The sequence below is a fragment of the Sneathiella sp. P13V-1 genome (genome assembly GCF_015143595.1).
Lineage (GTDB): Bacteria > Pseudomonadota > Alphaproteobacteria > Sneathiellales > Sneathiellaceae > Sneathiella.
In genome coordinates, this window is the sequence record NZ_WYEU01000002.1 from 284,621 (window position 1) to 342,291 (window position 57,671).

A 57,671-nucleotide genomic window follows, 5' to 3' on the forward strand; every position below is an offset into this window, starting at 1 on the left:
CCAGCTTATGCCTCAGCTCTAATTTCCTTCATTATTGTTAAGATAAGGTAATGAAAAGAACGAATTTTTAGTAGGAGGGTATGGGCGTTTTTGGCTTGAGGGTTTCTGGTGCGCCGCGAAATATTTTTTGTTAAACTTTCTTTTCTGAAATGTGTCATATGTAAAATAAATCAATTAAATCAAATGGATAAGTTTGCATCTATGCTCTATTGTGCGGTGCACAAAAAGTATTGACAAAGTAGATTTTTCAAATATATTAGGTGATATTGTTGCAATGCAGCATATTGAATTCTCATTTCGACAAAGGTTTACTTATGAGCAATACAAAAGCGAAGACCACAACTGCAACAGAAACTGCAAAAGAAGCTGCAGCAGATGTGACTAAAGAATTTGAAACAATGATTTCTGCAAACCGCAAGACACTTCAGGACGCTTTCAAGTCTGGTGCTGAAGCTGCTGAAAAAGCAATCCTGTCTGGCACAGAAGCTTTCAAAACTAGCTACGAAAAAGCTGTTAAAGACAGCAAAGAGCAAGTTGAAAAAGCAGCGAAAACTTTTGGTGAAAACAAATTCTTCGACAACGAAAGTGCGGAGCCATTTGTAAAAGCTGGAACAGCTGCTGCAGAAAAAGGCGAAAAAATTAACGCTGAACTGATCGAATTTGGCACAACACGTGTGAGCGAGTATTTCACTGCTACACGTTCTGTTCTGGATGCAGACGATTTCCAGAAAGCCGTAGAAGTTCAGACTGAATACGCTCGTAACTCTATTGAGACTTACGTTAGCGAAGCTGGCAAAATCAATGCAATGGTCATTGATGCCACTAAAACGCTAATGGAACCTTTTGGCGCACAGTATGCAGCCAATATGGATAAGTTCCTGAACCGCGCCTAAGGGTGCGTCTCATAGAGTAACCGTATCGCTTTTGGAAAAGCCTGGGGTTTTACCCCGGGCTTTTTTCGTTTTTGGTGTATTTATTTAAAATTTGACGAGAAGCCTGTTCATTTTTTTTGAAATTTTCTTCAGGATATCTAACTATGTTAACGAGGGGGTAATCCTGTCCCGTTTATTATGAACCCATAAAGAGTGCTTGGAATTTGGTGCGTATATTCATGACCAGTGGAAATGACAAAAGGTTTGACGACGACACAGATTTGGACACCGGTGTTGTCACCAAGACCAAAACTAAGAAGCCATCCATGTGGCGCGTCCTGTTATTGAATGATGATTATACGCCAATGGAGTTTGTTGTACATGTCCTGCAATCCTTCTTTGGAATGGATGAGCAGACAGCAGCGCAAGTGATGCTGCATGTACATCATAAAGGGGTAGGGGTTTGTGGCGTGTTCACTTACGAAGTCGCCGAAACAAAGGTGGCTCAGGTGATCGAGTTTGCACGAAATAACCAGCATCCACTGCAGTGTACAATGGAGAAAGAATAGTGCCCGGATTTTCAAACACCCTTGAAGAAAGTTTACATCGAGCCATGGCCTTGGCGACCTCGCGTCGTCACGAGTTCGCCATGCTTGAACATCTCCTGTACTCACTAACCGAAGATCAGGATGCTGCCGCAGTTATGAGGGCGTGCAATGTCGATCTTGAGCTGCTTCGTAAAGATCTGGACGAGTTTATCTCCGAAGAGTTGGATGATCTCGTAATGGATCGCTTCGTGGAGGCGCGGCCAACGCTTTCCTTCCAGCGTGTGGTACAGCGCGCCCTGATTAATGTTGAAAGCTCCGGCCGTGAAGAAGTGACTGGTGCTAATGTGCTGGTTGCGATTTTCTCGGAACGGGAAAGCCATGCAGCTTACTTCCTGCAGAAACAGGAAATGACGCGTCTTGATGCGATCAACTATATCAGCCATGGCCTTGCGAAAGCACCTGGGCAGGATATCCCGCGTGTTGTGCGGGGTATTGACGGGCCGTTTCAGTCAGAAAACGAGGATGGCCGCACTGCGGATGAGGAGGAACCCACAACATCTTCCGAAGCACTGGATGCCTACTGCGTCAATCTGAATGAAAAAGCAGCCAAGGGTAAAATCGATCCCCTGATTGGTCGTCAGGATGAAGTTGAAAGAACCATTCAGATCCTGTGCCGCCGCTCCAAAAACAACCCGCTTCTTGTTGGTGATCCCGGTGTTGGCAAAACTGCCATCGCAGAAGGTCTTGCCCGCCGTATCGTTGACGGTGATGTACCTGAAGTTTTGCTGACAAGTGTTATCTATTCACTGGATATGGGAACCCTTCTGGCGGGAACGCGTTATCGCGGTGACTTCGAAGAACGGTTAAAGGCAGTCATGACAGAGCTTGAGGAAATGGACAATGCTGTATTGTTCATTGACGAGATCCACACCATTATTGGTGCAGGGGCCACAAGTGGCGGTGCGATGGATGCGTCAAATCTGTTGAAACCAGCCCTCGCAAGTGGTGCCATTCGCTGTATTGGCTCAACTACGTACAAAGAGTTCCGCAGTCATTTCGAAAAAGACCGTGCCTTGCTTCGCCGGTTCCAGAAAATTGATGTGAATGAACCAAGCGTGCCAGACAGTATCAAGATCCTGAAGGGCTTGAAGCCATATTTCGAAGAACATCATAAAATCCGTTATACCTCGGAAGCTATCAAGGCTGCGGTCGAGTTAGCGGCTCGCTACATCAATGACCGGAAATTGCCGGACAAGGCGATCGACGTGATAGATGAAGTGGGCGCGGCGCAGATGCTGAAACCGGAAAGTAAGCGCAAAAAAACCATTGGTGTGAAAGATGTTGAGGCCGTGGTTGCCAAAATCGCGCGTATACCGCCTAAATCTGTGAGTAAGGAAGATACAGAAAACCTTCGCAAATTGGATAAGGACCTTAAACGCGTTGTCTTTGGTCAGGATGCGGCAATTGAAGCGCTTTCCAGCTCCATTAAGCTGGCGCGTGCGGGGCTGCGTGAACCTGAAAAACCCATTGGTAACTATTTGTTCTCCGGTCCAACTGGTGTCGGTAAGACAGAAGTCGCGCGTCAACTCGCCTCCATCATGGGTGTAGAGCTTATCCGCTTCGATATGTCTGAGTATATGGAACGCCATACAGTAAGTCGTCTGATCGGTGCCCCTCCTGGATATGTTGGTTATGATCAAGGTGGTCTGCTTACCGATGCTGTGGATCAGCAACCTCACGCAGTATTGCTGCTCGACGAGATCGAAAAAGCCCATCCGGATCTGTTCAACATTCTGCTGCAGGTTATGGATCATGGAAAGCTGACCGACCATAACGGTAAGAAGGTTGATTTCCGCAATGTGGTTTTGATTATGACTACCAACGCTGGTGCCGCTGAAATGAGTAAGCAGGCGATTGGCTTTGGAAGTGATGAGCGCATTGGTGAAGATGAAGAGGCGATCAAGCGCCTCTTTACGCCAGAGTTTAGAAACCGTCTTGATGCTATTATTCCGTTTGGAGCGTTGCCAACTGAAGTGGTCGCCCGTGTGGTCGAGAAATTTGTTCTGCAACTGGAAACACAGCTGGAAGATCGCAATGTGACCTTGTCCCTGACAGATGCTGCGGCCTCTTGGCTTGCGGAAAAAGGGTATGATCGACTCAATGGTGCAAGGCCGCTTGGGCGCCTCATTCAGGACAGTATCAAGAAGCCGCTATCTGAAGAGCTGTTGTTCGGAAAACTCGCCAAGGGCGGTCACGTGAAGATCGGCCTGAAAGCAGGAGAGCTTAAATTTGATATCGAAAGCGCTGAGGAAATAAGTCGGCGTGAAAAGGTGGAAAATGGCTCCAAGGGCAGTAAAATAGACAGCGAGAATGTCGATTAATAAAAAAAGGCGGGAGATGATCCCGCCTTTTTTGTTTTACTTCTGACCGATCACCCTGCGGCCTTCATTGATGCTTTTCAGGTATTCGATGCCTTCGTCAGCGATGGCGTAGCCTACCATATCCTCACTTTCACCGTCGATTTCATCCATATCGATCCAGTGTGCATAAAGTGGACGGGTACGATCAGTAATGATGCCAGATTTCAGGAGAGTCTTTACAAGAACGCGGAAGATGTTCGTGGACTCTTTTAGCGCGTCCCGGCGGTCATGGTCTGTGTAGACTTCGCGGCACGCATCACGAACCCATTCCCAGTCCAGACCAAACTGTTCGTAAATCACCTGCTTCTGGCGGATGTTGATCAGATTAAACAAAACGGTTTCGAAGCATTTAGCCGCCCAATCCTCAACGATCTCATGCTCTTTTTCACTGAGTTTCGGGATTGTACGATCAGCCCAGATTTTACCGAACTTGTGATGGAAGGCCTCGTCTGTCATGACAAGCTGGGTTAGGCGTTTAAGAAGCGGATCACTTGTCTTGGAATGGAAACTTGCAAATGCCCCCATAGCAAGGCCTTCAATGAGCATCTGCATTCCAACGAGCTTTTTGTACACTTCTTCTGCTGCAACCAGTTCTTTTAACAATCCACCCAACGCGTTACCAACAGGGTAGGGACTACCAAAGCGCACCTGAATATACCGGCTGAACGCTGTCACATGGCGGGCTTCTTCACGAGTTTGATTTGACGCATATTCCTGCGCCCCTGGATCCAGAAGAATGTGACAAAGACTGGCGCTGAGAGACAGGGCGCCTTGCTCACCGTGCAGGATACCTGAAATTCCCCATCTTACACTTTCATTGCCAAGTAAGATTTGTTGCCCTTCATCCAGTTTGTCAGCAACAGCTGAATTGAGCTCAGGAATGGTATCCTTGGGCATAATCAGCTCTTTAGTGATATCAAATGGGGTGTTGTAATCCAGATAGGCCGTATCTAACGGGTCCCAGAAGTGGTCATGTGTAGCGGAAATAATCTTATCAAACGCATCTGTGCGATCACCATAGCGGTTTACATCCAACATTGCTGGAAAATCGTCTGATGGGACTGCGTTATATATCGGATCGAGTGTTATCTGTCCTGACATGAGTTTCTCCCGTTTCCCTGTCTGAATTTATTATTTTTTTGATTTACCTTTACGTAAACGTCAAGTTGACCATACCCTAATTTACTAAAAAATGCAACTGGACGATGAGAAGGCAAGAGGGATTTAAGATTTCTTGTACGGAGAATGTTGCTTTAAGTAGTTGATTTCAGCATCCATTTGTCGACTTTCCGCTTCCAGAAAATCTCCAACAGCATCATGAAAACCCGGGTCCTGCATCCAGTGCGCGGACATTGTTTTCACAGGCAAATAACCACGGGCTAGCTTGTGCGGGCCTTGTGCACCCGCTTCCACGCGATCAATGCCTTTTTCAATCGCAAAATCGATGGCTTTATAATAACAGGTTTCAAAATGTAGGAAGGGGTGGTCTTCAACGCATCCCCAATACCGACCGTACAGACATTCAGAACCAAACAGGTTCAGTGCACCAGCGATATAGCGACCTTCACGTTTTACCATGAACAGAAGAATGCTTTGCCCCATGGCTTGGCCGAGTAAGGAAAAGAAAGTCCGGTTTAAGTATGGGCGGCCCCATTTGCGGCTGCCTGTATCCATATAGAATTCGTAGAAAGCATCCCAGTGCCGCTCTTCGATATCATCACCGGTTAGGCTTTCAAATTCCAGATCAAGCGTTTTAACAGCGTTGCGTTCTTTGCGAATGTTTTTACGTTTTCGAGAAGAGAGTTTTGATAGGAAATCATCAAAATCCTCATAGCCTTCATTGACCCAGTGGAATTGCTCTCCAACTCGGGTGTGGTATCCCATCTCTCTCGCGGCGCTAAGATCTTCATCTTGCATAAAGGTTGTATGAACCGATGACAGCCCCAGTTTCACTGCCACTTCTTTGGCGCCTTCAGCCAGCATCATTTTTTGTTTCATTTGGTCAGGGCCGGCAGGTGCCAAGAATCGAGGCCCCGTTACAGGGGAGAAAGGCACAGAAAGCTGCAGTTTTGGATAATAGCGTCCGCCAGCGCGTTCATAGGCATCCGCCCAACCATGATCAAAGACATATTCACCCTGGCTGTGGCCTTTCACATACATGGGGGCGACGGCGCTGATCTTTTCACCTTGCTTTAAAACAAGGTGGTAGGGCATCCAGCCTGTCTCTGCGGTTGCACAGCCGCTTTCTTCCAACGCTTTCAAAAAGGCGTGGCGTGTGAAAGGATGATCATCTTCCTGACAGGCATCCCATTCTGATGCTGGAATTTCAGTGATTTGTTGGCAGGTATGCAGGCTATACTGTTCAGACATGAATTTTAAGATACGCGCTCCGCTTTAACTTTCAACGCGCAAATTTTGGGGGAGTTATTTTTTCAAAGATAATGTTGTCTGCCATTGCTTTAGCTATCTCCAACTCCGCATTACTATCAACAGTCCACGCCAAAAGAGGAATACCTGCACGATCCGCTCTCTTTCTAAGGCGAGCTGTTATTCCTTTAGTTTGATATGCAAGGTAGTGGGGTTTGGTTCGAAAATTAAAGGGCATCTTTTTGATGACCATTTTATTTCGGAGACTGAGATGTTCCGGTGGGTCCTGCATTCCAAGCTGGCCTCTGATTATCTGAGGGGCGCGGCGTTTTAAGGCAAGCAAGAGAAATGGATTGAAACTTTGAACGGAATAGTTGCCTTCATAACCTTCAAGCTCTGACAACAAGACGGAAATATAGTGCTCTGGATCTGTGTCCCCTGTTTTTAACTCAATGACCAAAGGTACTTTGCCTCTAACCAGGCCAAGGGCTTGTCGAAAGCTGGGCAGTTTTTCTTCTGTACCTTCAAGCTTTAGCGGCATCAGCTCATTTAAGGGACAAGCGCTGACATCTTTTGTAATACCCACTGTCCTTTGTAGTGATGCATCATGGATCACCACAAGATGACCATCTGCGGAAAGATGCAAATCCAGTTCGATGGCGTAGCCTTGTTCACATGCCAAAGAAAAGGCGGCCAGACTGTTCTCTGGCACGCCTTTTTCTATATCGTGTAATCCGCGATGGGCGATCGGGTTTTCGGTCAGCCAACGCGGAATAGAAGGATTAGCTGATTTCGAAGATGGCATCGATTTCAACAGCAACATTCATTGGAAGCGCATTTGTCCCAACCGCAAAGCGGGCGTGGCGGCCCTTATCACCAAATACATCTACCATCAGGTTGGATGCGCCGTTAATCACCTGAGGCTGTTCACCGAACCCATCAACACAGTTAACGAAGCCGCCCAGTTTGACACAGCGGACTACGCGGTCCAGATCACCACCACATGCAGCTTTTACCTGTGCAATGATATTGAGCGCACAAATGCTTGCGCATTCCGCCCCTTCCTCGGTCGAAAAATCAGCGCCGACTTTACCCTGGAAGGCCAATTGACCATCAACAAACGGTACCTGACCAGACACATAAACCAGATTGCCTGAAACCGTATAAGGCACATAGTTGGCCGCAGGTGCCGCGGCTTCTGGAACCGTTAATCCCAGCTCTGCGATACGTGCATCAATGATCCCTGCCATTCATTTTCTCCTTCGAATTAATTAGCCGCCCGGACGTCCGCCGCCACCACCTGTGATGTGGATGCCGACATTTTTGGTCTGAACATAATTGAGCAACGCTTCTTGCCCTTTTTCACGACCATATCCGGATCTTTTCATACCACCAAATGGAGTTTCGATGCCACCGGCAAACCATTCATTCACAAAAACCTGACCGGCAATCAGCTGGTCTGCGGCCCAGTGTGCGGTCGCAAGATCTTTGGTGTAAAGACCTGCGCACAAACCGTAGTCTGTGCCATTGGCGATCTGGATCGCTTCTTCCTGATCTTCATAAGTCAGGACAGCAAGTACGGGTCCAAAAACTTCTTCCTGTGCAATGGTCATGTCTGATTTTACAGACCCAAAGATGGTTGGTTGAATAAAGTGACCTTCCATGTCTGCTTTGCCACCGCCGCAAACAGCTTCTGCTCCAGCCTGTGTCGCCGCACCGCACATGCCGTGAATTTTGTCAGCCTGGGCGGCGGAAATGACTGGGGTGATATCGTTGTTATCAATACCGGGACCCACTTTCAAGGTCGCAGCTTTAGCGGCGAGGCGCTCCAGAATCTCGCTTTCCATTTTCTTAGGAACAATCAAACGGGACTGAGCGGAACAGACCTGACCGGCATTTGAGAAAATGCCGGCGGCTGTTGAATTTACTGCCTGATCGATATCCGCGTCTTCAAAGACGATACCCGCGGATTTACCACCAAGTTCCATAACACAAGGAAGGACACGTTCTGCCGCGGCCCGCAAGATAAATTGACCTGTTTTCAGTGATCCGGTGAAGACGATGTGATCCACATCATCGTGGGAGACAAGCGATGCGCCACAATCATGACCATAGCCGCAGAGGATATTGACGGCGCCCTTAGGGACACCTGCACGCTCGCAAGCTTCTGCGATAAAATAAGTTGAAAGCGGGGAGAGTTCTGGCGATTTCAGGACAACAGTATTTGCAGTTGCCAGCGCACAGGCAACTGAGCGAGCGGCGATCTGTAGTGGGAAGTTCCAAGGCACGATTTGTGCGGACACACCAAACGGAGTAGGGATCGTGTAGTCCACATAATCAGCACCCAATGGGATCATGCGTCCTTCAAGTTTGTCAGCAAGGCCGCCGTAATAAGTAAAGTAGCGGGCGGCCGCCAGCGCTTCATTTTTACCGCCGTTCAGAGACTTTCCGTTGTCCAGACATTCGGCAAGGGCAATCTCGTCTGCCATTTCCGTCATATGACGTGCGATTTCAAACATGAGCGCACCGCGGTTGGTGGGGCGCATATTGTAAAGTTCGCGAGAATTAAAACAGCGGCGGGCGGCGGCAACAGCGAGATCGACATCCGCCTCCGTTGCACGGGCTACCTCTGCAAGAGGTTGGGCCGTTGCCGGGTTTTCAACGATAATCCGCTCCCCATTGGCAGCATCAACCCATTGACCATCAATATAATTTTTCCAGTATTTTTTTATTTCTTGGGACATTGTATCCTCGCTTACATACTCTTAAGCAGCCTTTGTGTATTGTTGCGGTCAATTATCGCGGAATACGTCAAAATTTCCAGAGATAATTGTTTAATCTCAAACATTATGCTGAGTTGGACAAAATTCTGTCTTTCAAACCCGGCTATCATTCCTATATCTGATTGTAATTGCAATTCAGTAGGTGAAAGTTCCAAAATGGATCAAGCAGTTAAAACCAGTCCCAACCCCTGTGATCATTTTCCTCCTGAAAATGAAGAAGAATCCCTCTTTTCGTGGTTGATTTCCTCAGGAATGGGAAATGCTTCGGTTGTTCAATTGCTTGAAGAATTTTGCGAACGTCTGGCGGATCTTGGCATTAGTGTGTGTCGGGGTAATGTTGCTGTGACGACCATTCACCCGCAAGTGAGCGCCTTCATGTATACGTGGCGCAAAGGTAAGGGGATTATTACCAATACTCAACATTTGCATTCTGAGGAGCCGGGAGAGGGCTGGTTTGCCAGCCCATTTTTCTACATGCTCGGCAATAACATGAATTTCATGCATCGCCCACTTGAAGGCAACGTTGAAATTGATTTCCCTGTGCTTGCAGAATTTAAAAATGAAGGAATGACAGACTGGTTTAGCCAGATGTTTGACTTTGGTTGGGAGCTTAAAGACAATCCGATGGACAATTCTGCGGGGATGATTACCTCTTGGGCCTCGGAGGCGTCAGGCGGCTTTTCAACGCGTGATTTCGGAATATTACGAAAAGCCATTCCGTTGTTTGCCTTGGCCATCAAAGCTGTTGCTTCCTTTGAGGTGGCCAGCACTGTGCTTGAAACCTATGTGGGACGTATTACGGCAAGGGAAGTGCTGGCAGGGCAAATCCATCGCGGTCAGTCCAAAACAGTTTCCTCCGTATTACTATTTGCGGATCTACGAGGGTTTACCAATCTCGCCGATGATGTGGGGCGAGAGGATCTTGTCAGTATTCTGGATCAGTATCTGGAACGCATGGCGGATCCAGTTGCAGAATTTGGTGGTGAAGTGCTCAAATTTATGGGGGATGGCATGCTTGCGACTTTTCCGTTAATGGGGCAAGAGGAGGCAGACACCTGCCGCAGTGCCTTAATGGCGACCCAAAATATTTTCACGCGCATTCAAAATTTAAATGAAAAGCGCCGTGCCGCTGGTGCCCCGGTCATGGAGCTGGATATCGCCCTTCATATTGGGGATGTCATGTACGGCAATGTGGGATCTGCGGATCGCCTCGACTTCACTGTCGTGGGAAGTGCCGTCAATGAAGTGAGCCGTATGGAAAGCAAATGCGGTGATCTGGATACACCGATCATTCTATCTGGTGATTTTGTGGAAAAAGCAGTTTATTGCCGAAGCCACTTCGTGCCGCTGGGAGAGCATGTTCTGCGCGGCATTAAGACACCAAAGGCGCTTTTCTCCCTGAAAGAGAGTAGCGCCTATCTGGATCACTTGGCAGTTTAGATCAGGTGCCGCATTTGCGGCGCTCGGCCTTATCCATATACATCGCCTTATCAGCTTCACCTAGTATGCTATTGATTTCACTGTTCTTGTCGTAAGAGGCGACACCAATGCTTGCTGAGAGAGATATCTCTTTTCCGCGTACCGGCAATGTTGTCTCGCATATCGTTTTGCGAATGAGCTCAGCTTTCATTTTGCCTTGTTCAATATCAGCTTTTTCCAGAACGAAGACAAATTCGTCTCCGCTTAAACGGGCGGCGAAATCTGTGTTGCGCATGTTTTCTTTTAAGATGCGGGCAACTGTCTTGAGAGCCTGGTCACCTGTGTCATGGCCAAACTGATCGTTGATTTCCTTGAAGAAATCCATGTCTACGAAAGCGACGACACCTGTCTCTTCGTGTCGAGTTGCAGAGGCAAGAACACGTTGTAGGTGGGATTTCAACGCTCTGCGATTTGCAAGGCCTGTCAGCTCATCTGTCGTTGAAAGATTTTCAAGCTCTTTAATTCTGGATTGCTGTTCAGCGATATGCTGTTCGGCGCTTGCCGCATAGGCAAGGACGCGGTCAATCAGATTCCAATAAGCCTTATTGTCGCTTTCCTGAATGTGAGATCTGGTTTTGATCTTGTCGGCCAAATCTTCCAGATAAGGCATGATTTCACTTTCGGGCGCATGTGGGGTTGATGAAAACCCTGCGGCTGTAGCAAACAGATCTGATGACATCTAATTACTCCTGCTTGGGAAGTATGCTTTGCGTACTTTCCGTGATACTTGATCCTTTGGCATTTCTTGCCAGTGCAGGATCATTTGCATTTCCCATGCCAATTGCTCTGCCTTGAAAAAAACACATAAAAATAAGAGCTTAGTCTTTTCATATCTGATGAAAACCGGAATAAGTTGAGGTTGGGCGGCAATAATTACCTAAAGCCAAGTAAAAGATGCCCATTTGATCAAAGTGGATTATTGTAATAGACCAAGGAAAAGATTAGGCTGACGATATGCAATCAAAAATAGAACAGAAGAGAGGGTTATTTTCTAGAGCGTTTGGGGGCGGCCTTACTGCGGCTCTTGTATTGATGAGTTTGCCTTCAGAAGCCGCAACGCAGGGGCTTGCCTCTCATCGTGCAGTTTATGATTTGTCGCTTAATCAGATGAAAAAAGGCGGCGGTGTTCTTGATGCCCGCGGACGTATTGTTCTGGAAATCAAAAAAGAATGTGATGGGTTCGTAACTCGCCAGCGAATGCTTGTTGATATTCAGCGCCAGGATGGCGGTGGTGTTGTCTCAGATTTTAATTTCTCTGCATGGGAGAGCCTAAACGGCGATCAGCTGCGTTTTACGTCAAGTGACACCATTAATGGCAGAGTAGCTGAAATGTTCGATGGTTTTGCCACGGCAAATGGTAGCGAAAACAAAGTTACCTTTAATGACGAAGACAAAACTGAAATGAAGCTACCCAAGGATGTGATGTTTCCGATGACACATACATACAAAGTGCTGGATGCAGCTAAAGCCGGATTGCCGCTTATCTCCGCCAGAATTTTTGACGGCAGCAATATGGACGGACTTCAGGACTCTTTGACGATTATTTCCAAAAAGGGCGGTCAGCGAAGTGAGGTGGCCAAGCAAAGTGGTATGGGGAAGATGCGTTATTGGCCCATTCAGATGTCTTTCTTTGATCTGAGAGACCGTAAGGATGAGCCTGACTACAGCATTCATTTTCAAATTTATGAAAATGGTGTCGGGGATCAACTGAAAATGAATTATCGGGATTTCTCCCTAAACGGAAAACTGACAGAGTTGGAACTGTTGGAAGAGCCGAAATGTAATAACTAAGAACAATATCCAATCTACTGAGGGGTGGCATGGAACAATTTGTGGAAACCGGTTTTGATAAATCGGCAATTTCTAAAAGGCTGTGGATAAACAAGATATTTGGGTTGTTGACGTTAGGTTTTTACAGGTTTGCTGGAAAGACCCATCTTCGCAGAATTTTGTGGCAGGGCGTTCGGGTCAATGGTGAACGTTTAACATATCATGGCACAGCCATGGAGCTGTTTATCGGTTTCGTGATTGCCATGGTGCTGCTAAGTATTGCGTTTATTGCATTGGAGCTTGCCTTTGCTTTCCTAAATGCGGCTTCTCCAAGTTTTGCGATTGTAACCGCCATACTTAACTATGCACTTCTGTTTTTCATATGGAATTTTGCACGGTATCGGCTCTGGCGTTACCGGATGAGCCGTTCATCTCTTCGAACTGTTCGGTTCTACCAGCGAGGAGCGGCTTTAAGATACGCGTCAATTGCTGTGATGTGGACGTTTATTACCATGGTGACATTTGGGATCGCTTATCCAATTCAGCGTTATAAACTCAGTAAGTATCAAATAGATCACATGAGTTATGGTGCAGCCGACTTCAGTTTCCGCGGAAACTGGAAATCAATGTTCTCCATTTATATTCCCCAGATCCTGACTTCAGTCGTCATTACGATAGTTTTGGGTGTGGCCTCTTATATGGTTTTTGGAAATATTGCCGCGATTGAGGATCCTGAGTTATACGCAGAGCAGGCGTATGATCAAGCACCCGGATGGTATTTTATTCTTCTGGGTGTTGCTATTCTCATCGGTTGGCTGGTGTTGATTGTCACGCGGATCATCGAAACCAAGTATTTGGTTGCAAATTCGATGCTGGACGATGCAAGCTTTTCGTTTGATGTGCCAACGTCATATGCTTTTAAACGGGTAATGGGAATTGCAGGAAAAGCCTTCTCCATATTGGCCATTGCCATAGCGGTTTATGTAGGTTTGATGTTAATCACTGCGCCTTCAACCATCACCTTTGTCGTGATGATTGGCGGTGGTTTTCTGCTTCTGGTGCTTTTGGATATCATCCGGGTTCTCTACGTATTGGTGCCGGTTGTCGAATTTATGGCATGGCACCTACGTTCCGATAATCCTCAAGTTTTCGTTGAGGTTGCAAAAAGCTCGGAAAACTCTCCTAAATACGGGGAAGGCTTTGCTGACGCCTTGGACGTTGGGGCATTTTAATTCATGGAATTTGAAGCGGAATATTTTGACGGACAAACGTCTTCCTCACGTACCGTACGTGTTTTAGTAGGGTCGAAAGAACTTGTCTTAAGTGAAGCCGACGGCACAAATATCGCGCATTGGCGATGTGACCTTGTTCGGGATGAGAATATTCCGCCCATAAGGGATGAGCTGTTTCTTTCTTTGTCTGAGGCAAATGATGCCAGACTTCGTGTCTCAGGCAGGGTGAAGGTTCAGTATATTCGAGAGCGATGCAATTTCTTACAAAAACGACGGAAACGGGAGAGCAAATATTACCTGAAAATTGTCGCTGGATTTGCTCTGGTTGGACTGATCACATGGTATGTTTTGTTTGAGGGATTCCCTGCGCTGGCCAGTGCTGCGTCTGGTTTGTTGCCGGTTGAAATCACGGAAAAAATCGGTGATGCGACTGTTGAGCAGATTAAAAAGCAGGCTGCAAAAGGTAACGAAAACATAGAGTGCGTCGGTCACGTTGCAATTGACGCTATTTCTGAATTTCTTGTTAAACTGGATATGGCTCACGGAATAGAAGAAGGGGACCGTCCTCCTGTCCGGAAAGTAGTGATACTTAAATCGAATGTAAAAAACGCCTTTGCTGTTCCGGGTGGCACAATCGTTATTATGGATGGCCTGATTAAAGCATCCAAGCATCCCAATGCTCTCGCGGGTGTGATTGCCCACGAGTATTCCCACGCTGCGTTTGACCATCCAATTCGCCTGTACGCGTCCAATGTTGGTATTGCGGCATTTTTGTCTCTCTTGCTTGGTGATACTTCAGGCGGAACCGCATTAGCTGTGTTGGGGCAGATGATGTTGGGTGCTTCATATAGCAGAGATCTAGAGGAAGAAGCGGATAATCATGCAATAGAGTTAATGTCGAAACTGAGTATGGATGTTTCACATATGGTACCTTTGTTGAAATCTATTCAGGAAGACCATTCTGACAGCGGTTTCTTCACTCTGTTTAACAGTCACCCTGAAATGGGTGAGAGAATAGAGCAGATTGAGAAAAGTGGTGTCACGGGGGCGGAAAATGCTTTCAATTCAACAGATTGGAATTCCATAAGGAAGATGTGCGAGTAAGGCGCAAAGCAGTTTTTGCAGAAAAGCGGTGAGAACTTTCTCTTTACGGTGGATTAACTCAATTCGCGCTACAATAGTTTTGATATTGTACTAGGGGGTTGCTTTTGACACTAATCCTTAGATTAATTCTCTGCGCGTTCGCTGCATTCATTTGGATGCAGGGGGCTCTTGCTATGGCTGATGTGTCGTTTGAAGAATTCTTCGAAAATCATAATTCCGTTATGCTGGCGATCGAGCCAAAATCTGGAAAAATTTTCAAAGCAAACAAAGCAGCAAGTGCCTTTTACAATTACACTATAGAAGAGCTGCAAAGCAAAAATATTAAGGAGTTCAATCAATTAACTCCCGAACAGGTCGCTGAGGAAATCAAGCGGGCACAAAAAGAAAAGCGAAACTTCTTTATCTTCCGCCATAAAACGGGAACTGGTGATGTGAAGACAGTGGAAGTAAGATCAAAGCCCTTTGAACTGAATAACAAGGTGGTGCTGATCTCCGTCATTCATGACATTTCCAAACAGAGAAGTTTTGAAGATCAGTTGTGGCATTATCAGCAGAATCTGGAAAACATGGTGGATGCGCAAACATCACGCCTGGAGATGCAAAATAGGGTAATTATTATCCTCTTTGTGGTTGGGCTAATAACTACTCTTTTCCTGATTTACCGATTAAAAACGGCGCTGGAAAAACAAAAAGAAACAGCCGAAATAGCGGAAGAAGAGCGAACTGCTCTCAATGAGATTATCTGGGGAACAGATATTGGAACCTGGCAATGGAATATCCAGACAGGGGAAACCAAGTTCAATGAGCGTTGGGCCGAAATTATCGGGTATTCCTTGTCCGAGTTGGAACCTACTACTATCGAAACATGGCAGACGCACGCCCATCCTGATGACCTCGTTTTATCAGACTCTTTGTTGACGCGGCATTTCAACAAAGAGTCTGAATACTACGAACTTGAATGCAGAATGAAGCACAAAGACGGTCATTGGGTCTGGATCTACGACCGTGGACGTGTTGTCGAGTGGACGGATACTGGGCGGCCGCTCAGGATGTCGGGAACTCATGCGGATATTACAACGCGAAAGCAGTTGGCTATTGCACTGGAGAAAGCAAAGTCTGAAGCTATTGAAGCGAATAGAGCGAAAAGTGATTTCCTGGCAAATATGAGCCATGAACTTAGAACCCCTATGATGGGTATCCGAGGGGTCCTCGATCTTTTGAGGGAAAATCCTGAAGTCGTGAAACACGCAGAGAGTTTATTGCGTGATCTTGATGTCTCGTCCCAAACTTTAATGGCATTGTTGGATGATATCCTGGATATTTCTAAAATCGAGGCGGGCAAACTTGATTTGAAATACACCGTTATCGAACCTGCCGGTGTGGTTGGAAGTATCGTCAACGTATTTTCAATTGCGGCTTCCCAAAACGGCGTTCTACTGACGACCAACGCCAAGGAGCATGAAGGCTATTTCTGCGAAACCGATGATATACGTTTCCGCCAAATTGTCACAAACCTCATAAGTAATGCCGTCAAGTTCACTGAAAAGGGGAATGTGACGGTTAATCTGGAAATCGACGATAGGCGAACCCCAAATTTTTTGACTGTATCGGTTGCGGACACAGGTGTTGGCATGAGCGAGGAGGAATTGCAGAAAGTCTTCTCTCGTTTTGAGCAGGCGGAGACAGGTAGAACCCGAAAGCATGGGGGAACTGGTCTCGGGCTAGCGATATGCAAAGAGTTGGTTGACTTGTTAAGAGGGACCATCGACGTTCAAAGTCGACCCGATGAAGGCTCTACTTTCAGCTTTAGATTACCGGTTAAGCCTTCCAAAGGAGTAGAGCCGTCAATTGAGCAAGATGAACCGATAGGCCTTCGAATTTTGCTGGCTGAAGACAATGATATTAATCAGAAAATTGTCTCTTCCATGCTGCAGAAAAAAGGGCACGAGGTTATCGTTGTTGAGAATGGTTTGAGAGCAGTGGAATATTCCATGGCTCATAAAGTTGACGTGATCTTGATGGATATGCACATGCCCGTCATGGATGGTTTGGAGGCGACACGAAAAATCAGAAGTGATTGCCCTGTTAATGGCAAAACACCAATAATCGCTTTTACTGCTGATGCGCTATCTGAGAACCGCCAAAAATTCCTGGAAGCCGGAGTAGATAGTGTGGTGACCAAACCCCTGAAATTGGACCAGTTGCAAAAGGAGATCGCCGGGATTATTGGCTATCAACATCGCTAAGTCTGTTTCTTTCGAACAGAGCGGCCTTTCTTAATTGCTGCCTCTCCAAACTTTGCCCTCACGAGATCCATTGCATTTTCTACTTTCTTGAACTTTTCCTTGTCTTGTTCGAGTAGATTGGGCCTGTCCGCATCCCGTAGATCACCGAAAGTGCTGATGCCAATACCTATTAATCTGAACGACTGCCCATTACTTGCTTTTAGAAGCATTGGAACGGCCTCACGGTACAACGTCTCCGCGAGTTGAGTTGGTTGATCGAGCGTGTGGCTGCGCGTAACGGTTCTGAAGTCAGGTGTTTTGAGCTTCAGGGTTATTGTTTTTCCAGCTTTATCTTTTGCCTTGAGCCGGGCGGATACTTTTTCACAAAGGGGCCAGAGGATAAACTTCAGTTCCTCTATCTCGCTGATATCTTTAGAAAACGTTGTCTCGTTGGATATACTTTTCGCTTTGGAATTTGCTTCAACCTGGCGGCTATCCTCACCTCTGGAGAAATGGAAAAGGCGACTACCCATTAGTCCGTATCGGGCAACGAGATCGTCTTTATCCCGGTGTTGAAGTTGGCCTATTGTGGTTATGCCATCTGCGGCCAGCTTTTTGTTAAGGGCTCTTCCAACTCCCCAAATGTCGCTAACGGGCCGTCCGCTCAAAAAGGATTTTGCTTCTTCTCTTCCAATAATAGAAAAGCCATCTGGTTTATCGAGGTCTGATGAGAGCTTGGCGAGAGATTTATTATAGCTTAAGCCAACTGAAACGGTGATCCCGACCTCTTGCTTCACCCGGTTTGCCAACCAAACCATGGACTGGGCAGTAGTTCGATGGTGCAGGTTTTCGGTTCCTTTCAAATCAAGGAAGGCTTCATCCAAAGATAAAGGCTCAATAGAGGGGGTTAGGACTTTGAAAAACTTATGAATTGCGTTGCTGGCAGCTTTGTAAGCATCCATTCTTGGCTTAATGATAATGCCATTTGGGCAGAGTTTTTTTGCTTTGAAAAGAGGCATGGCTGAGCGCACACCGGAAAGCCGGGCAAGATAGCAGCATGTGCTGACAACACTTCGTGCGCCGTCATATGCAACAATAACCGGTTTCGCTGCAAGTTCGGGGTTGTCTCTTTTTTCCACAGACGCATAGAATGAGTCGCAATCCACATGAGCCATTGTCAGCGTTGCAAGTTCCGGGTGCCGCAGCAGCCTTGGCGAGCGGCATTTTGGGCAACGTGTGATGTGGGAGGGGAGTATCTCCTCCCAATAGTTTTCACAATTTCTGCAAATGGTCGCCATTTCTATTCCATCGGCCAAAGCCAGGCCGCACCTCGAACGCCGGAACTATCCCCATATTCTGCAGGAACAATCGGCGTTTCAATTTTATCCGAAAATACAAATTGAGGCATCAATTTTGGGACATTCTCATACAGCCGGGAAAGATTGGAAAGGCCGCCACCGCACACAATTATGTCAGGGTCGATAACGTTTACAACCGATGCTAATGCCTTGGCAAGGCGCCGCTCATAACGCTCCAATGTTTTTTCGGCATCGGTATCGCCATTTGATACGGCTTCCACAATCTGATGTGGAGGTATTTTAAAGTCCGTGTGTGAAAAGTGATCCTGCTCAAGTGCGGGACCGGAAAGGAAGGTTTCAATGCAACCGTATTTTCCACAATAACATTTTGGACCTGGTTGTTCCGTATTGTCCGGCCAGGGAAGAGGATTATGTCCCCATTCTCCCGCTATTGAATGGGCACCTAGAAGAGGGGTGCCTTTTATGACTATCCCGCCACCAACACCGGTTCCAATTATAATCCCAAACACCGTATGATGACCAGCGCCCGCCCCGTCTGACGCTTCTGACAAGGCAAAACAGTTAGCGTCATTGGCAATTCTAACGGGCCTGTTCAGGAGCTGCTCCAAATCACCTTGTAGAGGATGTCCAATGAGCTCTGTCGTGTTTGCATTCTTGACCAGACCGGAATGAGGGGAGATGGCGCCCGGAATACCGACACCTATAGAGCCTGATGTTCCGGTTTCTTTGTCAGCGTGTTTCACCAGCTTTTCAATATTCGCCACTATTTCTTTGTAATTTCCCCGTGGGGTAGCGTTGCGCAGGCGAAAAACTTCCCCTCCTGAAGGGGCGAGCGCAACTATTTCAGTTTTTGTTCCCCCAAGATCAATGCCGTATCGCACTTTTAGCACCGGTTTAGTGTGTCCTTGATATGATCATGGATTTCTTTCCAGTCATTGAGGCGGACATGGCTGTCTTCTGCTTTGTCCAGAAGTTTAGCAAGTCTCTCGTCGGCGATGTAATGAAGGCGCTGGACATGTTCCGCATGCTTGGCAACCGATCCATGATTGTGGGGAATGTCATCAATGAAGAAGGCATGTCCTTTGGATTTATCGGTCATGTGGCGAACAACCTGACCTTTTGCGCCCACATTAGCGATGAGCGGATAATTTAACCCTGCCTTTTTCAGACCTGCCTTCCGTTTTTCCGCATATTTTGGAGGGACATTGCTGAGGACAACGATCTGCGCATCTTTGCTTAATTTTTCAAGATTCTCTGCTGCCCCCTCCACAGCAGGTAACCGATCTGCGTAGTCGTTAAAGAAATTGTCCAGCATGACAGGAAACTTTTCACTATCAACGGGTTGGTCGTTTTTCTTATGGCGGATATTTCCATGCAATGCGAAGGAAGACCAGTCAAAATACATTCCCTGGTCTTCCAAATATTGTTCCAGTCCTTGCATGAAATTAAACAGCACTTCATCAGCATCTGTAATGATTATTGGCTTATGTACGATAAGTTCCAACTCAGCCAACTGAGGCAAAACGTCCTTATGTATATTATTATCGCTCATGGTGTTTGGAACTCCTCCCCAAATCCGGGAAAATGTCGACGAACCTTAATGGGAATTTCTGGTGAAAGATCAAATTGCTCACAAAAATCCATCAAAAGGTCTTCGTATGATAGCAGGAAATCGAGCACACCCGCCAGTGTCTCCGGGTTTTGTTCGAGGTTCTTAAAATCCTGCATTCCCAGACCTGTTTCGCGCATGAGGTGATCCAGGCGTTTTTCATCCTTCAGAACATAGGAAACGGCTTGGAAACCGATTGTCTCAGCAAAGTCTTTATCCATGAAAAATTAACTTTTTTAGGGTCCACAGTAACTACTTGTTAATCATATATATGTTTATTGGGGGAAGTAGATACGTAATTTCTATGTCTTGTTCACTATTTAGCAATGCATAATGTATAAATAAAGGGGTTGAACCCACACAAAAGTATGGGTTTGGTTAAAGATCGACGGGGCAATCAGAGAATGAACGCTGAGAGCAAAAAACGGGTACTAATCGTTGAAGACAACGAATTGAACATGAAGCTTTTCCACGATTTGTTGGAGGCGCATGGGTACGATACATTGCAAACCAAGGATGGCATGGAAGCCCTGACGATTGCCAGAGAGCAGAAACCAGACTTGATATTGATGGATATCCAACTTCCAGAAGTTTCCGGGCTGGAAGTGACAAAATGGATCAAGGAAGATGAAAACCTTGAATCAATTCCAGTTATTGCTGTCACAGCTTTCGCGATGAAGGGTGATGAAGAGAAAATCCGTGAGGGCGGTTGCGAAGCGTATGTCGCCAAACCGATTTCTGTAGAAAATTTTATCAAAACTGTAAAAGAGTTCTTGGACTGATATGTCTGCACGCATACTTGTCGTAGATGACGTTATTCCAAACGTCAAAATTCTCGAAGCGAAGCTTTCGGTAGAATATTACGATGTGATCACAGCCTACAATGGGCCTGACGCTTTGGTGCTTGCGAAAGACAAGTCTCCTGATCTTATTCTTCTAGACGTTATGATGCCGCAGATGGATGGCTTCGAGGTGTGCCGTCGACTGAAGGCGGACCCTGATACTGCCCATATCCCTGTCGTGATGGTGACGGCGCTTAGTGAGGTGACTGACCGTGTGCAAGGGCTTGAAGCGGGGGCAGATGATTTTCTGACAAAGCCGGTTGATGATGTGGCTTTGTTTGCACGGGTTAAATCCCTTCTTCGATTGAAGATGATGATGGATGAGTTTCGCCTGCGTGAAGAGACCAGTTTGGATCTGGGGGTCATACAGCCTAATAAAGATCAAGTGGAAGGGCAGGTGCGCGGACGTATTCTTGCCTTGGATGATAACAACTTTTCCTGCCAGCAACTTTCAAACATTTTCAGTGAAGGGTATGAACTGGTTATCGAAAGTGACTTGGATGAAGCTTTGGTGTTGGCGCGTGGCGGCGACTTTGATCTGGCCGTTGTGAGCTTGGCGTCCAATAGTTACGATCCACTGCGTTTCTGTTCCCGAATTCGCACTTTTGAAGAAACACGTCAGTTACCTATTCTGACATTGGTAGATGAGGCCGATACCGGCAAACTCGTTAAAGGTATGGAACTTGGCATTAACGACTATGTCATGCGTCCTATCGATAAGAATGAGTTGATTGTTAGAACTCGAACGCAGGTCTTAAGAAAGCAATATCAAGATCGTCTTCGGCACAATTACCATCGTAGCATGGAACTTGCGGTCACGGATGGCCTTACAGGCCTATATAACCGTCGTTACATGACAAATCACTTGGCAACCCTTCAACAGAAATGGGAAGGGGGAGAGAAGCCGATTTCACTGCTGATCATGGATATTGATTTCTTCAAGAAAGTAAATGATACCCATGGCCATGATGTTGGCGATGTTGTGCTGAAAGAATTCTCCGCCCGTATTTCAAAAAGTGTTCGTGGTATTGACTTGGCGTGTCGTTACGGCGGTGAAGAATTTGTTGTATTGATGCCTGATACGGATCTTGCGGTTGCAATGGGGGTCGCAGAACGTCTACGCCGAGATGTCGCCGAGAATGTATTTGAGATCCCAAAAGAGGGATTAAGTTTGGAAATCACCTGTTCTATTGGTGTCGCTATGCTTCATGGCGGTGAAGATGTTGATAGTTTGATCAAGCGCGCGGACGAGGCTCTATATCAAGCGAAAAGAGATGGTCGTAATCGGGTAGTGTCCGCTTCTTAAGTAACTAGCTGACAACAAGATTTGAAAAGCCAATGGTATTGCCGTTGGCTTTTTTTTATGTCTTTAAAATCATTGAATTTGAGGCAGGTTAACGACAAAAACCCCGGCCGATCAGCCAGGGTTCGCCGAAACGCAATATGCAAGTACCCGAAAGCGGGATTACTTGATTTTTGCTTCCTTGAATTCTACGTGTTTGCGTACAACTGGATCGTATTTACGCATCACCATTTTCTCAGTCAGTGTGCGAGGGTTCTTCTTTGTTACGTAGTAGAAACCTGTGCCTGCAGTGCTGACCAGTTTGATTTTAAGTGTGGTTGGCTTAGCCATTCCAGAAACTCCGTCTTTCACCTGCAAAATGCAGAAGAACTAACAATCGAAGCCCGAAAAATACGGATTTAATCGGTGAAGTCAAGCATTAGACTCAAGATTTTATCCTTTTAGCTCTGCGACACACCGAATTCGATCTTTATGCAGTTCTACATAGGCAATCACAAGGAAGGCAATGGATACAGCAATAAAGGTAACAGGCATTCCATGCGGCTCATACAACTCCATGGAATAGCCAGCGGCGGCTGGGCCTATGAGACTGCCAACTCCCCACAAAACGCCAGTTGCGGCGTTTGCGGTGACCAGTTCAGCATTTTTAAAGCGTTGCCCCATAATGACCAGAGCAAGAGTATAGGAGCCAACGACAGCACCACCCCAGACGATCAATACCGGCCACAGGATATACTGAGTTTCAATCAACCAGGGTAGGGAGCAGGCCCCTGCTAGTCCAATGGCGCTACAGATAAAGATCACCTTGATACGTCCAAAATGGTCGGCAAGCCACCCAATTGGGACTTGAAGCAGGATATTACCCGCAAGAAGAACGCTGGTCATCAAAACGGCAACCTCTGCGGCCATCCCAACCTTTACGCCATAGACCGGCAGCAAGGTCATGATGGAGCCGTCAAAGAAAGCTACATAAAGCGCTGCCGCTGAAATGAGGGGTGCGAGGCGGAAAAAGGAGATAATTGAGAAACTGCTGTGCCCTTGAAGTTTTGGGTAGTTCTTTCCGATCAAAGCGAAGAAAAAACCACCACCAGCCACAATGCAGGCGGCGATAATGAAACCCATATTACCGTCAGTCCCCACTTGATTAATCAAAAGCGGGCCCGCAGCAAAACCACTGGTCATAAAGGCAACATATAGGGCAACTGTTCGGCCTCTCGTCTTTTCCAATGCGATCTGATTTAGCCAGGTTTCACTGATCAGGAAGAGAATGGCCATACAAAGGCCAATAAACAGTCGAAGGATAAACCAGGTTATCAGGGCCTCAGTATAGGCCAGCAGTAAAATTGATAAGGAACACCCGATTAACGCAGTCCATAGAAGGATACCAGCGCCGATTCTCTCAGCAAGTTTTGGAATAACAGGAGAAAAGAACAGGAAGGTGAGGGCTGGGATGGCTCCCATCAGGCCAATGACATCATTCCCCACACCTCGTTTTTCCAGCATGAGAGAGACAAGCGGGATGGAGGAAGAAAGGGCAAATGCCATAATTGTAATTGCCGCGATAATGGCGGCGAGAACGCGAAAGCGTTCAGAGGGAGAGAGATTCACAGAGATAGCCTTCGGATAACTGGGCGACCATTATAGTATGTGAATAAAGGAAACTCTCGACGATTACGAGAGGCATTCGTCACAATATCGTTTACTTCTCTCACAACAAACTCTGTGACATCGACAAGAGGCATGGCAAGCGCTTCTTCGATGGAGAACCAGTTAAGATGCAATAACTCGCCTGAGCCTCCCAATTCACCCGTTGCTTTGTTGGCATCCTGCAATAAAAAGCGAGTGTTAAAGCGTATGGGATTTATGGAAGGGGTAATGGCCCGAGCAATGAACTGAAGATCGGAAAAATCCCCCTGAACATTTCCATTTTTTTCTTTCCCGATAATCAGCCCTGTTTCTTCATAGGTTTCGCGAACAGCCGCTGCCGCTATCGCATGGGCTTTGGCGCCTGGATTGGACAGCACTTCTTCAGTTTCGCTGGAAAGCGGGGCATGAGCAACGTGATGTGCGTCTTCCGTATCCACACGGCCACCGGGAAAGACAAAGACGTTCGGCAAGAAACGGTGTGCCTTTGCCCGTTTGCCCATCAGCAGAAAAATTTTTTCGCCGCGTTTTTCATATAAAACCAAGCTGGCTGCGTCCCGCGGCTTTACGGGACGGTTACTGGAAAATTCCATTGGTACTACTCGGTTGTAAAAACACGTTTGCCGTTCACCATTTTGAAAAGGTGAACCGGGTGGTGTGCAACCTGCCTGGGGCGATCATCCAGATAATTTTGAACCTGATTTAGGACATATTCAGTGATCAAAGGAATATTGAGGTCTTTTGCCTCTCCAATGGTGACCCATTTCATTTCCACCAACTCGTCAGATCCCGTAAGATCTCCTTCAAGGCTTTCGCCGTCCATTACAAAGAAGCGGGTGTTGAACCGTTTTTTGCGCATAGGTGGTGTTACTGCACGGACAATATAGTCAAGCTGACTGAGATCCGGACCACAGGTTACGGTGCCAAAATCATTCCAGATCTTTAGCTTTGAGCGTCTGGGCGCATCGTATGAGGCCGCAATTCGCAGTCCTGTTTCCTCGAAAGTTTCACGTATGGCTGCGACAGCAAGGGCCCGTGCACGTGCGGGTGAGCAACCACCCCGTATCAGGCGCTCAAGTACATCAGGACGAAGATCCTTTGCTGGCGGAATGCGGGCATCAGCAGGATCCACACGCCCGCCAGGAAAAACATATGTATTCGGCATAAAACTGTGTTTACCGCTCCGCTCTCCCATCAGGATTTCGGTACGGGGCCCTGCCTGCCGGTATATGACGATTGTGGATGCATCTTTGGGGCGTGGTGCCGTGGCGCCCTTTTGTCTATCTTCTGCGACAACTCTATTATTGTTATTTTGCATGTGTCGGGTTCCTCGCTTTTTCCCCTAACATGCCCATTTTTTTACAATAAGTCCAGTTCAACGCGTAACCAACCTGTTTGAAGTTAATCAATCTGTTGCGCTGTATATCCGTCTTTCTCATCACTAAAGCCGTGCATTTTACGCGCCCATTGCACAGCGATCAGTGATCCCTTGATGTGAGGGAGGAGAAGGATAGAGGCCAGGAAAGAGGCGGGAAGCCAGATGACAAGTTGGACCCAGGTTGGGGGACTGAACATCTGTTCTACGGTGAGGATACCCGACACGGCAAAGTGGAGGACAATCATCATTGTAAAATACGGAGGAGCATCATCTGCACGCTGGTGGTGCAGTTCAAGGCCGCAATGACCACAGTTGTCATTTACCTTGATATAGCCATTAAACATTTTACCCTGACCGCAGTCAGGGCATTTGCGGATAAAGCCTCTCCATAGCGCAGAGGAGAGCGGACGAGGGTTGTTTTCTGTTATCATTTTTGGGCACAATATCTTTTAATCTTGGCTAATTTAAACAAATGATACCGTATTAGTCTGATTTCAAGCTATGTGACATTCTGACGCAATTGCGCGAGATCAATGATTTCTAGCTTTTACGCTTTGCAGCCGCCCGTTTTTTACCCTTGGGTGTTGTTTTCTTTCCCTTTTTCATTTTTCCTCGAGGGTTGCCTTTGGGTTTGGTAACGCGCCCTCTTCGTGGCCCTTTGCGTTTCGCATCGAACGAGTTATTCCCGTCTCCATCCTCTACGGAAACAATGATACCGCCTGTGACAATATCTACTTCACGAAGTCGTGCCATCAAACGGTCAGCCAGACGATAGGCAACACCCGTCCGTTCCCCGATCAACATGTGGCGATCCTGATCATAGACAAAATAATCATGGCCTAGTGTAGAAATAGGGGCAAGGCCGTCTGCGCCTGTCGCTTCTAATGTTACAAACAAGCCAGCACGGGTGACCCCCGTAACTTTGGCTTCAAAGATTTTATCCACCTGGTTGGCAAGGAATACAGCAGTGAAACGGTCCAATGTCTGGCGTTCCGCAACCATGGCTCGGCGCTCCAGTGTGGAGATTTCTTCACCGATTTGATCAAACTTCTCTGCGTCGCTGTCTGGCAGACCATCCTTCCCAAAGCCATGCGCCGAAATCAGACTGCGATGAACCAGCAAATCCGCATAGCGCCGAATAGGGGAGGTAAAGTGCGCGTAATTTTTAAGATTCAGGCCAAAATGGTGGCGATTGTCAGGGCTATAGACTGCCTGTGATTGCGATCGCAAGACCAACGCACTTACCAGTTCCTTATCCGCATCAGTTTTTGTCTGACCCAAAATCTGATTAAAGGTCTTGGTGCGCATGACCTGACCTTTGGCAAAACTGATATCCATATCAGCCAGCACTTCACGAAGGCCTTCCAGTTTTTCCATATCCGGTTCTTCATGAACTCGGAACATGCAAGGGCGGCGTTTTTTGGTGAGAGTTTCTGCAGCAGACACATTTGCCTGAATCATGAACTCTTCGATCATCATATGGGCCGCAAAACGAACTTTCTTGGAGACGGATTTAATAAACCCATCTTCGTTCAGTTCAATTTTGCGCTCAGGCAGATCCAGATCCAGCGGTTGACGTTTCTCTCTCGCCATTTTCAATGACTTATAAGCCCTGAAAAGGGGGCGAATAACGCTGTCCATCAAGGGTTCGGTCACATGATCCGGGTGACCTTCATGGGCTGCCTGTGCCTGCTCGTAGGTGAGAGACGCACATGAATTAATAAGGGCACGCATGAACTTGTGACGCAGTTTATTTCCGCTGGCGTCAAAGACCATACGCACCGCCATTACGGGGCGGTCTACATTTTCATGGAGAGAGCATAGGTCGCTCGATAGCTCATGCGGTAGCATAGGAACCACACGATCCGGGAAATAGACAGAGTTACCACGTTTTCGCGCTGATTTGTCCAGTTCTGAGCCCGGTGTTACGTAATGGGCGACATCGGCAATGGCCACAATGACCTGCCAGCCGCCAGGATTTTCAGGATCGTCGTCAGGAGCGGCCCATACTGCGTCGTCCCGATCACGCGCATCTTTGGGGTCAATCGTCGCAATGGGGAGATGGCGAAGGTCTGTTCTGTCTTCTAACTCAACCGGGCGGGCAGATTCCGCCTCTTTAATCACCTTATCACTAAACTCATAGGGGATGCCGTGGGTATGAATGGCGATCATGCTGATGGATTTTGAATCGCCCAACGGACCCAGGCGCTCGGTAACACGACCCTCTGGCAATCCAAATTGGCGGCCCGGCAAAATGTCGCAAATGACCACTTCACCGCTTTGAGCACCCATTGAATTTTCATCCAGAATAACAATTTCTTTTTTGTTTTTCCTGTCGGTTGGCTGCACGCGGCCATTGTTCCCTGTCCGGGTGAAGACGCCCAATACAGGGCCATCAGCTGATTTCAGATGCCGTATAATTTTGGCTTCGTAGGTACTTTTATTCAGGCGGTTAAGGCGCACCAATACGCGATCACCGATCCCTGGTGCAGGTGCCCGGCCGGTACTTTGCCTGCTGACATAAATGGTTGGAAGCGGATCTTCGTCTCGCCAATTGAGGGGTTTGGCAAGAACTTCACCGTCTTTATCGAGTTTGATGACCTCAACGACTGCAACAGATGGGAGGCTGCCAGCAGGTGCAAGGGATCGGTGGTGTCCTTTTTCAAGGACACCTTCGCCAACCAGTTCTTTCAATATCTGTTTTAGATAAATCCGGTCGCCACCTTTGATACCAAAGGCTTTAGCAATTTCACGCTTGCCCACATTGCCTTCGCTTTTTTCGATAAATTCGCGAATCTGCTCTTTTGTCGGCATGGGCGACGGTATTTTCGGTTTGTTGGTCACATTACCTTATTTCTGCGGGCAAGCCGCCTAAATCAACTATTCCTTTGAAGCAGCTTTTTTCTTCGGCGCGGCTTTCTTGGCTGTTGTCTTCTTTGCAGCCGTCTTCTTGGCAGGTGCCTTCTTAGCTGGCGTTTTCTTCGCAGCAGCTTTTTTGGGCTTCTTACCTGATTTTGCGGCGCGCTCCGCCAGCAACGTTACCGCTTCTTCCAACGTAATTGTCATTGGATCGGATGACTTTGGAATGGTTGCGTTAATGCCACCGTGGGTGACATACGGGCCATAGCGACCATCTTTCACATTGATATCCGCGCCATCATCAGGATGCGCGCCAACAACACGAAGAGGAGGGGCCGCACGACCGGCACCGCCGCGTGTCTTCGCCGTTGCCAACAGCTCTACAGCGCGGTTCATGCCCACTGTTAGTACTTCCATGCCGCTGGCGAGACGACCATATTTTTTGTCGCATTCCACATATGGACCATAACGACCCAGATTAGCGGTAATCATGGAACCTGTTTCTGGGTGTGGGCCAATTTCGCGCGGCAAACTGATCAGTTGCAGTGCCATTTCAAAATCAACATCCTCAAGCGGAATATCTTTTGGAATGGAGACACGCTTAGGCTTTTTCTTTGGTTCAGCTTCACCAAGTTGGAGGTAAGGACCATATGGACCATTTCGCAGGGTGATCATCAGACCACTATCCGGCTCCAGACCCAACTCTTTTGGTCCTTCATCCGCTGTTGCGGCTTCAGCTTCCTCTTCAGAGGCGCCAAGCTGACGGGTGTAGCGGCATTCAGGATAGTTGGAACAGCCGATAAAGGCACCAAACCGGCCTGTTTTAAGGCTAAGACGGCCGTCATCGCATTTAGGGCAGTCACGCGGGTCGCTGCCATCTTCTTTTTCAGGGAAGATGTGAGGGCCCAGAATTTTATTCAGTTCTTCCAGAACATCACTTACGCGAAGCTCTGATGTGCCTTCAACGGAAACCGTAAAGTCATTCCAGAAGTCACGTAAAACCTGCTTCCAGTCGATTTTTGCGTCTGAAATATCGTCAAGCCGTTCTTCCAACTGCGCAGTGAAATCATATTCCACGTAGCGTGTGAAGAAAGCTGACAGGAAGGCCGTTACAAGTTGGCCCTTATCTTCCGGGATAAAGCGTTTCTGATCCAGCTTCACATAATCCCGATCCTGCAGAACAGAGATGATGGAGGCATAAGTTGACGGGCGACCAATGCCCAGTTCTTCCAGTTTCTTTACAAGGCTTGCTTCACTGTAACGAGGCGCAGGTTCAGTGAAGTGCTGATCTTCTCGCACCTCATTTGTTGTCATTACTTCGCCTTCATCAACAGCGGGAAGGCGTTTGCCATCCTTGTCGTTATCCTCGTCATCCTGTCCTTCTTCATAAAGTTTCAGGAACCCCGAGAAACGAATAACGCTACCTGTTGCACGCAGGGTTTGGCCATTTCCATCAGAGAAATCAACCGTGGTGCGCTCCAACTGCGCGCTTTCCATCTGGCTTGCGATGGTACGCTTCCAGATCAGTTCATAAAGGCGGAGATGTTCTTTATCCAGATACTGTGCCATCTGTGCTGGTGTGCGGCTCAAATCTGTTGGGCGGATCGCTTCGTGTGCTTCCTGCGCATTTTTGGATTTTGTCTTGTAGACACGCGGGGAAGAGGGAACGAATTTATCACCATATTCACTTGCGATCACGCTGCGGCAGGCGTCGATGGCTTCATTTGCCAGTGTCACACCATCTGTACGCATGTAGGTGATCAAACCTGTTGTCTCACCGCCAATATCGAAACCTTCATACAGCTTCTGCGCCACCATCATGGTGCGCTTGGCACCAAAACCCAACTTGCGGGAAGCTTCCTGCTGCAAAGTTGACGTTGTGAAAGGCGGTGATGGATTACGTTTGGCTGGCTTTTTGGTAACGGAAGCGACTTTGAAGTTTCCAGCCCGCACAGCTTCTCCAGCCGCGTTTGCCAGATCTGCGTTTGGTAGCGAAAACTTATCCAGCTTGTCATTTTTCAGATGAGTGAGGCGCGCGGTGATCTTATCACCGGATGCGGTGTTAAAGTCCGCATCAATTGTCCAGTATTCTTCTGGGACAAAGGCTTCGATTTCCAGTTCACGCTCACAAATAAGGCGTAGAGCAACGGACTGCACGCGACCTGCAGATTTGGCACCCGGTAGTTTTCTCCACAGAACGGGAGAAAGCGTAAAGCCTACGAGGTAATCGAGCGCCCGGCGCGCTTGCTGCGCGTTCACCAGATTCATGTCCAACTCACGCGGGTTGGCGATACCGTCCAGAACAGCTTTTTTGGTAATTTCGTTGAAAACGACACGGCTTACTTTGGCGGTTTTCAGCTTCTTCTTTTCTTCCATCACTTTTAGAACATGCCAAGCGATGGCTTCCCCTTCACGATCCGGGTCAGTTGCGAGATATAAGTTGTCGGCGTCTTTTAGGGCGTCAGCGATGGCTTTGATGTGTTTTGCAGATTTCGCATCATTCTGGTAATCCATTGCAAAATCTTCATCAGGTTTTACCGACCCGTCTTTGGATGGCAAATCCCGGATATGTCCATAAGATGCAAGAACAGTGTAGTCCTTACCCAAATACTTATTGATGGTTTTTGCTTTCGCCGGTGATTCAACAACCACAACATTCATAGGGACACCACAGGTTATGTGTTCACATTCAACCCGATCTTCGGGCTTTTTGCATATATAGAGACGCTAACTTACCAAGGAAACCCTGTTTCCAAAGTGGCGTTCTACTCTGCCTGCGAGTTCAAGCTCAAGCAAAATCGTCATTACTAACGCTGGTGCGATGCCAGTGAGGCGTATTATTTCATCAATTTCCACGGCAACAGGCGAAAGTAGAGACATAATATGGGGGCGGGCGCTTTCAAGTTCCTGCTCCGGAATATCGGGCTGTATTCCAAAGTTAAGTTCAGGCTGTTCAGGTTCCCTAAATGGCTGCGAAAACAGTTGGTTGAGGGATTCCAGAAGTTCAGCAGGTGTTTCAACCAACATGGCCCCTTGGCGGATCAGGTTATTGGTTCCCCGCGCCCTTGGGTCAAGGGGGGATCCGGGTATGGCAAAAACCTCACGCCCATGCTCTGCTGCCATACGGGCAGTTATCAAGGATCCGGACTTTGGCGTTGCTTCCATTACAAGGATTCCCAGTGATATGCCGGAAATGATCCTATTTCGCCTTGGGAAGTGACGTGCCTGTGGTTGGGTGCCTAGCGGTTGCTCCGCGATAATGCAGCCTCGTGCGGCGATCTCATGATGAAGATCTTTGTTCTCTTGCGGGTAAATGACATCCACGCCGCCGCCCACCACACCAACGGTGCCCGTTTCCAAACTGGCGATATGAGCAGCGGCATCAATGCCGCGGGCAAGCCCTGAGGTTATTGAGATGCCCTTCTTACCAATTTCTTCTGCAAATTGCCGCGTTAGACGTATAGCTGCTGCCGATGCATTTCTGGACCCTACAATACCAAGGGATCTGCGTTGGAGAAGGGACGGATGCCCGAGAATACTTATGACTGGTGGTGGGTCATGAATTTCCCGAAGAAGTGGAGGGTATTCGGGGTCGCAACTGGCAACAAGGCGACCTCCAATCTCCTCTAATCGTTCCAGTTCATGTAATGCAGAAGATCTGGAGAAAATCTGTATGGGTCGTTTGGCGCCGCCCCGTTTGGCGAGTTCGGGAACTTTCTGAAGAGCCTTCTGTGCGGACCCGAATTTTTGAAGTAAATGATAAAAGGTGACAGGTCCGACATTTTCAGACCTGATCAGCTGCAACCAACTTAAGCGCTCTTCATTTGATATATTCTGTTGTCCCCTCATGCAAAAAAGAGTGATACAACATAATTAGCGCGTCAATTGAAAAGCACATATGGTTATGCGCGTTATAAGTTAATATTACTTTTTGCCGATTCGGGGCTCTGTCCCTGATAGTAATCTACGGATGTTTTCATGATGGCGAATGAAAATCAAAACCGCCATAAATCCGGCAAGTTCAATCCGCTGCAAATCCCCATAGAAGACATCCCCGAACAAATCGGTTGTGGACAGCCAATAGACATAAACAGGTGAGAGCGCCGCGGCCATCAACGCTGATAGGGACGAGATTCTGAAGACCAATGCCGTCAGTAACCACGTCAGGGCAACAGCGACACCCGCAGGCCATGAGATAGCGAGCATCACGCCAATAAAGGTCGCAACACCTTTGCCGCCTTTAAATTTTAGCCAGATGGGGAATAGGTGACCCAGAAAAGCCCCTCCGCCGGCAAGCACCGCGTAATCCTGTGTCAGGAAGTGGTTGGCGAGGAGAACCACCACCGCGCCTTTACCGCCGTCCAGAATAAGGGTGGCAAGCGCCAACATCTTGTTACCAGTACGCAGGACATTAGTTGTGCCGATATTACCGGAGCCTATTTTCCGGATATCACCAAGACCGGCCATCTTTGTGAGAACCAATCCAAAAGGGATGGAGCCCAGAAGATAACCGATAACGGCAGCCGCCAAAAATGGCCAAGTGTAGGAAAAATCCCCGATCGGATCCGGCATGTAATGTCCTTATCGTTTAAACACGGTTTTGCCGCGCACTATTGTTCTTAAGACCTTACCTTGCAACAAATGACCGTCAAATGCAGTATTTTTTGATTTTGACTTCAGTTCGCTGCCGACAACTTTCCACGGCTTGCCAAGATCAAAAAGACAAAGGTCTGCAGACCGGCCTTTCTTTATTTTACCGGCCTTGATACCAAGCAGTTTTGCCGGCGCCACAGTCATAGTTCTGAGTAGTGGCAGCAGACCCATGTCACCATTGTGATAGAGGCGTAGGGATACGGGCAGCATGGTTTCAAGGCCAATAACGCCGGGCTTCGCTTGGGCAAATGGGAGACGCTTGCTATCTGCACTCTGCGGAAGATGTTGAGACGCGATGACATCAATTGTGCCGTCTTTCAACGCCTCGATAACTGCAAGGCGATCTTCTTCAACCCGTAGAGGAGGGGAGACACGGGCAAAAGTCCGGTATTCCCCAACTTCCATATCGTTGAGCGCATGATAATGCGGCGCTGTTCCGGCTGTCACCTTGATCTGCTGCTCTTTCGCACGGCGAATAGTGTTCAGGGCGTCTGCAGTACTTAAATGCGCTGCATGCCAGCGGGCACCTGTCATGGCGGCTAGGCGGATATCCCGCTCCACCATGATGGCTTCCGCGCAGGATGGAATAGATTTAAGGCCCATGATCGTAGCGATTTTTCCGCCAGTCATGACACCACCACTCGCAAGCGCAGGATCTTCAGCATGAACAATTACGGGACGGTCGAACATTGTGGAGTAAGCGAGAGCCCGTCGCATCAAGTTCACATCGCCAATGGCTTTCTGGCCGTCACTGAAGGCCACAACCCCGGCCTCAGCAAGGAGGCCAAGTTCGGCCATTTCCTTGCCTTCAAGGCCACGTGTCAGAGCGCCAGTGATGACAACATTCACATCACAGGTTTTCCGCGCACGACGGGCCACAAGTTCCACAATGGCGGGATCATCAATAACTGGCTCTGTCGCAGGGAAGGCGTTAATGGTGGTCACACCACCCGCCGCCGCCGCTTCACCGGCTGTCTGCAAGGTTTCGCGGTGCTCTTTCCCCGGTTCACATAAGTAAGCATGAGCATCCACAAGTCCTGGCGCAAGGCAGTTGCCTTCACAGTCAATGACTTTGGCACCCTCTGGGATATTGTCGGATTTAATATCCGCACCCCAATCCAGAATTTTCCCATTCTGAATCAGGACACCGCCTTGCGTGTCTGTATTTGACGCAGGATCCAGGAGGCGTGCGTTGATGAGAGCGGTGATTTTTTGTTTGCTCATGTCCGGTCCCTCCGCGTCAAAAGATCAAGACAGGCCATTCGGACCGCAACACCCATCTCAACCTGTTCTGAAATCAGGCTGATGTGAAGATCATCTGCCAGTTCGGAATCAAGTTCTACGCCTCTGTTCATCGGACCCGGATGCATTATGAGCGCATCAGGTTTGGCAACTGACAGCTTTTCCTTATCAAGACCAAAGAATTTAAAATATTCGCGAATGGAGGGGACAAATGCTCCTTGCATCCGTTCGGTTTGGAGACGCAGCATCATCACAATATCAGCGTCTTTAAGGCCTTCCTCCATAGAATGAAATACTTCAACTCCAAGCGCCTTAGCATTGGATGGAATCAGAGTTGTTGGGCCGACAATTCGGACACGAGCTCCCATAATATTGAGAAGCGCAATGTTGGACCGAGCAACACGGCTGTGTTGGATATCACCGCATATCGCAACAGTAAGGCCCGCAAGGCGGCCCTTGCGATTCCTAATGGTGAGTGCGTCAAGCAGTGCCTGTGTGGGATGTTCATGAGACCCATCACCGCCATTTATCACGGCGCAGTCCATTTTCTGGCTCAGCAAATGAGGTGCCCCGGATTCGGAATGACGAACCACCAAGACATCCGGATGCATGGCATTTAATGTCATGGCCGTATCAATGAGCGTTTCGCCCTTCTTCACAGAACTTGTGCCAACGGACATATTAATCACGTCCAGCCCAAGCCTCTTGCCAGCAAGCTCGAACGAAGTTCGTGTGCGGGTTGAGTTTTCAAAGAAGAGATTGATTTGGGTCCGTCCGCGCAACAGAGAGTGCTTCTTGTCGCCCGCACGGGATTTGTCCACATAGCTTTCTGCAAGGTCTAAAATAGTTGTGATGTCACCCGCGGTCAGGCGGGCAATATCCAGCAGATGCCGGTGATCAAATGATGTTTGGTCAAGCTGTGTCATTAAAGGGGCATTATATACGTGGAAGGGGACAATTGGGCAAGAAAGAGTTGGACCCAATTTTCACTTTCTATATCGAATCAAGCGCCCCTTGTAGAATATAGGCGGCAGCCATCTTATCGACGACTTCAGCACGCTTTTTCCGGCTAGTATCTGCCTCAAGCAGGGTGCGGGTTACCGCGGCCGTTGAAAGCCGTTCATCCCAAAAACAGGAAGGAAGGTCAAAAACATCTTCCAGATTCTTCTGAAATTGCCTGCAGGACTGGGCGCGAGGGCCTTCTGATCCGTCCATATTGATCGGTAGGCCAATCACAAAGCCACCGACCCTATATTCTTCAATTAATTCACGAATTCGGGCTGCGTCATCCTTGAATTTCTTACGTTTAATGGTCTCAATCGGGGTTGCGACCTTCAAGGAAGTATCTGATAGGGAAATGCCAATTGTTTTCGTCCCGGGATCGAATCCCATCAGGCGTTGGTCAAGGGCGATAAAATGTTTCAAATGGCTGGGGTTGCCGAGAAGCATGGGTTGCGCTAACTTGCGGCCATTGTCGGTTTGGCCTTCTGTAAGAATTTGCAGATTTTTTCCGGACCGACCATCCAGATAAGCTTCTTAATATAGCAAAGGGTGACAAATGTCGCTTGATAAAGCCACTGTGGCAAAAGTAGCCAATTTGGCGCGCATCCGGGTTGAAGAAAAAGACCTGGACGGCCTCGCCAACGAATTGAATTCAATCCTCGACTGGGTAGAGCAACTCGGTGAGGTGGATACGGAAAATACACCACCGATGACATCGGTTGCTGACATGCAATTACGCTGGCGCAAAGATGAAATCACTGATGGTGGTTACCAAGAGGAAGTGGTTGCCAATGCACCTTCCCCAGAAGATGGCTTCTTTGGCGTGCCGAAGGTGATCGAATAATGAGTGATTTAACTAAACTGACAATCGCTGAAGCCCGCGACGGACTGAAAGCGAAAAAATTCTCCGCGCGTGAATTGACCGCTGCACATATCACAGCGATGGAAAGTGCAGGTGCGCTTAACGCCTATATTGCGGAAACACCAGAAATTGCTGTTCAGGCAGCAACGAAATCTGATGAGCGTCTTGCCAATGGAGAAGGCGGCATCATGGAAGGTATTCCGGTTGCCATTAAGGATCTGTTCTGCACCAAAGGAACTTTGACAACCGCTGCCTCACATATTCTGGATGGCTTTAAACCTCAGTATGAAAGCACAGTGACCACAAATCTGTGGAACGAAGGTGCTGTGATGCTGGGTAAGGTGAACTTGGACGAATTTGCCATGGGGTCTTCCAATGAGACCAGTTATTACGGCAACGTTGTAAACCCTTGGCGCCGTGAAGGTGATGATGCAGCATTGGTGCCAGGTGGTTCATCTGGTGGTTCTGCAAGTGCGGTTGCCTCACGCACCGCGATGGGGGCGACAGGAACAGATACGGGTGGTTCCATCCGTCAGCCTGCGGCCTTTACCGGTATCGTCGGTATCAAACCAACTTATGGTCGTTGTTCCCGCTGGGGCGTTGTGGCCTTTGCGTCCAGCCTTGATCAGGCAGGACCAATGACACGGACAGTTCGTGATTCCGCGATTATGCTGGAGGCAATGGCCGGCTTTGATCCGAAAGACAGTACAAGTGTTAATATGGAAGTGCCAAACTTCGAAGCAGCGCTTACTGGTGATATCAAAGGCCTGAAAATTGGTATTCCGAAAGAATATCGTCTGGACGGCATGTCTGACGAAATTGCCAAGCTCTGGGATCAGGGCATTGAGTGGCTGAAAGCTGCTGGTGCCGAAATCGTTGAGATCAGCCTGCCGCACACGAAATATGCACTTCCTGCCTATTACATCGTGGCCCCAGCTGAAGCATCCAGTAACCTCGCGCGTTATGATGGTGTTCGCTATGGTCTGCGTGTTGAAGGTGAAAATCTTGCTGATATGTACAGCCGCACACGTGGTGAAGGCTTTGGTGAAGAGGTACAGCGCCGTATCCTGATCGGGACATATGCGCTGTCTGCTGGTTACTATGACGCTTATTACCTCAAAGCACAGAAGGTACGGACACGTATCGCTGACGACTTTAAGGAAGCCTATAAAACAGTGGATGCGATCTTGACGCCAACAGCGCCAAGTGCAGCCTTTGCAGCTGGTGAGAAAAGCAACGATCCTTTGGAAATGTATCTGAACGACGTGTTTACGGTTCCTGCAAGTCTAGCAGGCCTTCCAGGCATTTCCATTCCTGCAGGCCTTTCAAGCGAAGGTTTGCCGTTGGGTCTACAATTGCTGGGCCGTCCATTTGATGAAGAAACTGTTCTGCGCACCGCAGGGGTTCTGGAAGAAGCCGCTGGATTTACAGCTGAACCAACTGCTTGGTGGAAGGGATAAGAACAATGGGTATGATTATTCAAGGCGCCACAGGTGATTGGGAAGTGATCATCGGTATGGAAGTCCACGCTCAGGTGACTTCGAAGGCCAAGCTGTTCTCTGGCTCTGCTACTGAATACGGTGCGGAACAGAACTCACAGGTTTCTTTCGTGGATGCGGCCATGCCAGGCATGTTGCCAGTTATCAATGAAATGGCTGTAGAACAGGCAGTCCGCACAGGTTTGGGTCTGAAAGCTCAGATCAATAAATATTCTGTCTTTGATCGTAAGAACTATTTCTACGCAGACTTGCCGCAGGGTTATCAGATCAGTCAGTTCCTGCAGCCAATCGTTGGTGAAGGTGTATTGACGATTGATCTGAAAGACGGTGAGACAAAAGAGATCGGCATTACGCGTCTGCATCTAGAGCAGGATGCGGGTAAAAGTATCCATGATCAGCACCCGACCATGACACTGGTGGATCTGAATCGCTCTGGTGTTGCGTTGATGGAAATCGTTTCAGAGCCTGACATCCGTAGCCCTGAAGAAGCAGCTGCCTATATCAAAAAGCTGCGCAGTATTCTCCGATACTTGGGTACATGCGATGGTAACATGGAAGAAGGCTCCATGCGTGCCGACGTGAATGTTTCAGTGCGCCGTCCGGGCGATCCGCTGGGCACACGTTGCGAGATGAAGAACATCAACTCTGTTCGTTTCATTCAGCAAGCGATTATCTATGAAGCAAATCGTCAGGTGGACATTATTGAAGCCGGTGGAGAAGTGGATCAGGAAACACGTCTTTATGATAGCGTGAAAGGGGAGACCCGTTCCATGCGCTCCAAAGAGGAAGCGCATGATTATCGTTACTTCCCGGATCCAGATCTTCTGCCTTTGGAATTTGATGATGCCTTTGTTGAAAAAATCAAAGCCGATCTGCCTGAACTTCCAGATGAGAAAAAAGATCGCTTTATCAACGAGTTGGGCATCACCCCTTATGATGCAAGCGTTCTGGTAACTGAAAAAGAGGTTGCTGATTTCTTCGAATCTGTTGCCGAAGGCCGCGATGCGAAGATGTCTGCCAACTGGGTGATTGGTGAGCTTTTTGGCCACCTCAACCGTTCTGGTAAACAGCTTTCAGAAAGCCCTGTTTCGGCAAAAGCGCTGGGCGAACTGATCGATCTGATCAAGGATGGCACAATTTCTAACCGTATCGCCAAAGAAGTCTTTGAAGATATGTTTGAAACCGGCAAAGCGGCCGGTGCGATCGTTGAAGAAAAAGGCCTGAAACAGGTATCTGACACGGGGGCTATTGACGCGGCAATTGATGAAGTGATCGCGGCTAATATGGACAAAGTAGAAGAATATCGCGGCGGTAAAGACAAGTTGCTTGGCTTCTTCGTGGGGCAGGTGATGAAGGCAACCGGCGGTAAAGCTAACCCAGGTGTTGTGAACAAATTGCTGAAGCCAAAACTAGACGGCTAAGTCAGTCTGAAGACAATAAAAAAGGGCGGGTATTTCCCGCCCTTTTTTGTGCGATGCACAAATAAATTTCTAAATTAGAATTGGTAGGAACCTACAGCCCACAAAACCATAAATGCTGGAAATGAAAAAATAGCTACAGCATCAGTATATTTGGAAATCTTTGATTTAGAAGATTTATTAGCCATATCGGACTCTCTCTACCAAGTTTCGCGATCACATCGCGGTGATTCAACATTTGCGCTATCTTCTAAATTTTCTTCGCAGTTGCAACATTGATTTGGATCAATTGCGACATTATGTAGCAACTGCACAATTTTGCTAAAAGTTGCGTTAATTATTTATCAAGGCCTCACCTGTAGTTTTAGCTGTGAAATTGTAGGTGTACGCTGATGAATACTGGAAAAGCCGGAACTGAAAATCCTGATATCGCTAGTGCGATATGGATGGCTGTTTTTATGCTGTTTGCTGGATTTATCTTTCTGGCATTTCTTTCATTAAAGCCCTCATCAAACGGGGAAGATGTTGCCGCAATTTTCCCACTTTCCATGAGTTTGAAAGACATCACCTCAATTTCAGCCGATTTACCTTTTACGCCACTGCGTGCGGGATGGTCGGATAACATCGTCATATTCAGGCCTCAACCCGGTGCCGCCTTGGAAGATTTAAGATCAGCAGGGGCGTTATTGGTTGTGAGCGCAATTGTGAACGGTGGATGTGTTTTTTTGACAAGTGACATTAAAAATAAGGCTTGAGCTATGAACGCCCTTAATGAACTTAGAAATACAGTTTCAAAGTATCTGATCTACCTTTTGTGGGCACATGTGCCTGTATTGGTGGTCGCAGGTATGATAACCGGTGGTGATTGGGTCACGGCTGCTGTTGGTGGGGCTGTTTTTGCAGCCATCGCAACCGGCCTGAAAATGCAATCAAAGAATGAACTGGCCTACAGATATGCGGCGGCGGTGACATATGTCATTCAGGTTGGTTTGCTTGTATATGTCTTTTCCGGCCATCCTTGGCAGATTGACATTCATATGTATTTCTTTGCGTCCCTTGCAATTGTTGCTGCTTTTTGTTGTTGGCAAACGATCCTTGTGGCCACAGTTGCCATCGCTTTGCATCACTTGGTATTGAACTTCGTGCTGCCAACAGCCGTTTTCCCAGAAGGGGCTGATTTTGCGCGGGTTGTTTTGCACGCGGTTATTGTTGTTTTGGAATCTGCAGTGCTTGTTTGGCTGACGGCCAAATTAACCGGTGCTTTCGCAGCCTCTCAAGAAGCGATCGAGAGTGCTGAGCAAGCTGAGCGCCATGCGAACCAGGAAAAAGCCAATGCTGAAAAAGCAACTGAAGAAGCGAAAAAAGCAGCGGAAGAAGCGCTATCCTTAAAAGCCGAAGCCGAAAAGCTTCAGGCTGAACGCGATCAGTCCGTTGCCCGCCAGGAAGAGGAGCGTAAGCAACAACGCAACGAATTGGCAAATACATTTGAGCACTCTGTCGGTGGATTGCTGCAAAAAGTATCTGACAATTCCAAGCAGTTGTCTGGTCTTGCGAATAATCTGCAGAGTATTTCGACCAATGTTGAAGGTCGTATCAGTCAAACGTCCTCCCTTGCAGAAGATATGACAGGTAATGTTCAAAGCGTGACGACTGCGACGGGTGAACTGAGCGATTCAATTCGTGAGATTTCCTCTCAGGTAAATCACTCAAACCAGGTTGTTTCGAGTGCATCCGAACGTGCGGAAGCGACCGCTCAGACAATGGGTGAACTTAAAGAGGCCGCACAGCAGATCAATGAGGTGGTAAAACTGATTAATGATATCGCTGAACAAACTAACCTGCTGGCGCTTAATGCAACGATCGAGGCGGCACGTGCTGGTGATGCGGGTAAAGGCTTTGCTGTTGTCGCGAGCGAGGTGAAAAACCTTGCGACGCAGACAGCAAAAGCAACCGAAGATATCTCTACGCAGATTGCAGGTATTCAGCAGGTGAGTGATCAGGCCGGGACCGAAATCGAAGCCATTTTGCAAACGATCCAGGAAATCACGTCAACCACATCCTCCGTTGCCGCGGCGGTAGAAGAGCAATCCGTTGCGACCAGTGAGATTTCAGGAAACACACAGAATACATACAACAGTACAGTTCGCTTGCAAGAGGAAGTCGGCAATATCCAGGGTTATACTCAGGAGACTTCGGCAGCATCTCATAGTGTGCAGCAAGCAGTTGATGAGATGGTCCGTGATACAGACAATGTCATGGAAGAGGTCAGCGCACTACTGAAGCAAATGCGACAGTAATTACCTTGTCGAAGTTACCAGCAGAATTAAAACGCCCCCTATTGGGGCGTTTTTTTATATGAGCACCATTTCTATCCTATAAGGGGCTTTGTCCTGAATGACGACCACCTCTATATCATAATGAGTGGGGGTGGATTTTTGGAAAGAGATTCCCCAGGATGTCACTTTCAGCCAACAGATCAACCCCCCGTACTTGATCGGGACATGAAAGCCGGAAGCTGGCCCTGTGCAATGGCAGCGATGAAAGGTAAAAGGGTCAAGTCTGGTAGGGGGATTTACATGCCAGTTGGCGCCTTGCATATCGAGCTGTTGGTAATCAAAGCTTTCCCCGTTAATGGTGTTAATTAGTGAGATTTCAACATTCAGTGGCATTCTTTTCCCTCCAGCAAGGAAAAAGACGCCTTATTTTTAATGCCTGTGATACATTCCCCTGTAATCTTTTAAAAGTCGAGTTTCTTGGGGAGAGGGGATGCATTGGTTAGATAGCGGAATTGTTCTTTCGGCCCGAAAATATGGCGAGAACAGCGTTATTCTACAGGCCTTCACCAAAGAACATGGAAGATGCGCAGGGCTTGTCCGTGGTGGCACAAGCAAAAAACTGCGCGGGATTTTGCAGCCTGGAAATATCGTAGGACTTAAATGGCAAAGCCGCATTGCAGATCAGTTGGGAACATATACGATAGAGGCTGGTCAGTCTTCAGGGGCACTCTTATTTGATCGCCCATTATCATTGGCTGCCTGTTCTTCCATTGTTGCCTTGCTGGAAAAAACCCTTCCGGAAAAAGAAATTCATAGCCCGTTATTTGAAGCATCGTCGATCCTTCTTGGGCTATTGGATGATGATATTGAACTGTGGGGGCCGCTTCTGGTGAAATGGGAATTGGGGTTGCTTTCTGAAATGGGATACGGCCTTGACCTCTCCGAATGTGCGGCAACCGGGGTGAAAGAAAACCTTGCATATGTTTCCCCAAAATCGGGACGGGCGGTAAGCCGCGAAGCGGGAACACCATATGGAGATCGTTTGTTGCCGCTTCCTGATTTTTTATGTTCAACCAACCATTCAGAAAATGAGATAAACCTTATGGACGTGGAGCAGGGGTTACGTTTAAGCGGTTATTTCATAAAGAAAAACCTTATTCCTCATTATGGTGGGGAGAGCCTTCCCGCGAGAGAACGGCTTGTTCATAAAATGAACAAGACATTGAATAAGAAATGAGCCGTTAAATTCGGTTTTTTTTGCTCCTCACCTTTAAATCAGATGCTATAAAGATGTCATGAGTGACCAGACAACAATTAAATCCGGTGAAGTCCTGCCAACTTCACTGAAGGACGCCATAAGCGAACGCTATCTCGCTTATGCGATGTCGACCATTATGTCCCGTTCCCTGCCAGACGTACGTGACGGCTTGAAACCCGTTCACCGCCGTTTGCTGTATGCGATGCGGCTTTTAAAACTGGATCCGGCATCCGGTTATAAGAAATGTGCACGTGTTGTTGGTGACGTAATTGGTAAGTATCATCCCCATGGCGATCAGTCTGTTTATGATGCATTGGTCCGTTTGGCGCAGGAATTTGCACAGCGCTATACGCTGGTAGATGGGCAGGGTAACTTCGGCAACATCGACGGCGATAATGCGGCTGCGATGCGTTATACAGAAGCCCGCTTGACTGTCTTTGCTGAACTGCTTCTTCGGGATTTGGATCAGGATACCGTAAATTTTCGACCCACATATGATGGAGAAGATAAAGAACCGGTCGTTCTGCCATCGGCTTTCCCAAATCTGTTGGCAAACGGATCCAATGGTATCGCGGTGGGTATGGCAACATCCATCCCACCTCACAATGCGACAGAACTTTGCAACGCGCTTATCCATCTGAACAAGCATCCAAATGCGACGATTGATAAGCTGCTTGAGTTTGTTCCGGGACCTGACTTCCCGACAGGCGGTGAGCTTGTTGAGAAACCAGAGAATATTCGTGAGGCCTATATTACTGGCCGTGGTGGTTTCCGGGTTCGTGCCCGCTGGGAAGTGGAGCAGGGCGCGCGCGGTACCTATCAGATTGTTGTCACTGAAATTCCGTATCAGGTTCAAAAAGGTAAGCTGATTGAACGGATTGCGGAACTTATTCAGACCAAGAAGCTGCCGCTGCTTGCTGATGTTCGGGACGAATCTGCTGAAGATATCCGGCTGGTTCTGGAACCACGAAGTAAGAATGTAGACCCTGAAATCCTGATGCAGGGCTTGTTCCGACTATCTGATCTGGAAAGCCGGTTCTCTCTAAACATGAACGTTCTGGATGCAAGCCAGACACCACGCGTGATGTCTCTTGCCGATGTATTGCTGTCTTTCCTTGAACATCGTCAGGAAGTTTTGCAGCGTCGTTCCCGCTACCGTTTGAGTAAAATTGAAAACCGTTTGGAAGTTCTGGACGGTTACTTGATTGTTTTCCTTAATCTGGATGAGGTCATTCGCATTATTCGTGAGGAAGACCATCCGAAACAGGAATTGATCAAAACGTTTAAATTGACGGAAGTTCAGGCGGAAGCCATTCTCAATATGCGTCTTCGTTCTTTGCGCAAATTGGAAGAAATGGAACTTCGGACTGAACACGATAAGCTGTCTGCTGAAAAAGCTGAACTGGAAGCACTGCTTGCAAGCGAAGATCTTCAAAAAGGAGCCTTGGGTAACGAACTTAAAGACCTGAAGAAACTTCTAAAAGAACATTCGGACGTTTCCAACCGCCGCACTGTTATTGGTGAAGCGCAGGAAACACCTGACATCCCACTTGAAGCCATGATTGAGAAAGAACCGATTACTGTCATCTGTTCTGAAAAAGGCTGGATCAGAGCGCTAAAAGGGCATGTCGCGCAAACAGGCGAAGAGAAATACAAAGACGGAGATAAAGAGCGTTTCTGGATCCAGGCGGAAACTACCGACAAGCTGGTTCTGTTTGGGACAAACGGACGTTTCTATACAATCGGATGCGATAAGCTGCCGCGAGGCAGAGGACAAGGTGAGCCAGTCCGCCTGATGGTTGACCTTGGAAATGATCAGGATATCGTTTCCTTGTTTGTACATAAGCCGGATCGTAAGCTCTTAATTGCTTCCACCGATGGGCGTGGCTTTATCGTGGATGAAAACGGTGTCATTGCCCAAACCAGAAATGGTAAGCAGACACTGAATGTCTCCGGCGATGTGGAAGCAGCCTTCTGTATCGAAGCACAAGGGGATTCCATCGCTGTTGTGGGTGAAAACCGTAAACTCAACTGTTTTGCCCTGGAAGAAGTTTCAGAAATGACCCGTGGCCGCGGTGTGACACTGCAGCGTTATAAAGATGGCGGTCTTTCCGACATTACTACGTTTGTGAAAGAAGAAGGTCTCAGTTGGAAATCCGGAGAAAGAACGAGAACTGAAACGGATCTTACAGGTTGGTACACACGCCGCGGAAATGCAGGGCGTTTGGCACCAAGGGGCTTCAGCCGAAATAATAAATTTAGTTAAAGAAGTATAATAATAAGAAGGGAAAGGCATGCACACCCTCTATGACGCCTTTTTGAAATCCGCGGAAAAATTCCCGGATAATGATTGTTTATGCGTTCCGCCGCTTACGAAACGTCACTACTATCCAGAAGGAAAGAGCTTTACCTACGCAGAAGTGAAGCAACGAGTTGAGGAGCTTATTTCTGCCTATAAATCGGCAGGATATGGGTATGGACATCGGATAGGTTTTCTTCTGGAAAACCGTCCTGAATATGTCATGCATCTATTGGCACTCAATTCAATGGGGGCCTCTTGTGTCCCCATTAATCCTGATTATCGGCATGATGAAATGCTCTATCAGATGAGTCACTCAGATACAGTGCTGGTGGTGACGGTTAAAGAGCGCCTGAAGGAAGTCGAAGCAGTCTCCAAAGACCGGGACGTTCCCTTTCATGTGGTTTTGGAGACGGATTTTGACAAAGCTCTACCTGCTCCTGCCACGCCTGCGAAAAATGGCTCCCCTTGTCTGATGACAGAAGCATCGCTTTTGTATACTTCCGGCACAACAGGTCGTCCAAAAGGCTGTATCCTGAATAACGATTATCACCTGACCGCCGCCAATTGGTATGCAGAAATGGGCGGTATGATTGATATTCGGGAAGGGCAGGAGAGGTTGTATAATCCGTTGCCTTTGTTCCATATGAATGCCGCTGTGGTGTCACTTGGCTGTATGATTGTTACCGGTGGCTGCCTTGTCATCCCTGACCGTTTCCATCCGGGCAGCTGGTGGCAGGAAGTGTGTGATAGCAAAACAACGATTGTTCATTATCTGGGTGTGGTTGTTCCTATGCTTCTGAACCAGCCTTTCTCGCCACAAGAAATGGCCCATGAGGTTCGGTTTGGCGTTGGGGCCGGAGTGGAGCCTGAGCTTCATCATGTGTTTGAAGAGCGTTATGGGTTCCCACTTCTTGAAGTCTGGGGAATGACGGAGACTGGCCGTATTTTTGCTGTGAATGAAGAACCTCGGCAAATTGATACCCGTGCTTTTGGTCGCCCCATGAAGGATCTGGAAGCAAAGGTAGTTGATGAAAACGGCAATGAAGTCCCACGTGGCACACCGGGAGAGTTCCTTATTCGGTGCAAGGGGGATAACCCCCGCCGTGGTTTCTTTGCAGGTTACCTGAAGAATGAAGAAGCAACGGAGGAAGCCTGGACTGGTGGGTGGTTCCATACCGGAGATACGGTGACCATGGATGAGACGGGTATGGTTTACTTCGTAGATCGTAAGAAAAACATCATTCGCCGTTCTGGAGAAAACATTGCGGCCGCAGAAGTGGAAGCCTTATTGCAATCTCACGACGCGGTGGCACAGATCGCTGTTATCGCAGCACCGGACGACGTGAGGGAAGAAGAGGTAATGGCCTGTGTTGTCTTGATGGATGGCTATGAGGCATCTGAAGAACTGGCACGGGAACTGTTTGATTTTGCCTTTGATCGCCTTGCCTATTTCAAGCCTCCTGGGTGGCTACTGTTTATCGATAGTCTACCAACGACTGGGACCCAGAAAATTCAGAAAACACAGATTTTTGGAAAAGACGTGGACCCGCGGGATGCGGAAGGAATTTTCGATTTTCGAATACTGAAGAAAAAAAAGAAACTAGTGCCCGCATAGAAAAAAATACGCCCACTAAAAAAGCCGCTGGAAATTCCAGCGGCTTTTCTTTTGTCTGTTATCTGGCTAATTCGCCGGCAACAACTCTGGTAGGAAAGTTGTAATCGACGGGAAGAACCATAGAAGTGTAAGTCCAATTACCTGAATGATCACAAAAGGAACCACACCGCGGTAGATATCCATTGTTGTCACATTGCTTGGCGCCACGCCACGTAGATAGAAAAGGGCAAAGCCAAACGGAGGTGTAATAAAGGATGTCTGCAGGTTCACAGCGATCAGGATGGTAATCCAGGTTGGTGGCATCAATGTAGGATCTGCCGCATAGATAACCGGACCAACAATTGGGATCACAATGAAGATGATTTCAATGAAGTCGAGTACAAATCCGAGAAGGAAAAGAACGACCATCACAACAATCAACAATGTGCGCGGATCTTCAAAAGACTGCAAGAATTCCTGAATGTAATGTTCACCGCCAAACGCACGAAGTGTCAGGCTGAGGAACAGGGACGCAACCAGGATAACGAACACCATAGAGGTCACTTTCGTGGTCTCGTAAACAATGGCGTGCATGACCTTCTCTTTAATCAACACCCAGCAGGAGTAGAGTAAACCAAACGCCGCAATGTGGTACGAAATCATTGCAATGACGATACCGACCCTATCCGAGAAGGTGATATCCTCAATTGTCAAGCGAAGGTCGAAGTTACCACGCATGAGAAGCATCATGATAATGGCCAAAGAAGCCCAGATGACAACAGCAGTTGAGCGGTTGGTTTCCTTTAAACGACGATTTGCTGCGAGCATGATTGCACCAGCCGCACCTAGGGCCGCTGCCGCTGTTGGGTTGGTAATACCTCCAAGGATGGAGCCAAGCACGGCAACAATCAAAATCACCGGAGGAGAGACCACTCGGAGGACTTCAATTTCTACAAGGCGTGTCAGCGCAGCCTTCATGCCATACACAATCATTGCCGCAGGGATGATGTACCACAACAATTTTGCACCGCCACTTGCGTTACCACCGACATAATTCCAGTCAATAATGAACAAGAGCAGAGAGCCGGCAAGACCAACAATAATTGGTAATTTTGCCTCGCCCGGACGTAGTACAAAACCAAGGATTGTGATGTAGGTTGTAATGACCAGCAGGGAGAATGTTCCGCCTGAAATCGGACCATACTCAACCGCACCGTTTACCTCAGCTTCGCCGATGACACCGCTGACGCCAAAGACAATCCACAGTACGACAAGAGTAATCAGTGGAAGGATGACAGCACCCACCAGAAGAAGCGGGTTGTTCTTGTAGTAAGAAAGCAGGCCATAGCTGTCTGGATCTTCCAGATGTACAGGAGGTGCTTGATCTCGGTTCAGCAAGGCAAAACCAAGGGCGTAAAGTGCATAAAGGGACGCGAGCATCACACCAGGAATAAAGGCAGCCTTAAAGAGGGTTCCTGTAGATAGAACAGCTGGCTCACCCAGCATTTCCAAAACAGTCACACCCAGTTCAGCAGCACGGTTTTCCTGACCGATGGAGTACATGTCACCAACGATGGAGCCGAGAAGAACGATCACGATGGATGGCGGGATAATCTGACCCAGGGTACCGGATGTCGCGATAACGCCGGTTGCAAGGGATTTGGAATATCCGTGTTTCAACATGGTTGGCAGGGCGATCAGACCCATTGTCACCACAGTCGCACCTACAACACCTGTAGATGCCGCTAGCAACGTTCCCACAAGAACAACAGAGATGGCCAGACCGCCCGGCATGGAGCCGAACAGCTTCGCCATTGTTGTCAGCAGGTCTTCTGCAATGTTGGAGCGTTCAAGGGCGATACCCATCAGAACGAACAATGGCACCGCCAGCAGTGTTTCCACGTTGCCGCCGAAGGCCCTGGAGAATACCCCTTGGGCCCACGTCGACTCCGTCGTGAGCATAGCGTGTTCCCAGCCTCTTTCAAAGACTGGAACTTTCTTCATTTCCCCGCCAATTTCCTGCAGGGTATAAAGCCATCCGATTTCGTTAAAACCAGCAATAAGAACGAAGCTGACAAATGCGGAACCGGAAATAGCGTAGGCGACTGGGTAACCTGACAGAATTCCCCCGAACAGGGAAACTGCCACGATAATCAGCGATATTTCAACGCCGTCAAGACCAAATAGCATGGGTTAGAAACTCCGATACTTATTATAGAGGATGAGCGGGAGCTTCGGTGCCCATGTCACCTGCCTGCTCGTCATCAAACGAATAGTGGGTTGGGATATCTTCGTCCTTTTGAAGAAGGGCAAGGATATTGCGAAGCAGGAAGCCAATGGCACAAATAAACATAAAGGCGGCAAATACCAGCACCATAAATTTAAATGTCCATACCCAGGAAAATTCTGCTGTCCCTGATGTTTCAAATCGGAAATCTCGCCAGCGGGCGGATGTACTCCAGATATTGAGAGGTTTTTGAGCGAACATGGCGTTCATTGTGATTGGCCATGCAAACCACCAGAGCATCACAGTAGATGGGATAAAGAAGAAGAGAGTTCCCAGCAAATCAATCCAGTGCTTGGTGCGCTTTTTACAAGACGCGTAAACCAGATCCACACGGACATGACCGCCTTCGATAAAGGTATAGGCGGATGCAAGCGCAATCAGGATCGTATTATAAAATTTCAACTGGCCTGAAAGCCATTGTAATTCTTCTGTCATGAAGGAGATGCCGAGAGGGGAGATCAGGATCTCATTTCCTCGGAAAATCTGGCCAACGGCGATAATGGCAACCTGCTGCAAGGTCATAAGTAATGCAAACCAGGCTGCGAACCGACCAATACGACCATTAAATGTCTCTAGGCCATAAACTGCCTTCCTAAGGAAGGAGCGGCGAAGAATGCCGATGCCAATAACGATGAGGACCAAGGCAACGACCATAAAGAAGAATTCAATAGACATGCCGGCCATAGTCAGCGCATTCATCTTCTTCTTCAGGGTATCAAGCATTACCCAGTTATAGATATGCCAAGGGAGCAACGCCAAATTGACGAACCCCATCAGAAAATTAAGTAAAAATGTTCCAAGCGCTTCCATAGCGGATCTTTCTAACGACCATTGCCTGTCCAACTGATCTCTGAATTCATTTGCCTTCTGAACTCAGTTCAATACTGCTTTAACGGAATTAATGACGCCCCATTGTCATTTGCCAGCGATATTCTGGATATTAAGCCAGCGCAATTCTTCTGATTATGCACCGTAGAATGTACCTTTTCTAACGGGAGCCAGCATAATCAGCACACAGTCAAACCTGCATGGATTTAATTGAACTTAAAACGTGAAACCGGGCAATAAGCCCGGTTTCTTTTTCTTTCGAATGTGATCCGATTATCCCAGTACGCGTGTACGCTGACGCGCATACGCTACAGAAGACAATTGATCCCATGCTGCAGATTCTTTCATAGATTTGTTCACGGAAGTGCGAACTTTCTTGAAAACCTCGTCGCTCATGTTTTCTTCTAGAACTTCGAGAGATGCCTTACCAAATGCATCCCAAACGTCATTCGGGAATTCAAGAGTTTTAACACCACCAGCCTGAAGGCGAGCCAGAGCTTCAGAGTTTTTAGACAGGAACTGGTGGAGGCTCCACATGTTCGTTGCCTGAGAAGCAATCTCGATGATTTTCTGGTTAGCTTTGCTGAGGCCGTTGAAGCGATCCTGGTTCACAGCAACAGACAGGCCAGCACCTGGCTCATGGAAGCCGGATGTATAGTAGAATTTAGTGATTTCCTGGAAACCAGCTTTTTCGTCTGCCCATGGACCAATCCATTCAGTACCGTCGATCGCACCAGAAGCAAGAGCCTGATACACTTCGGAACCTGGGATAGTCTGAACAGATGCGCCCAACTTACCAAGAGCTTTACCGCCCAGACCTGGCATACGGAATTTCAGACCGTTGAAGTCAGCTGCGGATTTAATTTCTTTACGGAACCAGCCACCAGCCTGTGGACCTGTGTTACCGCCGAGGAAGGATACGAGACCGAATTCTTCGCCCAACTCGTGGTGCATTTTCATGCCGTCCTGGTGATAGTACCAGTTGTGCAGTTCTGTTGGTGTCATACCAAACGGTACAGCAGTAAAGAATGCAAATGCTGGGTGTTGACCTACATAGTAGTAGTCAGCTGCGTGGTACATGTCAGCCTGACCGGAAGTTACCGCGTCAAACAAAGCAGGCAGACCGGAAACCAGCTCACCGTTTGCTTTAACGTCAACTTCCAACTTGCCGTCAGACATTGCAGTTACGTTTTCTGCAAAGTAGACAGCAGCGTCAAACACACCCGCCAGACCGCGGCCCCAAGCTGTGACCATAGTCAGCTTTTCACGGCCTTGCGCGATCGCAGGAGCACCAATTGTAGCAGCTGCAGATCCAACAACGCCAGCGACGCCAGCACTTTTAATGAATTTACGACGATCCATAAACTTTTCTCCCTGAATATAAGATAAGTGTGCCCTGTTGACGCACACCCATCCCTTAGGTGAATTCGCAATACTCACCTTTCGGAACCAAAGTATAAATTTAATGATGCTAAAGGCAACTAGATAGTAGTGAAAAATGAGCCATTTTTTAGAAAAAATGACCAAATTTTAGGCATATTAGAGCTTTATTTCGATCCAGCCGTCTTTTGTCAGGATTTCACATGGCGCGAATCTGGACTTGTAGGACATTTTGGGGCTCGCCTCGATCCAGTAGCCTAAATAGACATAATACTGCCCTTCGGATTTGGTGCGAACAATGTGCCACAGAATAAGATAACTGCCCAGACTACGCCTTGCTTCATCGGGTTCGTAGAAGCTATATACGAGGGACATGCCATCATCCATTTGATCTGTTAGACACACTGCTACCAATACGCCTATTGAATTACGAAATTCAGTAAGTCTGCTTTTTACAGGGCTATCCTCGACCATTGCCTTATAGTCATTATAGTCCATATCAGACATGCCGCCTTCGTTATGTCGCGACTTCAGATATTTTGCAAAAAGGACATAATGTTCTTCCGTTGCAATGGATGTGATCTCAGTTGCAACCAGATCTTCGTTTTTATTCCAGATTCTGCGCCAGTGTTTTTTCAACTCGAATCGCCGGGTGGCAACCCGGATAGGAATACAAGCATTGCAGTTTTCGCAAGCGGGCCGGTAGGCAAGGTCCTGACTACGGCGAAACCCGGCAAGGCTGAGTGTATTGTGAAGGTGATCCGGATCTTTGCCAGCAAGAAGGGTTACGACCTTTTTCTCCAGTTTGCCGGGAAGGTAGGGGCAAGGGGCTGGTGGGGTCGAAAAAAAGAAACGTGATGGAATTTCTACTCTTTTCATAACGTCGCTTACAATCCAGAAAACCAAGACTGACAATTATTTTGCCATTTTCACAAAGCTACAACAGGAAATCCTAAAAAAGTCATATCAAACCATAGTAGATCGGTGCAAATAGCGAGAAAACGAGCCAAAGAAGTATGACGAGTGGTGCTCCGGCACGGAAATAATCGCTAAATTTGTAGTGTCCCGGTCCCATGACGAGGAGATTCGTTTGGTATCCCATAGGGGTGGCGAAAGAACAATTGGATGCAAAGATAACCGCAAATACGAACACCATGGGGTTTATCCCCAGCGTTTGTGCAATGCTAATGGCCACCGGGGTAAACAGAACGGCGGTGGCGCTATTGCTCAGGATATTTGTGAATATTGAGATCAGCAGGAAGAACCCTGACAAGATGACCGCAGGATGTGCGCCGGATAACAAATAGACTAGCAATTCCGCAATATATACTGCACCACCTGTACCTTGCATGGCAGTTCCGAGCGCTAGAGCGGCCCAAATCAGAAGTAATATCTTACGGTCAACCGAGCGGCTGGCTTGATGGATGTTGAGGCAGCCAGACAAAACCATCGCTGTAGCACCGGCAACGGCGGCAACGACAATAGGGACAAATCCGGAGGCTGCAGCCAGAACAACCGCACCGAAAATAAAACGAGCCCGCCGCGCCAGAGCAAGAGCGGGGAGTTCGCGGGTTGACCACTCCAGAAGGAGAACGTCTGGATTGCTTCTAAGGCGTGTCAGATTGTTGCGTGACCCAAGAAGCAATAACACATCACCAGCTTCCAGGCGTATATCAGTCATTCGGGACGTCCTGATCATACGGGAGCGACGTTGAATGCCTAAGACCACGCAGCCTGTCCGGTATCGGAAACTGATTTGATGCAAGGCCCGACCTATCATGCGGCTTGCAGGAGCAATGACCACTTCGGCAAGGCTTTGGTCACGGGAGATCTTCCGATCTTCTCCGTCTTCTTCAGCACCATTTTCGATATCCATGAAATCACTGAGGATTTGAGGGTTATCCGCAAACGCATCCATCAATGATTTGCGTGTCCCTGCAAAGACCACGGAATCTCCTGGTTTCAGGCTCATGTCATCAAAGGGCGGCAGAAGAAGTTTTTCATCCCTTTGGATAAACCGGATTGTAATGCCTTTCAGGCTGGGGAATTGGCCCGCGACAGCTTCCTCCCCGACTAGAGGGCTATCCGCTGAAATCTCCATTTGCACGATAAACTGTTTACCGGAAACCGTTGCCGACTTATCCGTTACAGCTTCACGATCCGGAAGCAGATGTGGAATAGCAAATATAGCGTAGAGAAGGCCAAAAACGGCAAGTACCATTCCGGGAACGGTAAAATCAAAAAAGTTAATGGCCGGTTGGCCCGCCTGAACCGCGGCGGCAGACACAAGTAGGTTGGTTGAAGATCCAATTAGAGTTGTCATGCCACCGAGGATTGAGGCGTAGGACAATGGGATCATTAACGAAGAGGTTGGTTTATGAAGCCGTTCCGCCAAAGCGGTCATAATCGGGATAAAAACAACGACCACCGGAGTATTATTCATCACCGCGCTGATCAGCAATACTGTTGCCAATACGGCAGCGATCGCCATTGCCGGGTGATGGCGGCGCAATGTCACCAATACCCGCACCGGCTTCTCCAAAGCACCGGTTCTAACGATACCTTGCCCCACTACCAAGAGCGATAAAACGGTTATGAGCGCGGGATCTGCAAGCCCCGCAAGTAGCTCTTTTGCCCCCAGGATTTGAGAGCCAGCTGCATCTTCCAGCGGGTAGATGTAGAATAGAATCAGAAGTCCTGAGATGACGCTGATCGCGGAAATTTCCAGTTCGATTTTTTCGGACGCAAAGGCATACATTGCAACAGCAATGAACAGGAATACCAGCCACATATGAAGTTGTGTTTCGATCATGGTTCTGTATTAATTAACTCGCGTTTTCATGCCTGATCTATTTGTGATAATTGGTGCGACCTCTGTCATGGCTACATATCCTATCATGAATAATGTTGACACTCTTGCAAGTAAATCATTGATCGCATGACCAATTTGAAAGCCCATTTCTGTGGATAATAGACAAAATTATTATCGCTATTCAGCGAATAAATCTTTGCAGTTTTCGCCTCTTGCTGGAACCCTCCGATTTGATATCTGCGTTGTCGGTGCGGGTTTCACTGGGCTTGGAACGGCGCTGGAACTCGTTAAGCGTGGTTTCAAAGTGGCAGTTCTGGAAGCAGGTCTGATTGGGGAAGGGGCGTCAGGCGCAAGTGGAGGTCAGATTGCATCCGGTTACAACACCGGGATGATTGAAGCCGCTGAAATTGCGGGTGAAGAAGGTGTTCAGGATCTATGGGATCTATCCGAGAGATCAAAGAAGATCCTTTTTGATAGAATCCGACATCATAAAATCCAGTGTGATCTTGGACGAGGGGAGATTTACGCAGCCGTTAAACCTTCTCACTATCAGTGGCTGCAGGACGAGAAAAAACTCTGTGAAGAGCGATTTGGCTTTGAAGGGTATGAACTCATCCCCCAAGAGGAAATGCAAAGATACATTGGCAGTTCCCGATATGTAGGGGCGTTGCTGGATCACGAAGGTGGTCATATTCACCCTCTCAATTATTCGCTCGGTATGGCAGATGCAGCAATCAGTGCCGGGGCGCACATATTTGCGCAGAGTAAGGCGCTTTCCTATCGGCATGAAACGGGGAAAGTTGTCATTGAGACAGAGGCTGGAGAGATCATTGCAGATAGCCTGATATTAGCTGGCAACGCCTACATCAACAACATTGCACCGCCACTTCTAAAAAGAATGATCCCAGTCAAAAGCAGTATTTTGGCAACTGAGGTGCTGCCCGACACACTACGGAAAGAAATTTGGTCCACGAATGCTTGTGTCTGCGACACCAACTTTGATCTGGATTATTATAAAATGTCGGCGGATGGGCGCCTGATTTATGGGGGACAGGATTTTTCACTGCTACGCCCAAACCCGCCTTGGAAAATTATCCAAAGAAATATGCTGCGGACTTTCCCGCAACTAGAAGAAACGGCAATCGACTTTTTCTGGTCCGGGAAAATTGCGGTAACGCGCACTTTGCTGCCGGATGTTGGGCAACTGGATAAAAACGTGTTCTACGCACATGGCTATTCAGGGCAGGGCGTTACCTTGTCAGCGGGCGTTAGTGAAATTCTGGCGGACGCCGTAGTGGGGCAAATGACCCGCTTGGATATTTTTTCCAAATTGCCCCGAACAAGAGTTCCGAAATCGAAGCTGCTTCAGGTGCCGGCCGTATATGCGGCCGCCTATTGGAAGCGGATCATTGACCTGATCAATTAATCCTCACGCAGCCTCACAGTGCTACTGGTCAGATAGTCATGAAGCAGCTTACCCTTATCATTGAAAAGGGAGACCAGCAAAATCAGCGTGGAGGTCAGTGCCATGGTCGCATAGAAAAGGCCGGAGTGGAAGAAAGCCATCAGATAGTCTGGCCCTCTGCCATCCTCCAGAACGACTTCAACCCCCATGATCTGCATACCGATCGTCGCGTTTTTAGCGCTACCTATTGTGAGGGTATGGTAGGCAATTGGGATAAGGGCCAGCGCAAGTGACAAAATTGGGGTGAGGGCCCCAAAGGACAAGACGCCCAGAATAAAGGCGGCAATCGTTGCAACCAATGTGATACCTGCAATACAGGCGAGGTCGATGATGTAGGCAATGACACGCTTTGTTCTGATACCATCAAAGCGATCTTTGATATCAGACATCCGCCCTTGGAATCCTTCATTTCCCTTAAGAGAAGAGAGTTGGATTGATCCCGGGGTATCCTGTGACATAGCTTGTGTTCCTCATTCATCAAAATGCGGCTGTAAATTATGTTTTTCAGATGGTAAGTATTGTTCAGTCTTCAAGATAAATTGATACTAAATGTTGAAGATTTATGTGAGAAAGTAACGCTAACTATATAAAATGAAATGATTTTTAAATTTCCGCCCATTGTTACTGCTCTCGTTGTTCAGGCGCTGGTTTTCGTCGTTCTCTACTCGTTAAAAGAACATGCATCTATGTTTGCGAACCTGTCCTTGTTCGAACTATCTCTGCTTCAAGGGGCACTTGCGGCTGTGTCTACAAAACGGACAAGCCTGTCTTACTGGTGGGTTGGTATTCAGTTTGCAGCACCACCACTTCTTCTGTTGGGATTGGCTTTCAGTATTCCCCTTTGGGTTTTCCCAGTGGTTTTAATCCTGTTGTTGCTCGTGTTTTGGAATGTAGCAATTAATCGGGTGCCGTTGTATCTCACCAACAACTCGACCACAGAAAAGCTGCTCAGCCTGATGCCAAAAGAAGAGGGGGCGCTGTTTGCAGATTTGGGAAGTGGCCTTGCGGGAACTCTCATTCGGCTAGCGAAGGCCCGCCCAGATGGTCAGTTTCATGGGTATGAGACCGCACCCGTTCCCTTTTTGATGTCCTACATTCGCGCGAAACTATCGGGTGCGCGAAATGTTCATCTTCATTTTGTATCTCTTTGGAATGCGGACCTGTCCCACTTCGATGTGGTGTATTGTTTTCTCTCTCCGGTGCCGATGCCAGATTTATACGAAAAGGCGAAAGGGGAGATGAAAAAGGGAAGCCGCTTTATCAGTAACAGCTTTGTGGTTCCCAACAAAAAGCCGTCGCGAACAGTAAGTGTCAGCGACGGCCGGAAAACCAAATTATACATTTGGGATATGTAACTACTTCAGATCTGGCGGGAGGATGGGTGTTTCCCGTAGCAACGTAATACTTATTCGCCTGTTGCCAGGATTTGTTGGATCATCTGTAATCATTGGATCTGTATCGGCTTTGCCCGTAACTTTTTGTATTCGAGCAGGATCCAGACCTACTTCGACCAGAGCGCGCCTGCTTGAGTTTGCACGATCTGAAGACAATTCCCAGTTTGAATACTCGGCCCCCGCGAAACCAGAACTATCTGTATGACCTGCTATCGCAAGTCCGTTCGGCAACCCTTCAATGGCTTTTACAATTTTTGCCATTAGGCGTTTGACTCTCGGTTTGATGGTTGTACCGCCTGCTTCAAACATGCTTTCATCATACTGATCAACTATTTGGATCCTTAATCCCTCCGGCGTCATATCCATTACGATATTGTCAGCCAAGCCAGAAAGGTTGGGATCGGTTGCAAGTGCTTGCCGGATTTGCTCTTTGGTCGTTTCGAAACTGGCTTCTTCAATCGCAGCAAGGCGGGCAAGGAAGGCCTCTTCATCAACCTCACTTTGTCCATCTCCATCTGCATCATCTTTCTTTCCCTCTTCAGGGGGGGAGATGGAGGACACAACTGAAGGTGTTCCTGTGTTGGAGGTCATTGCCCCCTCGGTCTGCATACTTGTGCCGCCAAGGACACCGCCAGAACCACTTTCACTGGAACTTGCCACAGTAGGCGCGAAATAGTCTGAAATTCCTTGTTTTTGAACAGCGTCTGTCACATTCAGAAGCCACAGAAGCAAGAAGAACGCCATCATCGCCGTCACAAAGTCAGCGTAGGCAACTTTCCACGCGCCGCCATGGTGGCCGTGTCCGCCTTTCTTGACTTTTTTAACAATTATCGGGGCTACTTCATCGGCCATTTAACTGCTCCACCGGACCTATCTTAAACGCTTGGCGCGTTGGCACAGGCTTCTTCAACTTCGGCGAAGCTTGGACGCTCGTGGCTGTAAAGTGTTTTGCGGGCGAATTCCACGGATACCGCTGGCGCGTAACCCTGTAGATGGGCGAGAAGGCCAGTTTTCATACAGTCATAATATTTGGCGTCGGCGTCGAAATACTGCTGAATGTTTGTTCCCATAGGGGCAAACAGACCATACGCAATCAGGATACCAAAGAACGTACCCACGAGGGCCGCAGCAATAAGGCCACCCAGAACTTCGGGTGGTTCCGCAATGGAACCCATGGTCACAATCACACCAAGCACCGCAGCCACAATACCGAAGGCCGGAAGAGCTTCTGAGAGGGTTGTCACCGCACCCGCCATCGCGTGATGTTCAGCGTGATGTGTTTCAAGGTCAATATCCATCAGATTTTCAACTTCGTGCGGATTTTCTGTCCCCATTGTCATGAGACGCAAATAGTCGCACATAAAGTCCATCGCGTGATGATCTTTCAGGAATGATGGAAAATTGGAGAAGAGAGCACTTTCCTTCGGGTTTTCAATATGCGGCTCTAGCGCAATCATACCCTTGGTTTTTGCCAGCTTGAAGATAGCGTACATTAGGGTGAGCAGCTCTTCATATGACTTCTTGCTATGCGGTGCGCCCTTGAAAAGGTTTGCTAATGCACCCAATGTTCCGAAGATTACCCATTTAGGGTTACCCTGAACAAAAGCACCGATACCTGCACCCAGAATAATAAGATATTCCAGAG

The 57,671-nt window shown here is 47.9% G+C and carries 51 protein-coding genes (1 of these 51 cut by a window edge); 20 read left to right on the forward strand and 31 right to left on the reverse strand.

The features are described from left to right. Positions 1–314: 314 nt before the first annotated feature. The 3 genes from GUA87_RS08355 (at position 315) to clpA (ending at position 3,801) form a co-directional block, all read left to right on the forward strand. Complete coding sequence (locus tag GUA87_RS08355) at positions 315–893, forward strand: phasin family protein (protein WP_193716106.1); 579 nt, start codon at positions 315–317, stop codon at positions 891–893. Between the two features lie 218 nt (positions 894–1,111). Then, positions 1,112–1,441, forward strand: a complete 330-nt coding sequence (clpS, locus tag GUA87_RS08360; protein WP_193716107.1) for an ATP-dependent Clp protease adapter ClpS — start codon at positions 1,112–1,114, stop codon at positions 1,439–1,441. 44 nt (positions 1,442–1,485) lie between these two features. Beyond that, a complete protein-coding gene (clpA, locus tag GUA87_RS08365) occupies positions 1,486–3,801 on the forward strand; it encodes an ATP-dependent Clp protease ATP-binding subunit ClpA (RefSeq protein WP_227711890.1) in 2,316 nt (771 codons plus the stop codon). Positions 3,802–3,837: 36 nt separating this feature from the next. Here clpA and GUA87_RS08370 read toward each other — a convergent pair whose 3' ends face one another. The 5 genes from GUA87_RS08370 to GUA87_RS08390 all read right to left on the reverse strand — a co-directional run bounded on the left by GUA87_RS08370 (position 3,838) and on the right by GUA87_RS08390 (position 8,951). Then, entirely contained in the window at positions 3,838–4,941 is a 1,104-nt protein-coding gene (locus GUA87_RS08370; protein ID WP_193716109.1) for a ferritin-like domain-containing protein, read from the reverse strand. A 123-nt stretch (positions 4,942–5,064) separates the two neighbouring features. After that, a complete protein-coding gene (locus GUA87_RS08375; RefSeq protein WP_193716110.1) occupies positions 5,065–6,210 on the reverse strand; it encodes a GNAT family N-acetyltransferase in 1,146 nt (381 codons plus the stop codon). Between the two features lie 31 nt (positions 6,211–6,241). Continuing rightward, entirely contained in the window at positions 6,242–7,030 is a 789-nt protein-coding gene (locus GUA87_RS08380) for a glycerophosphodiester phosphodiesterase family protein (RefSeq protein WP_193716111.1), read from the reverse strand. After that, positions 6,990–7,457 (reverse strand): RidA family protein, encoded by a 468-nt coding sequence (locus GUA87_RS08385; protein ID WP_193716112.1) that lies wholly within the window; start codon positions 7,455–7,457, stop codon positions 6,990–6,992. The genes GUA87_RS08380 and GUA87_RS08385 overlap by 41 nt, the downstream gene beginning before the upstream one ends. A gap of 21 nt (positions 7,458–7,478) precedes the next feature. Continuing rightward, on the reverse strand, positions 7,479–8,951 hold the full coding sequence (locus GUA87_RS08390; RefSeq protein WP_193716113.1) for an aldehyde dehydrogenase family protein: 1,473 nt from the start codon (positions 8,949–8,951) through the stop codon (positions 7,479–7,481). Between the two features lie 195 nt (positions 8,952–9,146). On the opposite strand from GUA87_RS08390, the gene GUA87_RS08395 reads away from it, so the two are divergent. Next, on the forward strand, positions 9,147–10,430 hold the full coding sequence (locus GUA87_RS08395) for an adenylate/guanylate cyclase domain-containing protein (protein WP_193716114.1): 1,284 nt from the start codon (positions 9,147–9,149) through the stop codon (positions 10,428–10,430). Position 10,431: 1 nt separating this feature from the next. Here GUA87_RS08395 and GUA87_RS08400 read toward each other — a convergent pair whose 3' ends face one another. After that, positions 10,432–11,148 carry a GGDEF domain-containing protein gene (locus GUA87_RS08400; RefSeq protein WP_193716115.1) on the reverse strand — a complete coding sequence of 239 codons (717 nt, stop codon included), beginning with the start codon at positions 11,146–11,148 and terminating at the stop codon, positions 10,432–10,434. Between the two features lie 353 nt (positions 11,149–11,501). Here GUA87_RS08400 and GUA87_RS08405 point away from each other — a divergent pair, with 353 nt between their 5' ends. The 4 genes from GUA87_RS08405 (at position 11,502) to GUA87_RS08420 (ending at position 16,821) form a co-directional block, all read left to right on the forward strand. Next, a complete protein-coding gene (locus tag GUA87_RS08405) occupies positions 11,502–12,260 on the forward strand; it encodes an EipB family protein (RefSeq protein WP_193716116.1) in 759 nt (252 codons plus the stop codon). A 29-nt stretch (positions 12,261–12,289) separates the two neighbouring features. Continuing rightward, on the forward strand, positions 12,290–13,471 hold the full coding sequence (locus GUA87_RS08410; protein ID WP_193716117.1) for a DUF898 family protein: 1,182 nt from the start codon (positions 12,290–12,292) through the stop codon (positions 13,469–13,471). A gap of 3 nt (positions 13,472–13,474) precedes the next feature. After that, positions 13,475–14,575 (forward strand): M48 family metallopeptidase, encoded by a 1,101-nt coding sequence (locus GUA87_RS08415; RefSeq protein WP_193716118.1) that lies wholly within the window; start codon positions 13,475–13,477, stop codon positions 14,573–14,575. Positions 14,576–14,748: 173 nt separating this feature from the next. After that, the gene (locus tag GUA87_RS08420; RefSeq protein ID WP_193716119.1) at positions 14,749–16,821 is read left to right on the forward strand and encodes a PAS domain-containing hybrid sensor histidine kinase/response regulator; all 2,073 of its coding nucleotides are present in this window, start codon (positions 14,749–14,751) and stop codon (positions 16,819–16,821) included. Here the strand turns inward: GUA87_RS08420 and GUA87_RS08425 are convergent. The 4 genes from GUA87_RS08425 to GUA87_RS08440 are packed head-to-tail and all read right to left on the reverse strand — an operon-like array spanning position 16,818 to position 19,949. Beyond that, the gene (locus GUA87_RS08425) at positions 16,818–18,098 is read right to left on the reverse strand and encodes a DNA polymerase IV (protein WP_193716120.1); all 1,281 of its coding nucleotides are present in this window, start codon (positions 18,096–18,098) and stop codon (positions 16,818–16,820) included. The genes GUA87_RS08420 and GUA87_RS08425 overlap by 4 nt on opposite strands. A 2-nt stretch (positions 18,099–18,100) precedes the next feature. Beyond that, positions 18,101–19,009 (reverse strand): ROK family protein, encoded by a 909-nt coding sequence (locus GUA87_RS08430; RefSeq protein ID WP_321575892.1) that lies wholly within the window; start codon positions 19,007–19,009, stop codon positions 18,101–18,103. Continuing rightward, positions 19,003–19,671, reverse strand: a complete 669-nt coding sequence (locus GUA87_RS08435; RefSeq protein ID WP_193716121.1) for a hypothetical protein — start codon at positions 19,669–19,671, stop codon at positions 19,003–19,005. The genes GUA87_RS08430 and GUA87_RS08435 overlap by 7 nt, the downstream gene beginning before the upstream one ends. Further along, on the reverse strand, positions 19,668–19,949 hold the full coding sequence (locus tag GUA87_RS08440) for a DUF3572 domain-containing protein (protein WP_193716122.1): 282 nt from the start codon (positions 19,947–19,949) through the stop codon (positions 19,668–19,670). Before GUA87_RS08440 ends, GUA87_RS08435 begins: the two co-directional genes overlap by 4 nt. A 183-nt stretch (positions 19,950–20,132) precedes the next feature. Between GUA87_RS08440 and GUA87_RS08445 the strand changes: the two genes are divergently transcribed. Then, complete coding sequence (locus GUA87_RS08445; RefSeq protein ID WP_193716123.1) at positions 20,133–20,510, forward strand: response regulator; 378 nt, start codon at positions 20,133–20,135, stop codon at positions 20,508–20,510. 1 nt (position 20,511) lies between these two features. Further along, positions 20,512–21,876, forward strand: a complete 1,365-nt coding sequence (locus tag GUA87_RS08450) for a PleD family two-component system response regulator (protein ID WP_193716124.1) — start codon at positions 20,512–20,514, stop codon at positions 21,874–21,876. Between the two features lie 159 nt (positions 21,877–22,035). Here GUA87_RS08450 and rpmG read toward each other — a convergent pair whose 3' ends face one another. From rpmG to ruvX, 12 genes are all read right to left on the reverse strand, one after another. After that, on the reverse strand, positions 22,036–22,203 hold the full coding sequence (gene rpmG, locus GUA87_RS08455; protein WP_169544820.1) for a 50S ribosomal protein L33: 168 nt from the start codon (positions 22,201–22,203) through the stop codon (positions 22,036–22,038). A gap of 102 nt (positions 22,204–22,305) precedes the next feature. Further along, on the reverse strand, positions 22,306–23,481 hold the full coding sequence (locus tag GUA87_RS18205) for an MFS transporter (protein WP_193716125.1): 1,176 nt from the start codon (positions 23,479–23,481) through the stop codon (positions 22,306–22,308). Further along, the gene (locus GUA87_RS08465; protein WP_193716126.1) at positions 23,478–24,110 is read right to left on the reverse strand and encodes an NUDIX hydrolase; all 633 of its coding nucleotides are present in this window, start codon (positions 24,108–24,110) and stop codon (positions 23,478–23,480) included. The genes GUA87_RS18205 and GUA87_RS08465 overlap by 4 nt, the downstream gene beginning before the upstream one ends. Positions 24,111–24,115: 5 nt before the next feature. Continuing rightward, positions 24,116–24,835 carry an NUDIX hydrolase gene (locus GUA87_RS08470; RefSeq protein WP_193716127.1) on the reverse strand — a complete coding sequence of 240 codons (720 nt, stop codon included), beginning with the start codon at positions 24,833–24,835 and terminating at the stop codon, positions 24,116–24,118. A gap of 83 nt (positions 24,836–24,918) precedes the next feature. Next, entirely contained in the window at positions 24,919–25,326 is a 408-nt protein-coding gene (locus GUA87_RS08475) for a DUF983 domain-containing protein (RefSeq protein ID WP_193716128.1), read from the reverse strand. A gap of 109 nt (positions 25,327–25,435) precedes the next feature. Further along, the gene (gene rnr, locus GUA87_RS08480) at positions 25,436–27,739 is read right to left on the reverse strand and encodes a ribonuclease R (protein ID WP_321575893.1); all 2,304 of its coding nucleotides are present in this window, start codon (positions 27,737–27,739) and stop codon (positions 25,436–25,438) included. A gap of 36 nt (positions 27,740–27,775) precedes the next feature. Then, positions 27,776–30,415 carry a type I DNA topoisomerase gene (gene topA, locus GUA87_RS08485; protein WP_193716129.1) on the reverse strand — a complete coding sequence of 880 codons (2,640 nt, stop codon included), beginning with the start codon at positions 30,413–30,415 and terminating at the stop codon, positions 27,776–27,778. Between the two features lie 66 nt (positions 30,416–30,481). Continuing rightward, positions 30,482–31,603 (reverse strand): DNA-processing protein DprA, encoded by a 1,122-nt coding sequence (gene dprA, locus GUA87_RS08490; protein WP_193716130.1) that lies wholly within the window; start codon positions 31,601–31,603, stop codon positions 30,482–30,484. Positions 31,604–31,678: 75 nt separating this feature from the next. Then, positions 31,679–32,326, reverse strand: coding sequence for a glycerol-3-phosphate 1-O-acyltransferase PlsY (gene plsY / locus GUA87_RS08495; RefSeq protein WP_193716131.1), 648 nt, complete (start codon positions 32,324–32,326; stop codon positions 31,679–31,681). Positions 32,327–32,335: 9 nt separating this feature from the next. After that, a complete protein-coding gene (pyrC, locus tag GUA87_RS08500) occupies positions 32,336–33,631 on the reverse strand; it encodes a dihydroorotase (protein ID WP_193716132.1) in 1,296 nt (431 codons plus the stop codon). Further along, on the reverse strand, positions 33,628–34,575 hold the full coding sequence (locus GUA87_RS08505) for an aspartate carbamoyltransferase catalytic subunit (protein WP_193716133.1): 948 nt from the start codon (positions 34,573–34,575) through the stop codon (positions 33,628–33,630). Before GUA87_RS08505 ends, pyrC begins: the two co-directional genes overlap by 4 nt. A 67-nt stretch (positions 34,576–34,642) precedes the next feature. Next, positions 34,643–35,098, reverse strand: a complete 456-nt coding sequence (gene ruvX / locus GUA87_RS08510) for a Holliday junction resolvase RuvX (protein ID WP_193716134.1) — start codon at positions 35,096–35,098, stop codon at positions 34,643–34,645. Positions 35,099–35,207: 109 nt separating this feature from the next. Between ruvX and gatC the strand changes: the two genes are divergently transcribed. The 5 genes from gatC to GUA87_RS08535 all read left to right on the forward strand — a co-directional run bounded on the left by gatC (position 35,208) and on the right by GUA87_RS08535 (position 40,727). Further along, entirely contained in the window at positions 35,208–35,495 is a 288-nt protein-coding gene (gene gatC / locus GUA87_RS08515; protein ID WP_193716135.1) for an Asp-tRNA(Asn)/Glu-tRNA(Gln) amidotransferase subunit GatC, read from the forward strand. Beyond that, positions 35,495–36,973 (forward strand): Asp-tRNA(Asn)/Glu-tRNA(Gln) amidotransferase subunit GatA, encoded by a 1,479-nt coding sequence (gene gatA / locus GUA87_RS08520; protein ID WP_193716136.1) that lies wholly within the window; start codon positions 35,495–35,497, stop codon positions 36,971–36,973. The genes gatC and gatA overlap by 1 nt, the downstream gene beginning before the upstream one ends. A gap of 5 nt (positions 36,974–36,978) precedes the next feature. Then, entirely contained in the window at positions 36,979–38,433 is a 1,455-nt protein-coding gene (gatB, locus tag GUA87_RS08525; protein WP_193716137.1) for an Asp-tRNA(Asn)/Glu-tRNA(Gln) amidotransferase subunit GatB, read from the forward strand. Between the two features lie 389 nt (positions 38,434–38,822). Continuing rightward, on the forward strand, positions 38,823–39,185 hold the full coding sequence (locus tag GUA87_RS08530; RefSeq protein WP_193716138.1) for a hypothetical protein: 363 nt from the start codon (positions 38,823–38,825) through the stop codon (positions 39,183–39,185). A gap of 3 nt (positions 39,186–39,188) precedes the next feature. Continuing rightward, on the forward strand, positions 39,189–40,727 hold the full coding sequence (locus GUA87_RS08535; RefSeq protein WP_193716139.1) for a methyl-accepting chemotaxis protein: 1,539 nt from the start codon (positions 39,189–39,191) through the stop codon (positions 40,725–40,727). Between the two features lie 54 nt (positions 40,728–40,781). On the opposite strand, the gene GUA87_RS08540 is transcribed toward GUA87_RS08535, so the two are convergent. Next, positions 40,782–41,099 (reverse strand): hypothetical protein, encoded by a 318-nt coding sequence (locus tag GUA87_RS08540; protein ID WP_193716140.1) that lies wholly within the window; start codon positions 41,097–41,099, stop codon positions 40,782–40,784. A 97-nt stretch (positions 41,100–41,196) separates the two neighbouring features. Here GUA87_RS08540 and recO point away from each other — a divergent pair, with 97 nt between their 5' ends. From recO to GUA87_RS08555, 3 genes are read left to right on the forward strand one after another with little or no spacing between them, the layout of a single operon-like run. Beyond that, positions 41,197–41,943 (forward strand): DNA repair protein RecO, encoded by a 747-nt coding sequence (gene recO / locus GUA87_RS08545; protein ID WP_193716141.1) that lies wholly within the window; start codon positions 41,197–41,199, stop codon positions 41,941–41,943. A 58-nt stretch (positions 41,944–42,001) separates the two neighbouring features. Further along, on the forward strand, positions 42,002–44,230 hold the full coding sequence (parC, locus tag GUA87_RS08550; protein WP_193716142.1) for a DNA topoisomerase IV subunit A: 2,229 nt from the start codon (positions 42,002–42,004) through the stop codon (positions 44,228–44,230). Between the two features lie 28 nt (positions 44,231–44,258). Continuing rightward, positions 44,259–45,881, forward strand: a complete 1,623-nt coding sequence (locus GUA87_RS08555; RefSeq protein ID WP_193716143.1) for an AMP-binding protein — start codon at positions 44,259–44,261, stop codon at positions 45,879–45,881. Between the two features lie 66 nt (positions 45,882–45,947). On the opposite strand, the gene GUA87_RS08560 is transcribed toward GUA87_RS08555, so the two are convergent. The 5 genes from GUA87_RS08560 to GUA87_RS08580 form a co-directional block, all read right to left on the reverse strand. Continuing rightward, entirely contained in the window at positions 45,948–48,050 is a 2,103-nt protein-coding gene (locus GUA87_RS08560) for a TRAP transporter large permease (protein ID WP_193716144.1), read from the reverse strand. A 22-nt stretch (positions 48,051–48,072) separates the two neighbouring features. Further along, the gene (locus tag GUA87_RS08565; RefSeq protein ID WP_193716145.1) at positions 48,073–48,957 is read right to left on the reverse strand and encodes a TRAP transporter small permease subunit; all 885 of its coding nucleotides are present in this window, start codon (positions 48,955–48,957) and stop codon (positions 48,073–48,075) included. Positions 48,958–49,248: 291 nt separating this feature from the next. Further along, entirely contained in the window at positions 49,249–50,337 is a 1,089-nt protein-coding gene (locus GUA87_RS08570; protein ID WP_193716146.1) for a TRAP transporter substrate-binding protein, read from the reverse strand. Between the two features lie 177 nt (positions 50,338–50,514). After that, positions 50,515–51,234: an arginyltransferase gene (locus GUA87_RS08575; protein WP_193716147.1), complete on the reverse strand. Its 720-nt coding sequence runs from the start codon at positions 51,232–51,234 to the stop codon at positions 50,515–50,517. An 82-nt stretch (positions 51,235–51,316) separates the two neighbouring features. Further along, a complete protein-coding gene (locus GUA87_RS08580) occupies positions 51,317–53,167 on the reverse strand; it encodes an SLC13 family permease (protein ID WP_227711810.1) in 1,851 nt (616 codons plus the stop codon). Positions 53,168–53,363: 196 nt separating this feature from the next. On the opposite strand from GUA87_RS08580, the gene GUA87_RS08585 reads away from it, so the two are divergent. Further along, positions 53,364–54,593 carry an NAD(P)/FAD-dependent oxidoreductase gene (locus tag GUA87_RS08585; protein WP_193716148.1) on the forward strand — a complete coding sequence of 410 codons (1,230 nt, stop codon included), beginning with the start codon at positions 53,364–53,366 and terminating at the stop codon, positions 54,591–54,593. On the opposite strand, the gene GUA87_RS08590 is transcribed toward GUA87_RS08585, so the two are convergent. Further along, positions 54,590–55,090 (reverse strand): RDD family protein, encoded by a 501-nt coding sequence (locus tag GUA87_RS08590; protein WP_193716149.1) that lies wholly within the window; start codon positions 55,088–55,090, stop codon positions 54,590–54,592. The two genes, GUA87_RS08585 and GUA87_RS08590, sit on opposite strands and share 4 nt — an antisense overlap. Positions 55,091–55,228: 138 nt before the next feature. Between GUA87_RS08590 and GUA87_RS08595 the strand changes: the two genes are divergently transcribed. Continuing rightward, entirely contained in the window at positions 55,229–55,987 is a 759-nt protein-coding gene (locus tag GUA87_RS08595) for a class I SAM-dependent methyltransferase (protein WP_193716150.1), read from the forward strand. Here GUA87_RS08595 and GUA87_RS08600 read toward each other — a convergent pair whose 3' ends face one another. Both GUA87_RS08600 and motA read right to left on the reverse strand, forming a co-directional pair. After that, complete coding sequence (locus GUA87_RS08600) at positions 55,988–56,878, reverse strand: flagellar motor protein MotB (protein WP_193716151.1); 891 nt, start codon at positions 56,876–56,878, stop codon at positions 55,988–55,990. Positions 56,879–56,901: 23 nt separating this feature from the next. After that, positions 56,902–57,671 carry the 3' portion of a flagellar motor stator protein MotA gene (gene motA / locus GUA87_RS08605; RefSeq protein WP_193716152.1) on the reverse strand. The gene runs 88 nt beyond the window's last position, so only the last 770 of its 858 coding nucleotides appear in the window; its start codon lies beyond the right edge, outside the window; its stop codon occupies positions 56,902–56,904.

Excerpts from the sequence above, each read along its gene's own strand:
- rpmG (WP_169544820.1), bottom strand. The coding sequence starts at position 22,203 with ATGGCTAAGCCAACCACACTTAAAATCAAACTGGTCAGCACTGCAGGC.
- GUA87_RS08445 (WP_193716123.1), top strand. The coding sequence starts at position 20,133 with ATGAACGCTGAGAGCAAAAAACGGGTACTAATCGTTGAAGACAACGAA.
- clpA (WP_227711890.1), top strand. The coding sequence starts at position 1,486 with ATGGCCTTGGCGACCTCGCGTCGTCACGAGTTCGCCATGCTTGAACAT.
- GUA87_RS08450 (WP_193716124.1), top strand. The coding sequence starts at position 20,512 with ATGTCTGCACGCATACTTGTCGTAGATGACGTTATTCCAAACGTCAAA.
- GUA87_RS08465 (WP_193716126.1), bottom strand. The coding sequence starts at position 24,110 with ATGGAATTTTCCAGTAACCGTCCCGTAAAGCCGCGGGACGCAGCCAGC.
- GUA87_RS08435 (WP_193716121.1), bottom strand. The coding sequence starts at position 19,671 with ATGAGCGATAATAATATACATAAGGACGTTTTGCCTCAGTTGGCTGAG.
- GUA87_RS08555 (WP_193716143.1), top strand. The coding sequence starts at position 44,259 with ATGCACACCCTCTATGACGCCTTTTTGAAATCCGCGGAAAAATTCCCG.
- GUA87_RS08405 (WP_193716116.1), top strand. The coding sequence starts at position 11,502 with ATGAGTTTGCCTTCAGAAGCCGCAACGCAGGGGCTTGCCTCTCATCGT.
- GUA87_RS08420 (WP_193716119.1), top strand. The coding sequence starts at position 14,749 with ATGGCTGATGTGTCGTTTGAAGAATTCTTCGAAAATCATAATTCCGTT.
- topA (WP_193716129.1), bottom strand. The coding sequence starts at position 30,415 with ATGAATGTTGTGGTTGTTGAATCACCGGCGAAAGCAAAAACCATCAAT.
- GUA87_RS08505 (WP_193716133.1), bottom strand. The coding sequence starts at position 34,575 with ATGACACAGCTTGACCAAACATCATTTGATCACCGGCATCTGCTGGAT.
- GUA87_RS08475 (WP_193716128.1), bottom strand. The coding sequence starts at position 25,326 with ATGATAACAGAAAACAACCCTCGTCCGCTCTCCTCTGCGCTATGGAGA.
- parC (WP_193716142.1), top strand. The coding sequence starts at position 42,002 with ATGAGTGACCAGACAACAATTAAATCCGGTGAAGTCCTGCCAACTTCA.
- GUA87_RS08375 (WP_193716110.1), bottom strand. The coding sequence starts at position 6,210 with ATGTCTGAACAGTATAGCCTGCATACCTGCCAACAAATCACTGAAATT.
- GUA87_RS08380 (WP_193716111.1), bottom strand. The coding sequence starts at position 7,030 with ATGTTGCTGTTGAAATCGATGCCATCTTCGAAATCAGCTAATCCTTCT.
- GUA87_RS08410 (WP_193716117.1), top strand. The coding sequence starts at position 12,290 with ATGGAACAATTTGTGGAAACCGGTTTTGATAAATCGGCAATTTCTAAA.
- GUA87_RS08560 (WP_193716144.1), bottom strand. The coding sequence starts at position 48,050 with ATGCTATTTGGTCTTGACGGCGTTGAAATATCGCTGATTATCGTGGCA.
- GUA87_RS08470 (WP_193716127.1), bottom strand. The coding sequence starts at position 24,835 with ATGCAAAATAACAATAATAGAGTTGTCGCAGAAGATAGACAAAAGGGC.
- clpS (WP_193716107.1), top strand. The coding sequence starts at position 1,112 with ATGACCAGTGGAAATGACAAAAGGTTTGACGACGACACAGATTTGGAC.
- recO (WP_193716141.1), top strand. The coding sequence starts at position 41,197 with ATGCATTGGTTAGATAGCGGAATTGTTCTTTCGGCCCGAAAATATGGC.
- GUA87_RS08600 (WP_193716151.1), bottom strand. The coding sequence starts at position 56,878 with ATGGCCGATGAAGTAGCCCCGATAATTGTTAAAAAAGTCAAGAAAGGC.
- gatB (WP_193716137.1), top strand. The coding sequence starts at position 36,979 with ATGGGTATGATTATTCAAGGCGCCACAGGTGATTGGGAAGTGATCATC.
- GUA87_RS08535 (WP_193716139.1), top strand. The coding sequence starts at position 39,189 with ATGAACGCCCTTAATGAACTTAGAAATACAGTTTCAAAGTATCTGATC.
- GUA87_RS08565 (WP_193716145.1), bottom strand. The coding sequence starts at position 48,957 with ATGGAAGCGCTTGGAACATTTTTACTTAATTTTCTGATGGGGTTCGTC.
- GUA87_RS08385 (WP_193716112.1), bottom strand. The coding sequence starts at position 7,457 with ATGGCAGGGATCATTGATGCACGTATCGCAGAGCTGGGATTAACGGTT.
- dprA (WP_193716130.1), bottom strand. The coding sequence starts at position 31,603 with ATGAGGGGACAACAGAATATATCAAATGAAGAGCGCTTAAGTTGGTTG.
- pyrC (WP_193716132.1), bottom strand. The coding sequence starts at position 33,631 with ATGAGCAAACAAAAAATCACCGCTCTCATCAACGCACGCCTCCTGGAT.
- GUA87_RS08540 (WP_193716140.1), bottom strand. The coding sequence starts at position 41,099 with ATGCCACTGAATGTTGAAATCTCACTAATTAACACCATTAACGGGGAA.
- gatA (WP_193716136.1), top strand. The coding sequence starts at position 35,495 with ATGAGTGATTTAACTAAACTGACAATCGCTGAAGCCCGCGACGGACTG.
- GUA87_RS08415 (WP_193716118.1), top strand. The coding sequence starts at position 13,475 with ATGGAATTTGAAGCGGAATATTTTGACGGACAAACGTCTTCCTCACGT.
- GUA87_RS08530 (WP_193716138.1), top strand. The coding sequence starts at position 38,823 with ATGAATACTGGAAAAGCCGGAACTGAAAATCCTGATATCGCTAGTGCG.
- GUA87_RS08390 (WP_193716113.1), bottom strand. The coding sequence starts at position 8,951 with ATGTCCCAAGAAATAAAAAAATACTGGAAAAATTATATTGATGGTCAA.
- GUA87_RS08590 (WP_193716149.1), bottom strand. The coding sequence starts at position 55,090 with ATGTCACAGGATACCCCGGGATCAATCCAACTCTCTTCTCTTAAGGGA.
- GUA87_RS08575 (WP_193716147.1), bottom strand. The coding sequence starts at position 51,234 with ATGAAAAGAGTAGAAATTCCATCACGTTTCTTTTTTTCGACCCCACCA.
- GUA87_RS08580 (WP_227711810.1), bottom strand. The coding sequence starts at position 53,167 with ATGATCGAAACACAACTTCATATGTGGCTGGTATTCCTGTTCATTGCT.
- plsY (WP_193716131.1), bottom strand. The coding sequence starts at position 32,326 with ATGCCGGATCCGATCGGGGATTTTTCCTACACTTGGCCATTTTTGGCG.
- GUA87_RS08570 (WP_193716146.1), bottom strand. The coding sequence starts at position 50,337 with ATGGATCGTCGTAAATTCATTAAAAGTGCTGGCGTCGCTGGCGTTGTT.
- GUA87_RS08355 (WP_193716106.1), top strand. The coding sequence starts at position 315 with ATGAGCAATACAAAAGCGAAGACCACAACTGCAACAGAAACTGCAAAA.
- GUA87_RS08400 (WP_193716115.1), bottom strand. The coding sequence starts at position 11,148 with ATGTCATCAGATCTGTTTGCTACAGCCGCAGGGTTTTCATCAACCCCA.
- ruvX (WP_193716134.1), bottom strand. The coding sequence starts at position 35,098 with ATGCTTCTCGGCAACCCCAGCCATTTGAAACATTTTATCGCCCTTGAC.
- GUA87_RS08370 (WP_193716109.1), bottom strand. The coding sequence starts at position 4,941 with ATGTCAGGACAGATAACACTCGATCCGATATATAACGCAGTCCCATCA.
- GUA87_RS08440 (WP_193716122.1), bottom strand. The coding sequence starts at position 19,949 with ATGGATAAAGACTTTGCTGAGACAATCGGTTTCCAAGCCGTTTCCTAT.
- GUA87_RS08595 (WP_193716150.1), top strand. The coding sequence starts at position 55,229 with ATGATTTTTAAATTTCCGCCCATTGTTACTGCTCTCGTTGTTCAGGCG.
- gatC (WP_193716135.1), top strand. The coding sequence starts at position 35,208 with ATGTCGCTTGATAAAGCCACTGTGGCAAAAGTAGCCAATTTGGCGCGC.
- GUA87_RS08395 (WP_193716114.1), top strand. The coding sequence starts at position 9,147 with ATGGATCAAGCAGTTAAAACCAGTCCCAACCCCTGTGATCATTTTCCT.
- GUA87_RS08425 (WP_193716120.1), bottom strand. The coding sequence starts at position 18,098 with ATGGCGACCATTTGCAGAAATTGTGAAAACTATTGGGAGGAGATACTC.